Source organism: Dysgonomonas sp. UBA7630 (assembly GCF_002483985.1).
Lineage (GTDB): Bacteria > Bacteroidota > Bacteroidia > Bacteroidales > Dysgonomonadaceae > Dysgonomonas.
Genome location: NZ_DLIY01000020.1, coordinates 57,672 through 115,342, shown reverse-complemented (window position 1 = coordinate 115,342; position 57,671 = coordinate 57,672). Strand labels below are relative to the sequence as shown.

The following is a 57,671-nucleotide window of genomic DNA, read 5'->3' as shown; positions in this document are numbered from 1 at the left end:
AGTCCTTACAAATAAAAAAACATCCTAAATTAGGATGTTTTATAAATTATATTCAGACTCTTATATCTCGAACAGGAACTTCCCTGACATTAATCTTAGGGATAGGAATCTTCAAATCCAAATCACGAACCACCTTCTGTTCTTTCACCACCCCAACATCTGTATCCTCTACACCAAAGTCAGCGATCGCATTTTGCACAAAACTATCTATTTTATGGAAAGGAAGAGGCAGAAGCTCATGCTTATATAGCTTCTCTATCTCTATGACTCTTGTTTCTTTGTTCTTTATCCAAACAAGAACCTTTTTTATCTTTGTAAATAAGCTTTTAACAGTGAGATCTGTAATTAATATTTCGTAGCAACCAATGCTTTTTGATATATGACTCCCACTATCGTTGACAGTATATCCGGCTTCAGTTATCTCCTTGATATACTTTTTTATATATGGTGAATATCTTTTCATGAGTTATTATAAAATGTGGGTTAATAGTTAAATTTTAAGGAATCGTACTTTCTATACAATCATCAGGGTAGATTTATTTGCTATCCCTACTGCATAATCTTCAAAAACAGGCGAAATTTCATTCTGTTTTCCGTTTTCGAAACACCCCCTGACTTTCTCATACGCTAAGAATGACATTTCAAATTCGGGTTGACCTGTAACTAATATAGGTTGATCTAAACGATTATACCAATAGTATTGTCCTCCAAACGTTTTTCTTGCCACTTCAAATACGTAGGCTCCAATTTTTATTATCATCTTCCTTTTAGTCTCTGAGTCAGCCTTTTTATAAAACACAATGCTATCCTTTATTATAAGGTCAACTTCACGCAAACTTTCGATAGTAAAATCAAGCTTAGCATCATCCTTAAACTGTTTGACTAATAGGTTTGCATTTGCAGACATGTCATCAGTAAATTGCTGTCGATCATTATCCGTTATTTGTGCTATTTCTTTNNCCTCTACAAAATAAAATATAAACAAACGCATACCCTAAAAACAACTATAGAAGTCATAATGTTTAAAAGATACAACTTTTGAAAAATATTTTATAAAATAACAGTTTCGTAAAAAACAGAGAAATATTCACTTATTCTTACACTAACGTCCGGCAACACATAATTATATATTAAAGCTTTACAGCTCTTTTTTCAATCTCTCGGCTTTTTTCGAAACAAACATCATACGTTAATTTCATATTAAAGAATAATGTGCAAGTATATAATGAATATAAAAAAGCCTATATAAAGCAACTAATATTGCAAAAGAGACAAAATACAAAACATATTCTTAGTTTTTTATATGAGAAAATCAAGTTCTATATAAGGTCATTAATAGCTAATATCAGTTTGTCTTCTGCAAATTTAATGTATTATAGTAATGAAACAAACTTTATTGAGGAAATTTGTTAAAAAAAAGACATAGTCACCTATCCTAGAAGGAGCAATAATTAGTGAAAAAGATATATATTTACATACTATAATTCGAACATGAAAATATAAAATATGAAAAAGGTTTTTGTAAGTGGGTGCTACGATATGCTCCATAGCGGCCATGTTGCATTTTTTGAAGAAGCTGCCGGTTACGGAGATTTATATGTGGGGATAGGTTCCGACAAAACAGTAAATGAACTAAAAGCCCGAAAAACCATAAACAACGAGCAGGAGCGCCTATATATGATAAAGTCTCTTCGGTTTGTAAAAGATGCCTGGATCAATAAAGGAAGTGGCATACTTGACTTTATTGATGACCTGAAGGAACTGAAACCCGACATCTTCTTTGTTAACAGTGACGGACACAGCGCCTTAAAAGAACAGCTATGCAAAGACCTTCATATAGAATACATCGTAAGCAAAAGAATCCCCCACGCCGGATTACCAACTCGCTCCACAACGGCTTTGCGTGAAGAATGCAGAATTCCTTATAGGATAGATCTGGCAGGAGGGTGGCTTGATCAACCAAATGTAAGCAGTCTATATCCGGGAGCTGTACTTACAATATCTATTGAGCCCGATTATGACTTCAACGACAGGAGTGGCATGTCAACCAGCTCACGTAAAAAAGCCATAGAACTCTGGCAGGTAGATATTCCGACGGGAGATAAAGAAAAACTTGCTAAAACCTTGTTCTGCTTCGAGAATCCTCCGGGAACAAAATATGTAAGTGGCTCACAGGATTCATTGGGAATCGTTCTACCCGGACTAAACAAACTATATTACGACGGGGATTTTTGGCCATCGCATATAGAAAAAGTATTGGATGATGAGATATTATTGTGGCTAGAAAAACATTTGTGGCTTGTACCATTATATCCACGCCACCAAGACTATGATGTCCTATCAAACACAAATATTACACTTGAGAATGCAAAAAGATTAAGCAATGCTGCTGATAATGCATGGAAGTCACTAAAAGAAAAAGATATAAAAAAACTAGGTGAAGCGATTAGAGAAAGTTTCGAAGCTCAAATAGTGATGTATCCGCACATGGTATCGGACGATATTCTCGAAGTTTTAAACAAATATAAATCATCCGCTTTAGGTTGGAAGTTAAGTGGAGCCGGTGGCGGTGGTTATCTAATTTTCGTAAGTGAAACACCTATAGAAAATGCAATTCAGATAAGAATAAGAAAAGCCGAATAAGAGACATAGAATAATTAAAGGGACAGATATCAATAAAGTATCTGTCCCTTTCTATTTTAACAAAACCCATCGAGCTACAAGCCCAAACAGGTCAGATAATATTTAATTCGTATTTACTGAAGCTTAACAGCCTTACCCGTAGCATTACTCTTTATAGCTGCCTCCAATATTTCAACGACAATCAGGTTATTTTCCAAAGAAGACAAGTCTGTTGATTTTACTTCTATGTCTCCTCGCACAGCAGCTTTTAGGTAATAGAAAGAATCATTGTATGGCTCTTGCAAAGCATCTGCAACCATTTTAGTATCTTTGTTTCCTGAAAAGAAACGCATATCCTTTGCATTATCCTGATATAGGGCTCCTTTATTTCCATAAATATGCATATCCTTTCTGCCAAACGGCCAGTTCCATGAAGCCATAATAATGGTAGTTACCCCCGGATATTCGAGAACTATGGTAGCATCATCGTCCACTTTTGGATACACATCGGGCTTCTGATGCTGCAATACGGCTGACACACTCACAGGCTTTTTTCCACCCATAAGCCATGTGCTCAGATTCGCGCCATAGCATCCAAAATCTATTACAGCTCCTCCTCCATTTTTCACAGGATCGGTCAACCATTCTAAAAACTCAGGGCCACACCCAATCTCTACAGGCCCGGAATGTCCATCATATACATTTATTCGGGACATCTTACCTACAGCTCCATCTTTTTGAATCATATCGTATGCCTTATGATTGGCAGGATACCATGTCGTTTCATAGTTGGTAAGAACCATAATATGATATATCTGTGCTAGTTCAGCCATTCGCTTAGCCTGCTGTACAGTAGTGGCTAGAGGCTTTTCTACCATCACATGGATACCTCTAGGGGCACACGCTTCTACCACCCGAAGGTGATCATATATAGGTTCATAGACTATTACGGCTTCCGGTTTTGTCTTGTCAAGCATTTCGTCCAAATTCTGAAAGAAAAGCTTTTCGTCAACTTTAGCCCGCAGCATTTTATTATTCCATAGCTGCGTGTTTTTTTCGGCAACTCCCACAACCTGAAAATCACCTCTATCCAGACGTGACAACACTTCCCATAGATGTCCATGAGACAGACCCACTACTCCAAGTCGCAAAGGCTTGTCTTTTTGAGCAAAAAATGGCAAAGCAAGAGAAAAGAAAATAGTAAGCAGAAAAATCTTTGTTAATTTCATTATTCAAGGGCATTATTATAAAAGATAAAAAAGAAATATCGATCAATTGTATTCAACTCTGCTTTTACCTTCAATTGACGAGTTATATTTTCTTGACTAATATATCAGCCAAAGCCTCATCAATATGTTCGAAGGCAAAACGGTAATGTTTATCCAATAAATGTTGAGGAATAGCACGTTGCCCATCGATAAGCAATGTTGCACTTTCACCCATCATCATTTTTATCACAAATGATGGTATTTTAAATAAACATGGACGAAATAAAGTGCGTGACAACACTTTTGCAAAACGCCTATTGGTAATCGGATTAGGAGAAGTAAAATTAAAAGCTCCTCTTGCTTCGGGAGTGTCTATCAAAAACAATATACCGTTGACCATATCTTGGATATGAATCCATGATATATACTGGCTTCCGGATGCTATTACAGCACCAAGCCCCAGCTTAAAAGGAAGAACCAGCTTGGGCAACATTCCCCCGTCTTTAGATAAAACGATACCTGTTCGCAGGATACATACGCGCGTATGTCTGTTGTCTGCAGCCATTGCCAAAGCCTCCCATTTCTTGCATAGCAAATGAGTAAACCCTTCTCCGGGTTCCGAATTTTCATTTATTGCATCGTCATCCTGAAGTCCGTAATAACCAACAGCAGATCCTGAAATAAATATAGACGGAGGAGTGTTGCTCAATTTGATCAGTTCGGTTAAACGACGGGTTATATCCCAGCGACTATCACACATGCGCTCCTTTTGCTTTGCTGTCCATCGTTTACCGGCAATAGATTCGCCCGCCAAATTTACGATGACATCGTAACCATCTAACGAATCTAGTTTATCTAATGATTGACAATATTCGACATCTGATCCCAGCTTTTGTTTTGCTTTGACTACATCTCTGCTCAAAACCGTGATCTTATGATTTTGCACTAATAAGGCCTTGACTAATAACGTACCGATTAACCCTGTACCTCCTGTAATAAAAACCCGCATATATATTTATTTAATACTAGAATGTTTATTGGACACAAACTACCTGGATCAACACACTATACAGAATGCATAGTTATGCAAATCTACATATTTATTCTTATTATTTTTTAATATCACTCTTTATAAAATAATAATTTTGTAACTAAACTAAATTATTTGCTAGGATGGAATATATGAGTAAAATATTATCATGTTTTTCATCCAAAGCCATATTTATTTGGTGATCTCGGTTAATATCAATAATTTTATAGACTNNTATAAACCATTCTTATGAGTAAAGTTATCATTAATTCGTATCAAGACTTTGAACAATATGTAGGTAAAGAACTTGGTGTTTCTGATTACCTTAAAATTACACAAGAACGTATCAACCTGTTCGCAGAAGCTACACTAGACTACCAATGGATTCACGTAGATGTAGAAAGAGCTAAAGTAGAAAGCCCTTTTAAAAGCACTATCGCACATGGTTATCTGATGGTTTCAATATTACCTTATCTATGGGATCAGATCATAGAAGTAAATAATATAAAAATGCTTATCAACTATGGCATTGAAAAACTAAAATTCAATCAACCCGTAGTAGCAGGTAACGAAGTTCGCCTAAGAGTAAAATTAGACTCACTCGTTAACTTAAGGGGTATTGCCAAAGCTGAGATAAAAGTTGTATTGGAGATAAAAGATTCTCCTAAAAGTGCATTGGAAGAAACTGTTATATTCCTATATCACTTCAACAGTTAAGAACAAGCACCGTTTGAAATAAAATAAGGAAGGTATTTGAGATCTCAAATACNNTACATTAATAATCGCCAAAAGCATTGTAATCACCATAAACTGATGTGTTGATGGGCTTCACCTCATGCTCTGCCTCACTTAGGATATCTCCGGAATTAGCATCAATCTGAAGCATTTTATACTTAGAACCTTTTTGCAGCTTAATTCCCCACTGATGCGAATTATCATTGTACCACACAATAAAAGACCAGTTCTGGCTTCCTGCCAGAGTATTTATGTAGCCTTTATCTTCCAGGGTTTTAAGCAAACTGTTATAACCAAAAGCGCCTCTGTATAGATCATAATTGATGACACTACAGTTTCCCCGCTCATCACATTCAAGCCATTTACCGATAGGAAACTGATGAGGCAAATATATTCCTTTTCGTTTTAAATTTCCACTGGGATAAAACTCTTTGAATATACGATATACAGCAGGCAAGGGCGGCACTTCATACACCTCTATAGGTAGCCCTTTACGGAGGTTCGATATACGTTTTTGCGTACCGTCCGCTTCGGTATAAACATAATCAAGGCTACCTGATTGCGCCACCTGATTGCGAAAAGCATTCATATCGAACTTTTCGTAGCTAAGAATCACTTTCTGACGAGGGTATATCTCTACTTGTACACTATTTTGGCTATACAGTGCGCTATGGGCACAAAAAAAGGTGAGTAAGAAAAATGATATTCCTATTTTTTTCATTTTAAGTATGTGTTTTGGTTCAGTTTGTGTTGTATATTTCTTCAAATATATAAAATTTACAATTAAAAAAAGAAGCTCTTGTTGAAAATTAGAATATCTTTATACTGATAAAAAGCTAGTTAAAGATATATCTGATATAAAACTACTTAGAATATCGTTTTCAATAGAATATCATGTCTATATCTCAAAAGAATAAAATTATGCTAAAAGAAGATACGCTAAAATTCCTTCTGGAATTAAAAAAGAATAATAATCGTGAATGGTTTACTGAAAATAAATCGTGGTACGAACGTGCCCGCAAGGATGTTGAATTATTGGTAGGAGAAATGGCATTAAAAATAGCAACATTCAATCCAGAAATTGGACATATCGATCCAAAGAAATGTCTTTTCCGTATCTATAGGGATGTTCGCTTCTCACAAGACAAATCACCATACAAAACTCATTTTGGTGCTATTTTTCGCGCTCGCACAGCAGATCAGGCATCAGGCTATTACATGCATATCGATCCCGAAGAACTATTCCTCTCTTTAGGATATTATATGCTTGATGGTACGCAACTAAAGAAAATAAGACGTGGTATCTATGAAGATTTTGACACATTCAGTGATATATTGAACGATAAAAGCTTTAAACAAGAAATAGGAGATCTATATCGTGACGAGGATACACTTCAACGTGTACCAAATGGATTTGACAAAAACCATCCTGCAGCAGAATATCTAAAGCTCAAACGCTTCTATGTATGCAAACCTATATCTAAAGAACAATTATTGAGTGAAGATTTTGCAGAATACGCCGCTAAAATATATAAGATAATGCATCCATTAGGCGAATTTCTGAGCGATATTGTAAACGAATAAAGGCGGCAAAAGCATTATTCTAGTACAACATTTGAGAAGTATGCTGTTTCTAAAATATTTTCTTCATGTGAACAGATAAATATCCCGATGTAACATTTAGCAGGCAGTTGTATTTCTATCTCATTATCGGCTATTTGAGGAGTTAAACTTGTTCCGGTCTTCATCCTAAAAAAATTCCCTTTACGCTCAAATTGTATTTGACTAGGAGCTCTATTGGCTGAAACAAGCTCTTCTGTAACGCCACCTTTAACCATCCTGTATTGCAAGGAAGTAAGCCCGTCTCCATGAACGGCAATATCGGCATAGCGAGAATCGGCATCTAATGTCTCTCGAACTTGTATACCAATCTTGCGATGAGTATTTACACCGTCTCCTTCGAACATAATGTTTGCCCGCAAAACAAAGTCCCCATCTTTCTCTAGCCAGGCAAAATGAAAAGCATCTACTCCACCCCACATATTCGCTCCTGCTCCCTTTAGTGTATAAATACCTTTCAGAGAATCATAAGACATCGAACCTTTGAGCTTACAGTCACCGATATCCGCAGATTGAATAAACAACTGTATCCTTTCGCTCTCCTGCCCTCCTCTACAGCCGAACAAAATTGCAGTGTATATTAAAAGAGACATTGAAAGTATAGCCAATGTAGATATTTTCATCGTATTATAAACTCGTATTTTAGGTTACAATGGTATATTACAGAATAAATATATTACTCTTTTGTAAACAAGAAGGATTGGTTTTTCTTTATTTTCTGGTATTGTATACTACTTAATCATAAATATAATACAATCCTCAAATATAACCAAACAAAACCCTTTTATATAATCTTATCCTTTTCCAGACTGGATATATATTATTAAACACAAGAATATAGCATCTGTTCAGATTATCTCATCACTATTACAGTAAAAGTGATGTAGTTTTTTATAAATTCGGATAGAAAATGACTTACTCTTTTATCAATCACAGAACTAATTCGTTGTATAACCTCTCGAAAGTATCATCCAAATCGTCTGAAAATCCCGAACGAGAAACAGATGTTTGTATAGAAGTGCTACGAACGGCTGTAAGCCAACGGTACCGATCCGATATTTCGTAAGATGCAATTTTCCCCCCTGCTCTTGTTCCGGAGCATATTTTATCAAACACTTCTAAATTGATAGATAATGATTCTAAGTCTAACTCAGACGAAAACAAACGTAACTTATTCTCATCTAACACATAACGAGCCTTTATATATTTAGCCCTTTTGCAGTACATAATAAGCCCAACATTGATAAACTCTTCGCGTTCTACCCTTGGCACAACACGAATAACAGCATATTCATAGAAGTGTTTCCCTGGCATGTTGTGCTTCTTTTATAAATATTTCTGAATGTACCAATCTCTCCTTCAGGAAGTTTACATATATCTGACGTATATCTGCGGGAGTTTCACCTTCCTCACCCCAATGCAACCAATCATCGGGCAACAAAGCAACAATCTCTTCTATTTTCTCCGGTACAAGAATCTCTCTAAAAGCCTTATCAACCTCCTCCAAATCTGAAGCATAAGGCAGCAATACATGATCTTTAACCTGAGTAAAAGGACTTAGTGCATACTTCTCCCAATTTACCCACGAGTGGTGAAAATAAAGCGACGCTCCATGATCGATAAGCCATAGTTCTTTGTGCCACATCAGCATATTCGTATTTTTGGTTGTGCGGTCTACATTTGTCAACAGGGCATCCATCCATACTATCTGAGAGGCTGTTTTACGATCAATCTGCACAGCTACGGGATCGAAAGTTAACGCTCCTGACAAAAAATGCAGCCCCATATTTAAACCACGGCTAGCCTGCAAGAGGTCTTGTATCTCTTCATCACCCTCAGTACGACCAAAAGCCTCATCCAGATTGATAAATACTATTTCCGGAACACGAAAGCCGAGTGCTTGGGCAATAAGACTACCAACTAATTCACTAACTAGCATTTTTGTACCATGCCCGGCCCCTCTAAATTTGACAACATATTTGAATCCATCGTCACCTTCTGCCAGTGCAGGCAAAGAGCCTCCTTCGCGTAAAGGAGATATATAGCGTGTAACATTTACTGTCCGTAATTCCATTTTCAATAACGCCCCTTCCTTTTTTATTATTTACTTAGTTCGTGTTGATAAAGATAAAAAATAGTCAGCAATTATTCCTTATTGTTGTATATTATTAATGTCTGTAGATCGCATGTCTACTAATAAAAAAAGCCCACAACATCACGTCGTAGGACTTTCTCATGCCTTAACACAAACTTTACAAAACTACATGTTATATAACCATAAGTAGTAGAATAAAGTTCAATTTATTTTGTTAATTAACTATATTTCCTTATGTATTTTTAGAACATAAACATTTTAAAACGCCTTAACAAACAAACACTTAAATAGAAACAAAACAGAAGTTTATAATCTATTTTTATATTACAACTTAAAGTTGTCTGAATTTTAGGAAGTCGTTCATCTTTCGATCAGACATTATAGGGACTGAACAGTGTTTTGTAAATAGGCGACTGAAATATTTTCTTCGATAACATACCTAATCTTTATAAAAGCATGCAGTAACTCCAGATGATTTATCTCCAACCGCGGTTTATCCTTCTGATTATATTGTTCTTTGATCTTATAATTTGATAATTGAATATATTGATCGTAGTATTTGTATACCATGCTTATATACTTATTATTCAAGTCTCTTTCATAGAGAAGATTATCTTTCGACTGGTATACAAAATCTCCAAACAAATTAATAAAGCCTATAAATTGGGTTATTGACTCATCGTAGAAATCATTCCCCCGTATATTATTTTCTATTTGTCCTACATTATAAGATTCGACATACTCAGGTATGATATTTCCAAAGCAAGCTAACCAATTCATCAAATTGTTTGGTTGTTGAATTTTATCTATATTCTTCAGTAGTGTCTCTTTTATCTTCACTAAATCAGTAACAGCAAAAATACATCCTGATTTATCAAGCATGAAGGCATGACGTCCCTCTACATCCGTATCACTATACCAAACCATATACAATGGAAAAGTATAATTCTGCGAACAATACTTGATAATCCAAATACTAAATGATGAACAGATATCATCAAATGAATCTATTTTTACTTCACGAATCATCTCAGAGTAGATAATCTAAAATCCCTAGAAAATGTAAAAGCTCTTATCTTAATCGACTAGACTTTATTATAAGCCATTTATAATAAATCTGATCACCTAAAAAAATAACAGTTTTTTATAGTATTTCACTTCTTATAATACAAATATAAGAGATCATTTCACCTTTTACAACTTTTTGAGAGAATCCTGAATATAAGGGTATCATTTTTAACGATAATCACCTTCAAAGGATTAATCGAGAATGACAATAAAAATGCCTAACCATATCTGATATGATTAAACATAATTCTTATAATATAAAAAGGAAAGGAGGAAAGTCTTTTAAAAGTGTTCTTTACACCAAAGATCTTAAACCCTTATATTAGAGATATTTAATTAGCTCTGAACTAATGATATAAAATCATTAAATTTAAGAACTACATCCGGATATTCTGTATCTTTAATATAGTGCGAAATTTTCACTTCTTTTTTATTGAAATCAAAATCCAAATCCGATAAGTTCAGTGTAATCTCTGTATCAGTTTGCCTATCAATATTTTTCACAAGTCTCTCTCTTACTTTTTGCGATTTTGCTATTCCCTCTTTAAATATTAGAAGTGTTTTAGTCATCGTCTATTATTTTTTATTTAAAATCTTCCGATGGCAAAAATAATTTTTTTAAATAAAACTAAAAAACATGATACTAATTAGTTATTAACAATATAACGCTTTTAACCAAATTGAATGCCTTCCTATACTATTTTATTTTACAATCAAAAATTACATTAGCCTATATAAATTACACACAGACTACACCTAACTACCAATCATAGCACAATATAGAATGATTAAAAACAAGTATAATTTTTCTCTTTTTTTATATCAAATCACTTGATAATATAAAAATAAAAGTTACTTTTGTTATTAATTACACGAGGTATTGAAGATTAAAACATAAGGGAAACTTTTACATAAATTTATTAAAACTGCATAACTCTCTATTTTCCTACCAAGAAAAGATTTGTTATTCACAGTAAATAAGAAAAACTATAATTCCCTCTTAAAAAAGATATACAATTTTATGTCTATAGTATAGATAAAATTGGAATAAGTCAAAAAGCTAAATGTTTTTTGGAGTAGGAATATACACGAAAGTAATTTATGTATATGCAGACGCCTGACATTAACACAGACAATTTAGCAAACTGCAGGCGCAGCCTCCTTGAGTATTCAAGGAGGCTTATTTAAAGCTCATTTCATTTAGTTACTACATCATAGTTGATATATACTTTTTTACTGTAATTTTGTCTTACAAAAAGGTCATACTAAAATCTACAGGCTATATATTATAAGATGAGAAATATAAAACCTCAAAGTATAGGGATTGTCATATCAACTTACAATAATCCCGAATGGTTAGAAAAAACCTTATGGGGATATACTCTACAGACTCACAATACATTCGAATTAATCCTTGCAGATGATGGCTCGGGTGAAGACACCAGAGAATTAATAGATAAATTCAGGAATAAATATTTCCCGAACATAAAGCACATCTGGCACACAGATGAAGGTTTCAGAAAGTGCAAAATACTAAACGATGCCATAGTAGCTTCAGAATCAGAATACCTTATATTTACAGACCACGACTGTATCCCTCGAAAGGATTTTATTGAGACTCATTTAAGATATGCCGAAAAAGGATATTTCTTATCTGGCGGATATCCCAAATTACCGATGGAGACCAGCAAAGCTATTAATTATGAAGATATCATCTCCGAAAATGCATTCGATATTAAATGGCTAAGACAACACGGCTTGAAGAGTTCTTTCAAGAATACTAAACTCTTAAAGTCAAAAACCTTTGCTTCATTTATGAATTTCATCACACCCGCAAAAGCCTCATGGAATGGCTGCAACTCATCAGGATGGAAAGAAGACATGCTGGCTATCAATGGTTTTAACGAGTCTATGCAATATGGTGGATTGGACAGGGAGTTTGGGGAACGACTGGTTAACATGGGAATACGTTCTAAACAAATCAGATATTCAGCCATTTGCGTACACCTGGATCATTCTCGCCCATACAAAAACAAGGAACTAATAGAGAGAAATAAAGAAATACGCCGTAACGTAAAGGCAAATAAAATAATAAAAACACCGAACGGAATAGAAAAGCTTTGATCCTTAAAGCAAAGTATATCTTATTTATAGGCAACCACCTGTTTTAGAACATCGGCAATACTATTATCTGAACCAAAGATAAAGAGATAGCGATAGCTACCATTGTATTTAGGAGGAGCCTGAGTCAAATCCTTATTCAATCCGAAGCGATAAAAATATTCGGCAAACAAAACATTGTCGGAGATTTTAGAAAAGTATAAGTTTGGTGTTTCCTCAGCAGAACCAAAGAGCTTAACCAATTCGCGAGAATATTCTTTTGTAAATCTATTTGTATTATCAATGCTATCAATACGAGTTATGCAGTCTAACGAAGACTCGCCATTCTTCTGGAAATATTTCCAAAATGGGCTTCTTTCCATAAACATAAGTGTATCCGAAACTATATAGTCACGCTCTGAAGTCTTAGAGTCTGACAGCAAATAATCATAAGCAATCTTATATCTTTCACCATTATCACCTAAAACATTCTGAGCCATTAAATTTACACTCGAACAAAATATAAATAAAAGTATAGCAAATCTCATTTTTCAATAAAAATTATCACAAATAAAACACATTAATCGATTCTTTAGATATCAAATAAGTATAAAAAGCATCAAATTAACACATAACAGAAAGACAAATTTATAAAAATTATTTATAAATCCTAGCCATTTCTATTCTACAATCATATTTTCTTTACGCTCACTCCAGCTATCCACCCCATCAATATACTGCAAAATGCAATATGATGTACATTATACATCACTTCTATAAAGGATCGCTATTTTCTATAGAGACTAAAACCAAACAATAAAAAATGACGACTATTACACTATTTTACTCTTGTTACTTTCAGGTCACCCTCTATTATGAGATAAATAGAATGAAATATGATACAAAAAAAGAGCTGCCTTATTCCGGGCAGCTCTTTCATATAATTATAGTTTGATTTTAAACTAAATTATTCAGCTAGCAAAATATGTAAAATCTGTACAGCCGCTTTGGTTACTGATGTACCAGGACCAAAAATAGCAGCCACACCCGATTTATACAAGAAGTCATAGTCTTGAGCAGGGATTACACCTCCTGCAATAACGATGATATCTTCTCTACCAAGTTTCTTAAGCTCGTCTATAACCTGAGGCACAAGAGTTTTGTGACCGGCAGCAAGAGACGAAACACCAAGTACATTTACGTCGTTTTCTACAGCCTGACGGGCAGCTTCTTCCGGAGTTTGGAACAATGGTCCCATATCTACGTCGAATCCGCAGTCTGCATAACCTGTAGCTACAACTTTTGCACCACGGTCGTGTCCATCCTGACCCATCTTGGCAATCATGATACGTGGTTGACGACCTTCTTTCTTTGCAAACTCTTCCACAAGTGCCTTCGCTTCATGGAATGTTGGGTCTTTTTTACTTTCTGATGAATACACGCCTGATATAGTTCTGATTACTGCTTTATAACGTCCAACAATCTCTTCGCAAGCATCGGAGATTTCTCCTAAAGTAGCACGCAAGCGCGCAGCTTCAACTGCAAGCTCCAACAGGTTACCTTTCTTCGTTGTCACACATTCTGTGATAGCAGCTAACGCTTTCTTCACAGCTTCGTTGTCACGTTTAGACTTCAAGTCGTTCAAACGTTCGATCTGTTGACGACGCACTTCGGTATTGTCAACATCAAGAATATCGATAGGATCTTCTTTTTCGAGGCGATACTTGTTGATACCAATAATTGCTTGCTGACCAGAGTCGATTCTAGCCTGAGTACGAGCAGCAGCTTCTTCGATACGCATCTTAGGAAGACCTGTTTCGATAGCCTTAGCCATACCACCCAGTTTTTGAACTTCCTGAATCAAATCCCAAGCCTTATGCACAAGTTCGTTTGTTAGTGTTTCCACATAATAAGAACCAGCCCAAGGGTCGATCTCTTTACATATTTGAGTTTCTTCCTGAATGTATATCTGAGTATTACGTGCAATACGAGCAGAGAAGTCGGTAGGCAATGCGATAGCCTCATCCAATGCATTTGTGTGCAAAGACTGAGTGTGTCCCAAAGCAGAAGCCATAGCTTCGATACAAGTACGTCCAACGTTGTTGAAAGGGTCTTGCTCTGTCAACGACCATCCTGATGTCTGAGAGTGAGTACGCAATGCGAGAGACTTCGGATTTTTAGCACCAAAGCTCTTCACAATCTTAGCCCACAAAAGACGTCCGGCACGCATTTTGGCAATCTCCATAAAGTGGTTCATACCAATAGCCCAGAAGAATGACAAGCGAGGGGCAAACGCATCTACGTCGATACCTGCATCGATACCTGCTTTAAGGTATTCCATACCATCGGCAAGCGTATATGCTAACTCGATATCGGCAGTAGCTCCCGCTTCCTGCATGTGATAGCCCGAGATAGATATAGAGTTGAACTTAGGCATCTTCTGAGATGTATATTCGAAGATGTCAGCGATAATTTTCATTGAGAATTCCGGTGGATAGATATATGTATTACGCACCATAAATTCTTTAAGGATATCATTTTGTATAGTACCCGCCATTTCTTCCAGCTTAGCACCTTGCTCCAATCCTGCATTGATATAGAATGCAAGAACAGGAAGTACCGCACCGTTCATTGTCATAGATACCGACATCTGATTCAATGGAATACCTTCAAACAAAACTTTCATATCTTCTACCGAGCAAATAGACACCCCGGCTTTACCAACGTCACCTACTACACGAGGATGGTCGGCATCGTATCCACGGTGTGTGGCAAGGTCAAACGCAACAGAAAGACCTTTTTGACCCGAAGCCAAGTTACGGCGATAGAATGCATTCGACTCAGCAGCAGTAGAGAACCCTGCATACTGACGGATTGTCCAAGGACGCATAGCGTACATACCCGAGTATGGTCCACGCAAGAATGGAGGAATACCTGAAGCATAGTTAAGATGCTCCATCCCTTCCAAATCTTCTTTTGTATAAACAGACTTAACAGGAATGAGTTCGGGTGTCATCCAGTCAGCTTCTATACCATTATCAGCAGCCCATTTTGTAGCGTCTGTAGCAACAAAACCCGAACTGTTGATATCAATGTTTTTGAAATTAGGTTTCATATTTATTTTTTATTTGATTATTTACGATATAGGAAATAAAATGAAAACAGCCACATCCCAAATAGCATGGGATATAAGTACTGTCAGCAAGTTTCTGTTTTTCATATATATGAATCCCCAAAAAGCCCCACATATAAAGGCAGCCATAAAAAGCATAAAATTGAACGCCCATATATGCACAAAGGCATAGATAAGTGTTGTTATAATATATGCTTTCATACTTCCGAGTTTGCTTTCGCTCAATGAACGTTGAACATATCCACGCCAAAAGATTTCTTCGGCAGGACCTATCCAAAACAATAGAGCCAATGCAAGAAACAATTTGCTTTGCCCGTCTTTCATGGCATACACATCGCTTACTTGCGGATGAGCAAAATCGAAAAGCATTCCGGAGATTGCATTACCTAAATAGAAAACGCCCCATAATACGATTGCAGAGCCAACACCCAAAGCAACATCTTTTATATTGAATGAGAACTCGGCTTTCCAGTCTTTTCTAAAAAGAAAGCTCAAAGCTGTAAGTGTTCCTGCGGCGGCAAGCATAACATACCAGAAATTGATATGCGGACTTGTCCATTGCGAAAACATTACAAACCAAAAGACTATTGCTACTAAGATTGCACCTGCAAGTTTTTTCATATCAGGATAGCTAAAATTAGGGCTAACGACAATGATGCACTAAACATCAATTGTAGTTGAGCAGTTCCTTTGTCCAATTCATTAATAGGAGTAACATCATCTTCTGTTATCTGCGACATGGCCTTACAGTTCTTATATGCTACCGGTACTGTTATCAGAGTGATAAGAGCCGTTATCGGCAAAATATTAAGAACCACCATTACGATAATAGACAAATAAGCCAATATCGTCAACAGATAATAATGTATTACAGAAGCCTTCATCCCGATCAGCATTGCGTATGTTTTGATTTCCGCATAACGGTCGCTTCTGATGTCACGTGTATTATTTGCATGCAACACGTTGACAGTAATAAACGCCATAGGGAAAGAAACAAAAAGCAACAACCAGTCGAAGTGCCCAAGCATTACATATCCTGTACCCAGCATAATAGAGGCTCCATAAACCAGAAAGATAAGAAGGTCTCCCAATGCTTTGAACTTGAAACGATAATAAAATACAGCGCCTATAGTACCAAATAAACCAACCCACACCAAGTCTATACCTGCTTGCGAAACCAAAAATAAACCAAGAGTTATCCCCAAAGCAATAAATGCCCATCCGTAAATAAACACCTGTTTAGGAGTAAACAGCTTGCTGGTAAGAATATCTGTTCCTACCTTGCCTTCTCTGTCTACACCATATTTATAGTCGTAATAATCACTGATCAGGTTACCACCTGCCTGAAAAACAACTGCGCCAATGATTGCAATTACACCCAATATCCAGTTAGCAGAGCTTTCGGGGTACACGTGTATTGTATACATCATTGCAATAAGAGCAGGAAGAGATGATACCGGAAACGACCATGGTCGCGTAGCAATCATCCAGTTTTTTAGTGTTGGTTTTTTTGTTTCCATTTTTATCCGAATTATAAAATATTATTCGATGCCCAGTTTTGCATTGAACATTTTCAGAGTCTCAAGGACATTGCTCTTCACATTAATGAAGTGCTCTATACCTTGTGCTTTCAAATCTTCCATGCATGCAGGAGCTCCGGCAACAACAAAATGTTCTTTGCCTTCGATCAACTTATGAGCTTCAGGAGCGTATGTTGCGTACTCATCGTCACTAGAACAAAGTACAATAACATCTGCTTTTTTCTCACGAGCAGCTTTGATTCCTGCTTCAACTGTTTCGAAACCTAAATTGTCGATAATCTTGTATCCGGCACAAGCAAAGAAGTTACTTGAGAACTGTGCACGTGCAAGACGCATACCCAGATTACCAATTGTTAGCATAAATACTGTAGGAGCACCATGTTTCTCTGTAGCCAGGCGAAGTATTTCGAATGCTGTACCTAAGCGGCTGGTAGGTAACGGCATATATTCTCCTTTTTCGGAAGAACATCCGCAATTACAACCTTCTTTTACAATTTTGCTTTCAGCTTTCTCTGTAAAGTTAGGATATTGGTTAGTACCCAATAATACTTCACGGCGAGTAGCCAATGCTTTGAAACGGGTATCAGCTGAAGTTTTAACGGCAGTTTGTACTGTTGCCGCTTTCAATGCTTCATAAAATCCTTTTTCGTCTACTTCGAGGAACAATTTCCAAGCTTGTTCAGCTATAGATTTAGTAAGGTTCTCGATATAATATGAACCCGCCGAAGGGTCAGTTATCTTATCGAAATGACATTCTTCTTTCAACAATAGTTGTTGGTTACGTGCAATACGTTCAGAGAAGTCATCCGGAGTTTTATATGTTTCGTCGAAAGGACGTACTGTCAACGAATTAATTCCGGCAATAGTAGCCGACATTGATTCTGTTTGTGTACGAAGCAAGTTCACGTGGGCATCGTAAACAGTCTTGTTGAAAGTAGATGTTTGTGCATGAACATATATTTTTGCAGCACAATGACAAATTCCTTCAGGAGATTTGTTTGGACATTCGTTAGCACAGATAGGTTTGTAAGCTTCTACTATTTCTGCCCATAACCAGCGTGCAGCACGGAACTTAGCGATTTCCATAAAATAGTTACCGCCAATACCAAAGTTAAATTTGATCTTCTTAGCAACCAATGTAGGGTCTAGTCCTGCTTCAACAAGAGCAGACATCAACTGATTACCATTAGCCAGCGCATATCCAAGTTCCTGATAGATATAAGCACCACCGTCACTCAATGCATAGGCATTAACAGCCAACACTCTGAAACGAGGTAGCGGAGCCGCAGCTTTAACGATCTCTGCTGCTTTCTCTACCCATCCGTCTGCATTACGTCCCTTTTTCAATAGAGGTTTGAAAGGATCGTAGTTTACAGAACCAAAGCACTTCATCACATCTGCACCCGATTCTTTGATGTATTCAACTAAGATCTTAGTTAATTCCAAAGATTTGCGATGACATGTACTAAAGTTAAGCTCTACAGCTTCAGGGTGAATGTCTTTCAACAATGTCTTGATGTTGTCGGCGTTTACATCATCTCCTTCGATATGAAATCCTAGAGATGTGATACCTTTGTAAAGTACGTCAAGAGCTTTTGCGTTTGCTGCCTTGAAATCGCGGACGTCAATATCCTGACGAGTATACCAGTCGTTATCTTTCTTGGTACCACGCACGTAAGGAAATTCACCCGGAAGTGACACAGCCGTATTAAGGCCTTCAAGGTCCTCACTTCTGTAAAAAGGGTTTACATTGAACCCTTCGTTTGTTTTCCAAACAAGTTTTTTCTCAAAATCAGCCCCTTTCAGGTCTGCTACGATTTTTGCCATCCACTCTTCAGTAGATATCGGCGGAAAATTTGAGAAAAGCTTTTCTTTCTGATTAGCCATGATTAATAAAATTGTTTAATATATAGGTTATATTTTATTGATTCTTAAAAGATTATAAATGGCCTATCTATATTTACATAAATGTTATTTATAGGTGCTTAAATTCAAACAGTTATCCTTATTAAAAATGCACCACAAAAGTAATCCTTTTTGTTTGGTTGGTAAAGTTTTCGAGCCTAAAAAAACTTAGGATTGACTGTTTATATGTTAATAATGAAAAGGACTTTAGCATTTTTATACCATTCACTTCTTCCATCGGGCAAGTCGTTTAAGGGAGAATTGAAATACCAATGCTACATTTTAAGGCTTCTAAAAAGCATCAGAAATTTGGCTGCTATATCACCCCTAAACAGTTTGATATAACAAAGAAGAAGGATAGAACCCGAGTTCTATCCTTCAGTATATTAAGACATAAGAAAGTCTTTATTTTACATCTGCATTCATCAGAATATTGGGTTTAGCTACAAATTCTCTGAAATCATCTGCAGACGAATGACCTTTGAATGGTGCATAAAAATGTTCCGGCTTATCGCTCTCCCATGCATTGCGCCAGAATAATACCCATGCTATTTTATATTGGTTTATAACAGGATATACAGCTTGTGTAAAATACATAGAATCCGGTATAGATTCCATTCCCGTTTCTCCGATAGTCGGTATTTTACCAGACTTAGCTGCATAGCCGGTTACAATCTTAAGGTTGAGATCCATCGCTTCTTTGTATTTTGCTACAGCTTCACTGTCTTTACCCGGCACATAGCAGTCATAACCCACTATATCAACATATTCATCATCGGGATAACGCTCTAGATACTCGGCTTCATTTTTTGTTTCTGATGGAGAATAGGCATAAAGAAGATTGTGTACGTTTTTCTTATCACGCAGATACTCTACGGTCATAATCCACAATTGTTTATACTCCTCGGGCGTACACTGCTTACTGCCCCACCAGAACCATGCTCCTGTATGTTCATGGTACATACGGAACACAACGGGAATCAGGTTGCCTTTATCATCTTTGAGGTCGAGAAAGAAATCNNAACACGATCGAGCCATGTGAGATACTTTGCATGATTAGAGCCATTAGGCAGTATCGTTCTTACAACCGAATCCTGCGCACAGTCCCAAGCGGTATTTCCTGTTACGATATTGTCTCCATGCCAACTGGCTGTTGTTATACCGCCTCTATCGTAGGTTTCTTTGATATAGTGCTTCATATCGGAAAAGTAGACAGAATCAAGATTAAATTGAGCCCCGATTTCGACATGTCCTAACTCCCATCCTACCACTGCAGGATAATCGCCCGTCACATCTTTCACATCCGACCTCCCGGCTTCTTTATACCAGCCATGACCATACGCTAAAGCATCTTGATGACCAACCATTATACCCTTATCCAACGACTTGAACAATCGGTTGTATAACTCAACGGTTTCTTTGGTGGCATTTTTGTCAATGGGTGATTTCATATCTGCTATCGATTCTTTTTGCTTACACGATACGAGTACCATAGCTACAGACATTAGTAATACAAATGTTTTCTTCATTATATATTCATTTTTCAGTTTGTTAAAAAGTAACAACCAACGGTNNCAACGGTCACAGGAGCAAAGTGTATGTAAAAGTAACAGGTTCAAGTTATTTTATTCGTGTCACTTTTTTGTCCGACATATAGCATTTCTGGTTCTAATCATTAAATGGATAATTAACTGTTTCAATTATATATATCAGCCAGATCACTCTCCATCAATATGATTTCAGACTGAGTGAACTCCTTAAAATCGTCAGCGGCAGGATGCCCTACAGTAGGTGCATAATAATGATGCGCCATATCACTGGCATTGCGCCATACAAGCACATAGCAAACCTTTACTTTTTGTAGAATAGACAGTAATGTTACCGTAAACCAATCCGATTGAGGTATCCCCTCCAATCCTGTCTCGGTGAAGGCTGCGAGTTTACCTTTGCTTTCGGCTATATCCGATACTATTTTGAGCTTCTTTGCTGCAAGCTGAGGGTTGTTCCCTCCATCGGGGCGAAAGTCCCAATAGTTGTCCATACCGAGCATATCCACATATTCATCACCCGGATAGTATTCTAAGAATTGCGCTTGTGTTGTAAACTTGCAATCGGGCGAGAATGCATATATGAAGTTATGCACTCCTAGATCGTTTCGCAAATAGTCGATCGTAAACCGCCATAAAGCAATGAATTCATCTTTGGTACAATGTCCCTTTCCCCACCAAAACCAATCGCCATCATATTCATGAAACGGACGAAATATAACAGGGATAAGCACTCCCTCTTTATCTTTAAATGCTGAAGCAACATCAGCAATAGATTGTAAGTATTTTTTATATTTATCGTGTAATCTCCCTCCGGGAAGAATGTCCGGAACAACTTTTATGGGATCTTTCTCCCAATAAAAACTTCCATCGTTAGCGGGATTACTAGCATGCCAAGCAAAGGTGGAAACACCTCCCCTGTTGTAAGTATCAATAACGGAAGTAATGAGCTCATGTTTAGCCTTCTCAAACCGCTCTGAATCGGAGGTAGTCACATTGGCAAAATCGAGGCCTATAACCGCCGGATGGCTGCCCGTAACATCTTTTACATCACTCCTATTTTTATCTCCAACCCAAGTACGTCCATAGCTGGTAGCTTCCTGATGCCCGAAAAGAACCTTACCACTCTTCTGTATATCTTTCAAGTGCTGATATAAGTTTTTTGTTCGCTCTGTAGCTTGCCTGTCAACCAATGTATCCGAAGCTTTCACAGGAACAATAATAAAAACGAATAGGAAAAAGAAGATACACCTCATCATCACGGTAAAGGTTAATAATCAACAGTCTCCCGGACTGGCCGGAAAACTGTTGAAATAATAATACTTAATTTAATTCCATACTCTATACTCTGGGTAAGTATGGAATCTCTCACCTAAAAAAACCAACCTATATTGAAAAACAATCATTTTATAGTAAACAATACCTTGCCTTTTATATCATTAGAGGAAGAACCTACCTGAAATTCAAAATCTCCGGGCTCTACCACACGTTTATTTTCGAGATTAATAAAAGAAAGATCGTTTTGCTTCAACTTAAATGTTACAGTCTTTGTTTCACCTGCTTTTAATGCTACCTTCTCAAAACGGCGCAATCTTTTCACGTCGGGAACCAGTGATGCAACCAAGTCGCTTGTATAAAGTTGTACAACCTCTTTACCATCACGGTTACCTGTATTTTTCACATCTACAGATACAGTTACTTCTTCGTTCGAATTAAGAGGTAATTGAGACTTATCTAACTTTATATTTGAATATGCGAAAGTTGTGTAACTCAAGCCATACCCGAACGGATATTCGAAGTTATAGTCTCCTTCGTAATTGTATGCAGCATCGGTATTTACTTGCTCATCAGAATATTTATGGAAATACGGCACTAATGAATTCGGATATGCCGGATATGTATAAGGCAGTTTACCTGAAGGGTTTACATCTCCCGCCAAAATATCGGCCAATGCATCGGCTCCGTAAATTCCCGGTAAATATGTCTGTACTATACCATCTACTTTGGATGAGAACTTAGAGATCAAACGAGGTCGTCCTTCGCTCAATACCAAGATCACTTTCTTGCCAAGTTTCAGCATTTCCTGAGCCAGCTCTGTTTGCAAGTCATTCAGGTATAAATCGTTCAAATCTCCCGGTTTCTCGCAATATGAATTTTCACCCAAACACAATATAATATAGTCTACATTCTTAGCGGCAGCAATAGCCTCATCGAAACGGTCTTTATGCTCTGTATCCCATTTGGTTTCTTTTGTGTAGCTCACACCCGGAACATAAGAAACATTTGCTTTGCCGAATTTTTGTTGTACCGCATCAAGAATATTATGATACAAGTCTCCAAACTCGTCTATTTTTTCACCTTGCCAAGAGAATGTCCATCCTCCGTTCAATGCACGTTTGCTAACAGCATTAGGACCTGTCACCAGAATCTTCGCACCTTTACTCAATGGCAATACATTGTTGTTGTTTTTCAGCAACGTGATACCATCTGCTGCGGCATTGTAAGAAGCTTCTTGGAATGCCTTAGAGTTAAACTCCGGATAATCTTTCGCATAGGTATTCGGTGTTTCAAACAATCCAAGCTTTATTTTCACAGTCAATACTCTTGTTGCAGCGTCATCGATGCGTGACATCGGTACTTGACCTTCATTGACAAGCTCTGTCAACAAATCGCAGAATTCTTTATAGTTATAAGGAATCATCGACATGTCGATTCCTGCGTTAATACCTGCTTTGATTGCTTCTTTGATAGAAGGAACCATTTTGTCACGGTTATACAACTTATTTATATCTTCCCAGTCTGTAACAATCATACCCTGAAAGCCTAAATCCTGACGCAGCAATTTAGTCATCAGCTCATAGCTGGCATGTACAGGTACATTGTTTATAATACCCGAGTTGATCATTATGGTATGTGCACCGGCATCGATAGCCGCCTTAAAAGCAGGAACATGATATTCGAGTAATACATTCTCGGGAATATAAGCAGGAGTACGGTCTTTTCCACTAATTGGAGCCGAATAGCCTATAAAGTGTTTGATACATGAAGCCACCTTTGTTGGGTTTGCGATATTATTATCATCACCTTCATATCCTTTCACCAATTCGTATCCGAAAACCGAACCGATATAAGGGTCTTCTCCAAATCCTTCATACTGACGAGGGAAACGTGGATCGATTCCTAAGTCGAGTACAGGAGAAAAGTTCCAAGGCACATTGCTGGCACGTGTTTCGTAAGCGGTAATTTCACCCATCTTACGGGCATGCGCCGGATTCCATGTAGCAGCAATAGCTATTTCCTGAGGGAACATGGTAGAACCTGCCGTATAAGTAGCTCCGTGTATCTGGTCGAGACCATATATAACAGGAATTTTCATACGGGTTTCCTTCGTTGCTACTTCCTGAATCTGTTCTACAGCTTTAGTCCACCACTGAGGCGTACGCGCACGTGTACCTGGAGCGTTAAGAATAGATCCTACATGGTATTTAACAACAGCTTCGCGCACTTTGTCTGCATCTATCTCCAATGTGCTGGTAGGAGGAGTGTCCTGACCTTTACAAACCAGATCAACTGTTATCTGAGACATCTGCCCTATTTTCTCTGCCAATGTCATTTTCGACACCATCTCGGCTGCTCTTCTCTCTGCATCACCCTTTTGCGCATACATGCCGCAGGCGATACCCAATACAACTACTAATACTGCTAATTTTCTCATATAAAATATTTAAGTTCTACAAATAAACTATTCGTATACATTGTCATCCTGAACTTGACAGTAAACAATTTCTACTCTAGCGGTAAGGTATTTTCTGTTCTCAATAAGACAATATATGTCAAATATACCTCAAAAAACACGATCTCCGAAACAAAGAGTTTATAATTCAAACTAAAAATTAACCTAATACTACCTCTATTTTATTCACCGAACCGGCAGGCTGTAGCGGAATAATGTTTCCAGACAAAGCCTTTCCGTTAACTGTTATACTTTTTACTCCTCGATTCACTCCTGTATTTTTAATATCGATGAGATAAGTTGCATCTCTGAATTTGCGTGTCACCTCAAAGCCTTTCCAATCGGAAGGAATACAAGGATTTATTTCCAATCCATTATAATCCGGCTTGATACCCAGAATAAATTGGGTGATCGCATAATAATTCCATGCTGCCGTACCGGTTAACCAAGAGTTCTTAGCTTCACCCGGCTTGAATGCATCTTTCCCGGCAATCATCTGAGAATATACATAAGGCTCTACTTTATGCAATTCTGATATTTCTTCGGTATAAGAAGGGCATATCTTGCGGTAATATTCCCATGCATAGTCGCCTCGTCCCAAGATGGTTTCGGCAATCATGATCCAGGGATTATTGTGGCAGAAAATACCTGCATTTTCTTTATAGCCGGCAGGATAAGAAGAAATCTCTCCGTATTCGACTACATATTCTGTAAACGCCGGATTATTCAACACAATACCATTAGGTGTATCCAGATATTTTTTGACAGAATCCAGCGATTTTTCTACCATGCCTTCTTCCAGCCCCACTTTTGCCATCGCACACCAACCTTGCGACTCAATAAATATCTTTCCTTCCTTATTTTCATTACTACCGATTTTCTTTCCGTAATAATCATAGGCACGAAGATACCAATTACCATCCCATCCATGCATCTTAACGGCTTCGATCATAGAGTCGATATAACCCTGTGCTCGGTCAGCTTCCTGATTATTTCCTATCTGACGGCAAAGCGTTACATAGTCCTGACCACAAACAATAAACAGTCCGGCGATCATCAAAGATTCGGCTTTAGATCCTTCCGTTTTGTTTTCAGTCGTCTGGAATGACTCATTCGGATCCCACGAAAAACAATTTAGATTCAAACAATCGTTCCAGTCGGCACGCCCGATAAGAGGCAGTAAGTGAGGTCCCAAGTTTTCGATCACGTGATTGAATGAAACAGTCAAGTGGTGAAACAGTGATTTCTCTGTTCCCGCCTGATTGTCGAAAGGAACAGCCTCGTCTAATATAGAGAAGTCTCCCGTCTCTTTCAGATAGGCGACTGTTCCAAAAATAAGCCACATCGGATCGTCGTTAAAACCACCGCCGATATCATTGTTCCCTCGCTTGGTAAGTGGCTGATACTGGTGATAACAACCGCCATCACTAAACTGTGTAGATGCAATATCGATAATACGCTGACGGCCACGTGTGGGAATTTGGTGAACGAAACCAACCAAATCCTGATTGGAGTCGCGGAATCCCATACCTCGCCCGATTCCCGATTCAAAGAAAGATGCAGAGCGAGAAAAATTAAACGTAACCATACATTGGTATTGGTTCCAAATATTGACCATGCGGTCTAATTTTTCTTCATTGCTCTTTAGCACATAGCTGCTTAACAAATTATTCCAATAGGTTTTTAATTCATCAAATGCAGCCTGTACTTTTGCAACCGTATCGAACTTAGCAATAGTCTCTTTTGCTTTGCTCTTATTGATAACACCTTTCGATTCCCATTTATCCTCGCGGTTTTCGTATTCTACATAACCCAATACGAATATCAGTTCTTTCGTTTCGCCGGGTTGCAATTCTATTTCGAGGTAATGCGATGCTATAGGCGACCAACCGTGAGCCACAGAGTTGGAAGGCTTTCCCGCCATCACAGCTTGTGGATCACGAAACTCATTATACAAACCGATGAATGATTCCCTGTCGGTATCAAACCCTTGTATCGGAGCATTTACGCTATAGTAAGCATAATGGTTTCTACGCTCTTTGTATTCTGTTTTATGATAAATGACAGAGTCTTCTATTTCTACTTCTCCTGTAGAGAAATTACGCTGAAAGTTTTCCATGTCGGTAGCAGCATTCCATAAGCACCACTCGGCAAAAGAAAACAGTTTGAATCGTTTGGTTTCTGTCGACTTGTTTGTCAACTTCACTTTCTGAACTTCCGCCCATGTCTTCAGGGGCACAAAGAAAAGTACTTCTGCTTCTATTCCGTTTTTCTCCCCGGTAATGGTCGTATAACTCATTCCGTGGCGGCATTCATATTTATCGAGTTCGGTTTTGCAAGGCTTCCACCCCGGCGACCAAACAGTTCCGCCATCGTTGATATAAAAATAGCGTCCGCCATTATCCATAGGGACATTGTTGTAGCGATAACGAGTAATACGGCGAAACTTAGCATCTTTATAAAAAGAGTAACCTCCGGCGGTATTTGATATCAAAGAGAAGAAATCTTCATTACCCAGATAGTTGATCCATGGCCATGGCGTCTGAGGATTTGTAATCACATATTCCCGACGCTGATCGTCAAAATATCCAAACTTCATATTTTAATTTTAAGCATTATTTTAAATCGAAATGTTCTATCATCTCCATACACATACGCCCATTATGATACGGGCATTTCCAGAACCCTGCCTTATCATCTTTTTGATTGATTGTTCCGTCTTCCTTTCGGCTCCAATACCATTCGCCACTCTCTTGGTCTACGATCTGATTGCGAATATAATTCCATATCCGTGCAGCCTTCTCTTTATATGTTATGTCCTTAGAGTTTTTGTACGCATACATATATCCTACTACAGATTCTGCCTGTACCCACCAATGACGGTCGCCATCTATGTGATTCCCATCCTTTTCGTATATCATACTGCCTTCTGCCTGCAAACCTTCGGATGCTGCATCCGCTATTTCCAATGATATATTTTTGATTTCGGCAAGTAAGCCTCTATCGCCCAATACATCAGCAGCTTCGAACAACAACCATGAGGCTTCGATATCGTGTCCGTAGGATATGGCTGTAGACTTCACATTCCACTCTTCGTCGAAAAAGAGATTCAGATGGTTTGTTTTCTTATCCAATATACGCTCGGTGAAAATACCAATCAATCTTTTCTGGGCTGCTTTAAGCTGCTCATTGTCCCACACCCGGCACAGATTGGTATATGGTTCCAAAACGTGCAGATGTGTATTCATTGTTTTCTTTTCATTGGCATCCTTATCACTCAGACGCATATCTTCAATAGGCTTCCAATCCTGAGTATAGGCTTCGAGATAGCCGCCCAATTCACTATCATGACATTTCTCTATCAGATAGAAGAATTCTTTTGCCAATTCAAGAGCCTGCTTGTTTCCTGTTGCACGATAAAACTCCGAGAAACCGTATAGCATAAACCCTTGCACATAGGTTTGTTTTTTTGTACTTACAGGATTTCCTTTATAATCGAGCTCCCAATATACTCCGCCGTATTCCCTATCAAGAAAATATGCAGTAATATAATCGAAAGCCCGTTGAGCCATATCGAGGTATTCCTTCTTCTTCAATATGCGGTATGCAGAAGAAAAAGTCCACAGTATACGGGCATTTAGTATAGCACCCTTATTTGCTTCAGGGTGCAATGTGTTATTACAATCTATCTGTCCGTAGAAACCTCCATGCTCTGTATCCTGTATCTTATCGATCCAGAAAGCCAATATGTTATTCTCCAGTTCGTTTTTGAAACCGTTCATAGATCAATCTTTTTGGGCACGTTTAGCATCCAGTTCGGCAGTTATTTCTTTTACTTTCTTTTCAGAAAGGGGATAAGCCATCATTCCAAGGAAAGCAATAATACAACAAATAGCAGGAAGGATACTTATCATAAGTCGCTCTCCAAAAATAGTATCCATACTTTGCTGAGCAATATGCGGATTGTATTTGAATATGGATAAAATCCATCCGGTAAGAGCTGCACCTAATGCCCAGCCTAATTTTTGGGACATAGAAGACGATGAGAAAATCAGCCCTGAAGCACGACGGTTCGTTTTCAGTTCCTGATAATCTACAATATCAGCAAACATGCTCCAAAGAAGAGGTAGAACATAACCTGCACAAAGAGATATTAATGTTTGTAGCAATAATATCCAGCCTAACTCATTAGGTATAAAATAGAACACTACACTTAACGCTGCGGCTCCCGCCATAGCCAACATATATGTTCTTTTTTTTCCGTATTTGGAGGATAAAACAGGAGCTAGAATAACACCTACAAGATTGGCAGCCTGACCAACAAGAAAGTAAATAGTCGTCATATCCCAACCTGTAACCGGCATTTTATATGCAAACTGTACGTAGTCTCTAAAATAGTAAATGGCTACACCATCGCGAACAGCATTAAACAACAAAGCAGCAAGCCCTGTGCCTACCAATATCCACCAAGGCGCATTATGAAACAGATTTTTTAAATCCTGCTTTACAGAAGTATTTTCATCTTCATTAACAGGTTCTACACGTTCGCGCGTCCATCTGAAACAAAAGATGAACAGAATAGTACATAACACCCCAATAGAAGCTACGGCTAACGTCCAACCAATAGGAGATGTACTTACAGATGTTTCGGTTACCGCTTTCGTAACATCTACAGCCGCTTTGCCCTCGAGACTAGCAAACATATCAACCAATGGCTGCAACAACATAAAGGTTATAAAACTACCAATAAAAGCAAACGACATACGGTACGAAGAAAGAATATTCCGTTCTTGCGGATTAGATGACATCACACCCAATAATGAAGCATAAGGCACATTTATCAGTGAGTATACAATCATCATCAGGGAATAAGTGATATAAGCATAAACGAGTTTCCCTGTTGATCCGAAATCGGGAACAAAGAATGTTATAACTCCCATTACGGAGAATGGCACAGCAAACCAAAGTAAATATGGGCGATATCTTCCCCAACGGGTCTTAGTACGGTCGGCAGCTATACCAACGAATAAGTCAAATACCGAATCCCACAGGCGGGCAACCAGAAACATAGTTCCTGCCGCTGCTGCTGTTATACCAAAAACATCTGTGTAAAAGAACAAAGAGTACATGCCGAATATCTTCCAAAACATGGAAGAGGCCATATCTCCAAATCCGTAGCCGATTTTCTCTTTTAAAGTAACTGTTGTTGTTTTCATGGTGGATAATAGGTTGTTTCAAAAGTAAGATCACTCTATCAAAGTGTTATCCTCTTTGTCACGCCGAACAAACCGGAAGTTCTCCATTACATCCGGCATGACAAAAAGATAGTGAAAAATACCCTCGAAACATTTAGTATTATTATTTTAATTCTAGATTTTTCTTAATCAAAGCCGACAATGTCTGTACCGATGTAGCCGAACGATAGCCGTCTGGCGCTGTATTGAAACAGTAATCAACCAAGCGATCTACAGAAGATACTGCCACATGCATACGTGTGTCGCAAGAAGCATAATACAGATATACCGTACCATCGTCGTCCGCTATCCAACCATTCGTAAATAATACATTAGACACGTCTCCTACCCTTTCTTCATCTATCGGAGCCATTAAGTGTCCTGCAGGTTCTGCTATCAACTTATCGGGCTGCTCCAAGTCAGTCATGTAAAGATACAATACATATCTTAATCCCGCAGCACAGGCACGCACTCCATGTGCAAGGTGAAGCCAACCTTTTGATGTTTTTATAGGATGTGGCCCTTCTCCATTTTTCAATTCCTTGATGGTATGATAATAACGGAAATTGATTATTTTTTCTTCTTTTACCTCTGCATTGGCAATATCATCTATCAGTGCCCAACCGATTCCGCCACCACTACCGGCATCGATAAATCCGTCTTGAGGGCGTGTATAAAGTGCATATTTTCCGTTTACAAATTCGGGATGTAAAACAACATTACGCTGCTGACTCTTTGTTTTCAGATCAGGCAGACGCTCCCAATTGATCAGATCTTTTGTACGCGCAATACCTGCTGCAGCTACAGCTGAAGACAAATCTCCGGCTGGCGCTTTCGGGTCTTTCCTTTCGGAACAGAACACACCATAAACCCACCCATCTTGGTGAGCGGTAAGGCGCATATCGTAAACATTTGTATCAGGGTTCTCTGTTTCAGGCATAGCAATAGGATAATCCCAAAAGCGGAAATTATCTATACCATTCGGACTTTCGGCTATTGCAAAGAACGATTTACGATCATTGCCTTCTACACGTACAGCCATTATATATTTCCCATTCCACTTGATTGCTCCGGCATTGAATGTTCCGTTTATTCCAAAACGTTCCATAAAATAAGGGTTGGTTTGGGGATTGAGATCATAACGCCAGAAGACAGGAGCATGACCGGCTGTTAATACAGGATTTTTATATCGTTCGAAAATACCATTTCCCGGTAATATTGGTTCATTTTTTAATGTAACTAAATTCTCGTATTCTGCTGTAACAGCGTTAAGACGTGTATTGAAAATGTTGCTCATCACTTGATTTTTAAGAGGTTCAACCTGATTCTGTTTTATTAGAATTACTTTATAATTTGTGTTTTAGCTTCTATTTAGTATTTAACTTATCTGCATATTCTTTTATTAATTTGATTGTTGAATCTGTATCAAACACAGAGTTCAAACCTTGCTCTTCTTGCGCCGGATCTCCTACATAGTCGTCCCACGGTTTCCAAAATTCATGCGCCGGACGTCCCAATCCACCCCATGCCCAGAAATTACAACCTGCGATATTTCCTTTATCCTTAGAAGCTGTTACTATGTATTCAAAGATATTGGCATAGTATTTATCACGGGCTGTAACAGGATCATCCAAGGTATATTTATGATTGTCGCGAGGAAAGCCAAACTCTTCGATTGTCATCGGCTTATTCAGTTTTTTTGCCACAGCCAAATGCTCAGAGATATATTCATCTGTTCTCACGATTGCCGTATCTACCGATTCTTTAATCTTGGTTATATCGATCCAACTCCAGTTTTTAGGCCAAATATGTATTGTCAGATAATCGACATTCGGATCTGCATGTATCTCTTCATAAAGATTCATATCTCCTTCCGAACCCATAAGTCCTTCGTTTCCGATAGATATTAGATGATTAGAGTCTAGGGAACGTATCAATGCTGTTGTTTCTTTGAGCCATTTCTTAAAAGCAGGTTTACCTTCGTCACTAAACACACGCGGCTCGTTTCCCACCTGCCACGACATAAGTGCTGTATCTTCGGTATATTTTTTTCCTGTATATTTATTTGTACGAGAAACGACATGCTTTACATGATTGAGAAACATTGTATGGCAACTGTCGCAATCGGCATATTGTGCCACATGCTTAACAAATACAGGCCAGTCATAAACTCCTTTTTCGGGAACATTTCTTTTTCCTGACCATTCGAGGTACTGACCATAACCGCCACTCCACTCCCAGCTATTATTTAGGTAGAGAACAGCATGCATATTGCGTTTTCCCAACTCTGCCATGAAGAAGTCTAGTCCATCGAAGATAGTATCGTTGTATACACCGGGTGCTGTTTGCAACGTTGGCCTCACTTTTACAGCTTGTCCGGCAACACCATCTGCACCGACTAGTACACGCAAGTTATTGATACCATTTTCTTTCATGAAGTCGAGTTCTTTCAACAAGCGTTCACGGTTTCCTCCTTCTCCGGTAGAGCCTAATATTGCGCCATACCAGTAGTTTGTACCAATAAAATAATACGGATTGTCGCCTATTACAAAGTGACCATCTTTTTGTTTTACAAAAGCAGATTCCGACATGGTTGTACTTTTCTTACTGTTACAAGAAAAAAGACTTAGAACTGTGATCGTAAAAAGAATTAGTTTCTTCATTATTATTTTACGTTTAATTTTTCTTTGATAAATGCTTTCGAAGCATCATTATACTCTTTGCCAACACTGTGAGCAAACTCAGGGAATGCCATCCAGCGTTTTTCAGATTTTACCTGATTGTAAGCCGCAAAATTTATGTGAGGCGGGCAAACATTATCCTGAACTCCAATCCCCATAATAAGAGGACATTCAATCCACTGAGCCAGATTCTTGATATCAAAATAAGTAAGAAGTGAATAAACGTCTTCCCATTTAGCCTCGGGATGTGTTGTCATATAATTATCAAAATCGCTTTTAGGCCAAGGCGCTATTTTGAAATAATCAGGGTAATCGGATAAGAAAGGAATACTGGGTGCTGCTACTTTTACGCGTTTGTCGAGAGCCGCAGCCACAAATGAAAGTGCACCACCTTGACTACCTCCTCTTACAGCAATCTTTTCGGCGTCTATCTCTGGTCGGCTGCAAACAAAATCAAGTGCCCTTACTACATCTAAGAATGCCCCTCGATAATAATAATTATCTTTATTATCGAGCCCGTATGTAATCCATGTTCCAAAACGATTTGTGGGCTGATTTAATGCTTGTCCTCTGATCGATAAAACAAAGTATGCAAATCCATCCCACCACTGATTTGGAGGATAAGGTTGTGAACCATACCCCATATATTCTACAATCACGGGATGCTTACCTTCTCTTTTAGGCTTAGCATAATATCCTCTTATCAGCTCATTACCAAAAGAACGCATTTCAACCAAATAGACATCGTAATCTATTTTCGAATACTGGGGAACAAGTGTCAATTTATAATCCGGCGCAACTTTTGCAAGCTCTTTCAAGTTGTTATCCCAAAATGCTTTAAAATCATCTTTTGCATCGAGAGGCGAGTTAATCTTTTCGGGTTCGAAGCCGACATTAAACTTTTTCTCACAGGCTATTGTATCGTTGCGTCTGAACTGGACGGTATATCTGTAAAACCCGGGATTTGGATTATCGAAGCTAAAGAACTTGGATATTGAAGCTTTTCCGTCTATTTCTATATCCATAGAGTCAGCCTTTAGCGGTTGATAATCGTCTGTTGTGAGCGTTACCATCAATCGTCCTTGTACTGCCCATTTGTTCTTATTATCGATATTTACCTTTATTTGAACAGGACTAGGAGCCATAAATATATAATCGGAGTCCGCCACCTGAACATTTAAGGCTAATTTATCTTTTGTTTCAGCGGTAGAGATCGATAGAGCAGCCCCTTGGAGGAAGCCACCGACATTCCAACCATCATGAAACTTAATCGCAATCAGATTTTCTCCTGTAAGATCAATATCTTCTTCGGGAACAAAATAGTTTCGTTCATTGTCAAAGTAGCCTCTATAGTCTTGCGGAAATTCGCCCGTTTTACCTACAAGCTTACCATTAAAGTAAACCTCATCGGTAGCAGCCAAACGTCCGAGATGAAGCATAATTCCACCTTTATTCTTTATGGCATTGACTAAGACATCCGACATTTGTATTCTTTTACGATACCAACCAAAGCCGTTATCTAAATTGATGTTTTGATCTTTTAAGGATTTAGACGACAACACTTCTTGCCATGCAGTATCATTGTAGTCTACATTCATCCAAAGACTATCGACTCCTTCTCCGGCATGAAATTTCCAATCGGCAGAAAATGATTCGGAAACGATCGGGTCGAGATTTTCTTTTACCGCTTGCTTGCAGGATAAAACAAGAAAGAAAGTGATTACGGATAAGAAATATATGGTATATTTTTTCATGGTCCTTTAGCTATGATTCTATTTAATGATAGATAGTACAAATTTATAATTGTCGGCATCTTATTACAAATACTTTTTTAATCAATTATAATACTTTTTTGGGCATTTTACAGCGCCTACAAACTAAACATTATTCGCTTATTAGACATATAAATAAGAATATTCAATAGACAGTATGGAGAATACCGACATCCATACAAAGAATAATACTTTTTTAATCTTTCGTTACAACTCACTGTTCTTTTTACTGTAGTGCGGCCTTTACTATTTTACCCCATTCTTTCAAATCGGTATCCTTCCAGCCGGTAGCAGGAGATGTAGAATCTTTAATCATCGAACATGTTTCGTTTTTATCTGCGATAGACCATGCAACCCAACTTATCTGATGTTGTTTCATCCAGTTCAACCAATTGTTCCATTCTGTTTTGTTTATAGCACCATCACCCGATGCTTCCATTCCTGCACACTCCGACACAAAAATCGGAAGTCCTTTTCCAATGGCATAATCAGCCCTATCACGTAAATATTGCTTATGTGTTGCAGCATAGAAATGTAGTGTATACATGATATTATCATATCCTTCGATCGGATTATCTGCAGCCAGATGTATATCCTGATCCCAATGAGGTGTACCTACCAATATTACGTTCTTAGTATCTATCGCTCGAATCGTTTTAATTATTTCTTCCGAGTATGCTTTTACTGTTTCCCAAGAATCTTCTACCGGCTCATTGAATATTTCGTATATTATATTCGGGTAGCCTTTGTATTTATTGGCAGTCCTTGTAAAAAATTCCTTGGCTTCCTGTGTCTTTATCCCATGACTATGCCAGTCTACAATAACATACATTCCATTTTCGATAGCCGCATCAACAACGTTATCGAGGCATTCGTTCGCTTTTTGAGGGTTGGTTATGTATGCTCCTTCGGGTTCAACCCCGATTGCTGCACGCACCAGATTACAATTCCAATCCGATTTGAGCCATGCTACAGTAGACTCATTATAGAAGCGCGGCCACCAATTATGCCACCCAAAGCTTACCCCCTTGAGAGCTATTGTCTTGCCGTCCTTATCTACCAATGAAGTACCTTTTACTGAAAGTTGACCATGCTGCTCTACAAAAGTCTGAGCAATTATCTGATCTGCATTGTCTCCGCTACATCCGACAAACAGGAAAAACAGTAGAATGTAAGCCTTGTAAAAATTCTTAATCATAACTCTCTATATTTTGTGAAAAAACTCTCCTTGCCCTAAAACAAGGAGAGAGTTAATATTCATTCTTATATTATTTTATGCTCGGAACCTGGTCACGAGTAATCACATAAGTTTGCTTCATTGCATCTTTCCACCATTCGTCAGTAGCATGTTTGCTACCGCTATCAGCTTTTCCATACCATGGCATAAACCAGGCCCAGCGTGCCCCCGCACTCCATTGTTCGGATAGAAGGCCAACTGTTCCACATTCGGAAAGGGCAATCACCTTATGCCCATAGCGAGCAAACTCCGATTGGTATATAGATACACAATCGCTTGTATTCTTACTATATAAATCACGACCAATGATATCTACATACTCATCGCCCGGATACCAGCTACTATCGTCAGACTCGCTTGTCCACACCCAGATCAGGTTGTTTACACCCTGCGATTTGAAATAGTCGAACATGGCAATCCAAAGTTTTTTGCAAGAATCAGCATCTTTACCCCACCAGAACCAACCGCCGGCAGCTTCGTGGAATGGACGCCAGATCACAGCAATCCCTTCCGATTGCAATTGTTTTAATGAAGTAGCTACCTTTGCAAGATCGGCCTTAAAGACTTCATTTTCGCGTGTTCCTTCAACTGTAGCCTTGGCTGCATCGAAGTATGTATCAGCTTTGTAAAAAGCATAATCTCCATTTGAATCGGCAGGTATCAGATAAACAGCTGTTACAGTGTAATCATGTCCGCTTATGATAAGACCCGAAGACTTTAATTTAGTTAGGATAGCATCTGTTATTTTCATCTCATAATAATCGCCGCTGATAGAAAAATATTCGTAACCATCGGCAATCTGTCCCCAGTCGCTACCTTTTAGTGAGCCTTGAGCTCCTGATGCCACGTCTTTGATTGCAACACGGATAATGTCGTTAACCTTCGCTGATGCAAACCCCTCAAGAGCTGACGCATCAGTAAGCTGTACATTGCCCGACCAATCGGAAGGCATAGCTACATTACCATTCCATAACCTAGCCGATACGGGAACATTCCAATGCCACATAATAGAAACCAATCCACCTGCATCCCACCAGTTTTTTACAGGCGAAATATCGCTATAGTCAATCCAGTTGCTAGGAGAATATGGCAGATGCACATAATCGAAAGTATTTAATGCCGGGTATTTTCCTGTAAGTGTATGAACAGCTTCTGCCTCTTCTACATTCCAGTTTACATTAGCCATTGTACCGGAGATAACTTTTTGTTTATAGCTTTCTACCAAAAACTGATACACCTTCTTTGCCTGAGCTGTAGCATTCGGATTACAAAGCGTAGCTGTTATAACAGGATCGGCCTTCGTTGTAAAGCTGATGGTTGTTTCGGGTGCTTCTTTATAAGTAGGTCCAAGTACAACACCTGCAGGTACAACTAGTTTGTAAGTCTTTCCTTTTTCCAATCCGGTAGCTTTAATCGTTACCTGGCTTAACTTGAATGAAACATCCGTTATAGTAGCCCCCTCTAAAGTAATCTTTTCGTGTCCGGCTTTAGGACAGAATATATTCTGATCATAATTCAGAACAATAGTTATGTCACCTTCAGGCAAATCTGTTGTTCCATCAGCAGGTGTACTACTTGCTAATTGGGGAATGCCCGGATCGCCGATAACCGGATCATCTATATCGGTACAGGCAGTCATTAGGATAACCCCCAATAGGATATAAAAAATATTTAGTGCTATTTTTTTCATAATATATCTTTTTGTAAAGAGCTTGCCTAATGTAAATTCAGATTAGGCAAGCCTTTATTTAAATATTACCGACCAGTTATAATAGAAACCTTAGAAATAACAAGATGCTCTCCTTGAATAATAATTGCTGTAGTTGACCAACCATCGTTAGCTCCTAATATATTGTCAAGGAATGGTTGAGTTAATTCCATCTCATAATATGTTAAACTTGTATCAGTAAATACAGGTGTATCCCACGTTGCCCAGTTTGCATTATTAATCTGCAATTGTCCATATCCGGTAACTGTAAAATAGAATTTAAGTATTGCTCCGGCTTTTATTCCATCAAAAGATTCCTTATACAGACGAAATGCACCTCCAGCACCTTCACCCGCCCAAGATCCAAGGTCACGTGTTTCATTCATTATCACAGTTTCTACTATCCCCGAAGAGATAATACGTATTGTATAAGTCACTTCTCCGTTAGATGAGATCAGCTTAAATGCTGTATTTCCATTAGCATTACTTGGAACAAGTATACTAAGAGTAGAACCTTGCAAAATATACTGTGTATTATTTCCGTTTACCTGCACATTGGTCAGTTTATCCGCATTCTGAACATCTACTTTCAAAATAGTACCCGACTTGATTTCCTCATCTGAACCCGGAAGAACAGGTATATAACAGAAGTCTGGTTTAGTCACTGTCAAAACGGAGCCCTTTACAGTCTCTCCATTTTTCATTGTTAATGTCAGTTCTCCTGTCTCTGCATCTACCGGGGCTTTTATCACCAAGTCAGTAGAAGATGTTGGAGTAACTTCAACAACTTTGTTTCCTCCAAATGTTACAGATGTAACAAGATCTAGATTCTTACCTTTTATTGTAAATTCATTACCAGCAGCGACAGAAGATGGATTGTATGACAATATCTCAGGTTTTAACGTAGTAATTTTTACTGATACAGTTTTTCCACTAGCGGTATTTAGAATAAGATCTCCTGTTTTGGCATTAGTTGGAGTAGTTACTTTTATTTCCGTTGCACTCTTCGATATAGGTGTTACAGCCTCTGATACTCCTGGGAATAATGCTGTAGTAACCAAATCCATATTAACCCCTTTGATCGAAATGACACTACCATCCTTTATGCCTGTAGCAGGAGTAGCCACCAAATCCGTTGGCACAGCGACACCTATATTAGCTATAGCTACATGCACGCCCGAGTAAGCAACCATTACAATAGCGCCATCGGTGATACCTTCAGGCAGAGTAAATGCCAATACGTCATCTTTTATTGCATGAGCCACAGGCGCTCCATCAGGAAGCTGTACTGACTCTACCAGATCAAGATTCTGACCTATTGTAGAAACTACATCTCCGGGTTTTTTATTTGTAAGATCCAATACCTTTTCTACAGAAGGGAGAACTACTTGCAATTCTGTTTCTGATTTCAATTCCACCGGAATAGCAGCTGTGTCAGCCAAAATAATAATACCGGTCTGTGCTTCGCGAGGAACAACGACTTCAATCTTTTTACGCTCCCATGTCAAAAAATCTTTATAAGATACTTCCACATTATCAGAAAAGACTACTTTCTGAATCAAATTCAGATAATCACCTTCTATTGTTAGAGTCTGACCTGCCTTGACAGGAGATGGTGCAAACTTCGTAATAGATATAGGCTCTGTATATTTAAGCAACGTTTTGGTAGTTATTTCTAAACCTGAAGCAACAAGTTTAACATAGCCTTCTTTAGCATCCTGAGGAATGGTAATCTTTATTTTTTCTTTACTTACCACTTCTATATCAGTAACCTCAATACCTTCGGGAAGAATTACACTTGTTACTTTATCAAGGTTTTTCCCTATAAAGGTAAGCTCGCTACCACGTAGAGCCGGACTTGGGCCAAAAGCTTCAAGAACCACAGCGCCCGAACCATTGTCATCATCGTTAGAACATGCCGAGAATGTAACTGCAAAAATTACCAGCATTACTAAAACGACTTTACCATATATATTATTCAATATCATATTCTTATAATTTTAGCAATTATCATTGAGCTTTAACAACACGTACATTATCAATATGGAATGTAGGGTTACAAGGTGTACCCGTTACTCCTCCTCCATTAACAAATAATGTAATACCGGAGTAATGTCCTGCAGCATTTACCTTATTCAGGTTAGTACCATCTTTGCTATATTTAAAATCTGTCATTGGTATGGTTACCGTAACCCAACCATTACTTACATAAGTGCCTGTATCTGCCCATGGAATCCACAATGCCCGAGGATAATTACTATTTGACAAATAAGCATTATTAGGGTTACCACCGGTAGGACCACCTTCCTGCCAATTCATCCAAACATCTGAAGCTCCTGTAAAAATAATTTGAAGAGCAGCAGCAGACCATACGTCAGGTATATTTACCTCAAATTTTAAAACATATTTATCAAGGGCACCTGCATCAAAGAAATCAGGATCGGTAGTACGATATGTCCAGCGTTCATAACCAAATTTGCTATCATCCCATTTGTCATCATCCATTTCTCCTGTAAATATCAGATACTGTCCACAACCTGTTAATCCACCGTCAGTACTATATCCTGATCCGGCATGCCATCCATGATGATATCCACCATCAGCAAACTTTGTATCAAAATCTAGAATGATATTTCTATAATCTCTAAAATAGAATGGACTTTCAGTTGTACCATATACAGATGTAACTTTTACAGGTCCGGGCTTAGCACCTACAGGAACTTTTACTGCTATATTATCTAAATCATGGCTCACAACCTCACCTTGCAATCCTCCTTCAAAAGTTACAGTCAAAGGGTTGGCGTCTTCATGAATAAAATAAAGACCATGAATATAAGCAACATTGCCATCATCAACATATTCACATGTCATGGATTTAGGTGCAGGTGCAGGAACTTTTGTTTCGAAAGTATAATAGCAAGAGTCATTATTTGTATATAACTTAATCAAATCTTGCTTCTCTCCAGGAATACCTGAAGGTATATTAACAATAATAGTATTGTCCGTCACAAAATTCGGGTTTAACTTGGCTTTCTGATCATTAAAATAAACCTTATTAACTTTCGACAAGTTTTCTCCAATAATGGCAATCTGAGTACCCAAATATCCGCTTGTCAATAAAGAATCAGAAATAGTTGCGTCGCATGGTCGTATGTATCTAACGACCGGAGTACCTCCTCCCGAGCCGCCTTTATCGTCATCATCCGAGCACGAATTGAATGAGACAAGAGCAAGTAATACAATAGCTATATTTAAAATATATTTTTTCATAATCTAGTCTTACTTAAAAGTTAAAATGCATAATCAACCGGTTCCTGAGTTATACTTGGTGTCTTTGTTACTGTTTCCGCAGGAACAGGCAACACAAGATTTTTTTCTGTAATAGTTATAGTTCCTACATTTTTATCAAGATAGAATATAGAACCTTTACCCGAAGAATCATCGCTCGGATCGAGAGGAGTAAACCCTCCGTGATGTGCATTGCTGGCATTACGTTCTTGCCATGTATAACTACCATTAGAAATATATTGACGTTCACGCTTCATTCCATTCAAATAAGAAAGAGCCTTATTCATATCCCTATAGCTCATCCGTTTAATGTCAAGGAAGTTGACACCTTCAAGAGCAAATTCGACACGACGTTCTTTGATCAACTGATCGTAAGTAATAGAAGTGGCTTTTGTAGAAAATCCGGCACGTTCACGTACCTTATCATATACGGTCAATGCCAAAGCGTCGGTAGTAGATGTACCCGAGCCGATACATGCCTCAACATAACACAGATATACATCTGCCAAACGGAGTAAATAAATATTATTACCTGCATCCTGATTGGATGTTCCTGCAACTCCGTCACAATCGGAATTAGCTCCGATTACATATTTCCTTACATGTGCCAACATACCATTTGATGTTTCGGTAGACTCATCTTGCGAAAAATTATGATAAGTATATCCACCGCCACCCAAATTTGAGTAACTGTCACCGTTGCGCATGTATGTATAATAACGACGGGCATCATTCGAATCAAAAGCTTCTTGCAAACTAAGAGTCGGCCCCTTACCTGCTCCCCAAGATGAACCTAAAGTTATCAATGCATTACGAGACAAAGAGACATTGCGTCCGTTACCGTATCCATAACCATCGTTTGTACATTGTATAGCAAACAAAGACTCTGAAGAGTTGTTTCCTTTTGGATAAAACATTGTAGAAAGGTCTGAATATAATTTCAGCCCACTATCATTAATTACCTCAGCTGCGTAAGATTTAGCTTTGGCAAAATTATCGGATGATGATGCATCAGAAAGGTGAGAAGCCATCGTTAGATGAAGCTTTGCCAACATACCTATAGCTGTATATTTTGAGCATCTACCGGTCTGAAATGGAGTTGAAGGAAGATTGTCTTTAGCAAATTCGAGATCCTGACGGATAAATTCGTAAACACTTGCTTGCTTATGGCGAATCACCTGACCTCCGGAGATATTATTATTTGTTATAATCGGAACATCTTGCCAATACTCTGTTAACCAATAATAAGCAATAGCACGAATACAACGAGCCTCGCCAAGAGCACGATTTATTACCGTTTCCGAAACTCCATTAGATCTTGCTGCCGCAGGCATACCATTGATAACATTGTTACAGTACGAAACCACACGGTAAAGTCCATTCCAACCCTGAGTAAGGAAGGAATTTCCATTCTGAAAAGTCATATAATAAAATTGACCTTCCTGATCGTAAGTATAATAAAGGTCTCCGGCAAGCTCATCTCCTGCCATCCACATAAAATTCATTCCAAAGTCTTGCCAGACAAACGCAGCATACAGAGAGGCAGAGTTGGCATTAACGGCAGACTCTGATGTGTAATATGTCTCCAGCACCTGCTCTGACTCAGGAACTATAGTCAAGAAATCATTACAAGATGTAGCACCCAGGATAATGGATGAAAGACAAATTGATTTGATTATATTTTTAATATTCTTCATGTTTTTATCTTTAAAATTAGAAAGTAACATTTGCACCTAAAGTAAATACACGAGGTGATGGATAACGTCCCATATCCACGTTAGAAAGACCTGCCTGCTGGTTGTAAGAACCAATTTCAGGATCTAAACCTGAATAACCTGTAAACGTATACACATTCTGAACGTTGAAATAAAGTTTACAATTAGATATGCCTGTCTTCTTCAACCAAATCTTTGGCAGGTTATATGCTAATGATATATTCTGAATGCGTAAATAGCTTCCATCTTCTATCCAACGATCACTCATACGGTTGTTACCATTGATATCATTGCCACTCCAACGAGGCAGTGTTGCATTTGGATTGATTATATAGCTATTATCTACATTTGACACATCATAGTTATTTCCGTTAACGTATCCCAATTGTGCACGATTGAGTACTGTGGTCGACTGATTGTCCCACTGAGACATCACACCTTCTGTCTTTACACGTACATAGTTCAAGATATCACCTCCTACCGATCCAGTGAGGCCAATGCCTAGTTCCCAATCTTTGTAGTTAAACGTATTAGAAAAACCAAAAGTAAAGTCGGGATTAGGATCTCCAATAACCGTTTGGTCATATTCGTTGATGATGCCATCAGGAACACCATTCGGTCCGCTGAGATCTTTAAACTTAACATCACCAACCCAAGCTCCGGTAGTGCGATGAATCTCTACACCTTCGGGCTTCGCTGAATTTCTCAAGTCTTCCGCATCTTTATAAAGTCCGTCGGTTTTGTATCCATAAAATACACCGATAGGTTGTCCTACCGAAATCATCGATACTGTTTGGAAAGCTGCATACCAGTCTAACCTTCCATAAAAAGGTGTACCTAAGTCATCCAGTTCTTTTACTTTATTGCGGTTCAAAGAGAATGATAAGGCTGAAGTCCAGTTAAAATCTTTACCTGCTATATTGTGTGTATTCAATGATATGTCTATCCCCTTATTATCCACTTTTCCGATATTCATATAAGGAGTTTGAATATCTGTCCAACCAGATCCACCCAGAACAGGCGATACAGATGGCTGAAGTAACAAGTCTTTTGTTGTTTTATGATATAAGTCTACAACTAAACTTATACGATTATTAAACAACCCTAAATCAACACCTGCATTATACTGTACCGAAGCTTCCCATTTTAGGTCAGGGTTAGCATTATTTGTCATACGATATGCTGTACCAAACACTGTTTGAAAAGCTTGCATAGTAGATCCATAACGATAGGTAGGTAAGTTATCATTACCATTCATACCATAGCTTAAACGCAATTTCAAATTCGACAGCCAGTCTTGCGTATTTTCCATAAATTTCTCGCTGGAAACACGCCATGCGGTTGAAAATGAAGGGAAGTATCCCCAACGATGGTTTGCTCCAAACTTAGAAGAACCATCAGCACGTAATGTAGCCGTCAATAAATAACGATTGTCAAAATTATAGTTTGCACGACCAAATACAGAAACCTTCGACTGAGCATCTTTAGAACCGCTACTTGCCACAAACTTACCATCAGAGCCAATCACATGAATATCATTTGAAGACAATTGATCTTTTTGTAATTGCAGGCTTTCCCATGATGACTTAGAAGCTTCTGTTCCGGCCATGAAGTTAATGCTGTGTTTATCAAAAGTCTGATTGTATGTAGCATAGTTCATCCAGTTCCAATATAAGCTATGCGCTTCGTTTTGCATAATCATTATATTGGTATTCTTCAACTGGCCATATTCATAACTTGGCTTGAATCCCTTATTTGTACTATTGGAGCCATCAATACCCACTTCTGAACGAAAATTAAGATATTGATTGAGAGTAAACTGCCCATAGATATTAGCTATAATCCTCTCGCGGCGCAAGGTATTGATCTGATCTTTGGTCAATGCCACAGGATTGTATATCGAAGACCCATTTACGGTCTCAGGTCCTGCATAATTTCCATCAAAGTCATAAACAGGAACTGCCGGCGACATTAATGCAGCTTGCATTACCACACCATTGATACCATCGTTATTGATAATAGATTCATCTGTCCGTGAATAGGAAAGAGATGCTCCGACCTTTATATATTTATTAAATTCATTATCAACATTCACCCTACCGGTAAATCGCTCGAAATCTGAATTTAGTAATATACCGTCTTGATTTGTATAACTTATAGATGCCAGATATTGAGTTTTATCTGTTCCTCCATTTAGGGAAAGGCTATGGTTTTGCATCCATGCATTATCCATTACGGCATCTTGCCAGTTTGTACCTTTGCCCAACAAAGAAGGATCAAGGTAAGCCTGATCAACATTCGGCAAGAAACCTTCATTGTAAAGCTGTTGTTGGTAAGTTCCATACTGACGGAGGTTCATCATATCTAATTTATCGATAGGAGATTGAAGAGAAATACTTCCATCGTACGTAATATTTGTACGCCCTTTGTTTCCTCTTTTAGTTGTAACGATCACAACCCCGTTAGCTCCGGCAGACCCGTAAATTGCAGCTGCGGACGCATCCTTCAATACATCTATAGATAGGATATCGCTTGGAGCAATAGCTGATAATGGGTTCACTACGTTTTGACCGTTAGAACCTCCCGACCAAGAAAAACCGACTGTAGATGAACCGGCACCACTCATTGGCACTCCGTCAATCACATACAGAGGTTCATTTGTCAAATTAATAGAAGAAGCACCACGAATACGTATCGAGGTAGCTGCTCCCGGTGCTCCCGAGTTGGAAGCAACCTGTACTCCGGCCACACGCCCTTGGAGCGCCTGGTCGAGGTTTGTGATAACGGACTCTTTAAGCCTGTCTGCCGATAAGCTACTAACAGAACCCGTCAGGTCACTTTTCTTCATTGTACCATAACCAACAACAACGACTTCTTCCAAAGCCACATTGTCTTCCTGAAGGGCAACATTAATAGGTTTATCTGATTCTACTTTTACTGATTGGGGCGTCATACCTATAAAAGAATATGTAAGGACATCGCCCTTATTCGCTTTTATAGTATAATTTCCGTCAAAGTCAGTCATCACACCGACTTTGGTCTGTGTTTGAACTGTCACACCCGGCATCGGTGAGCCGTCTTTAGCATCTGTTACCTTCCCTGAAATTTGATAGCTCTGCGCATACATAGCACATGGAACCATACATATCAGGAGCAATAAAAAAAGGATTTTTCTCATAATTTAAGGCTTCGATAATGATTAGTAATATTTTTACACGGTTAGATTTGCTTTATTCTCATATTGCTTCTTAGCGTAATACAAATATATTTATGATAATAAAATATAACAAATACTATATTATCACATAGTAATACTTTATTATCAAAAACAAAAAGTAGACTCTTTGACTAGCAAGCTCAGAATCTACTTTAACATCTAATTATAAGGTATATATTATATATACAAGAGTTATTCACAATAGATAATAATAATATTTTTCAGCCGACATATATAGAAAAAGCATTAGGTAGAAATCAAAAAAATATCACAAATTGACAAAAAAGTATTATCACACAAAAAACTTAGACTCTTTATAATTTTCTCTAAATTCGCGTGGAGTACATCCTTTTTTCTTTTTGAATATACGATTAAAGTTCGAAAGATTGTTAAACCCGCACACAATACTAATCTCAGCAACACTATGGGTAGTATCAACCAGCATACGCGTAGCATGTCCTAAGCGTATGTCATTTAACGAGTCTATAAAATTACGTCCTGTACGCTGTTTTATAAAACGGCTGAAAGCAACTTCGGTCATCCCGACCAAATTTGCGACATCGGAAAGCCGGACTTCTTTACTATAATTTTCCAACATATGATTGTAAGCACGTTCTATTCGCCTGCTATCATAATTTTGCGTATGTTCATTAAACGATCGGCTGGATAATTCGCGCATAGGCGATAAAGACAAATCGGATAGGATACCAAACAGATTTAAAACAGAATGAGCTCCCTCATGTTCGGAAGCAAGAGAATATAGCCTGTCTTTTATTTGCTTTATGGTCTCCTTCGAAAAGGTAACCCCATAGATGGCTTTCTCAAACATCTCTTTTACCGACCTGAATTGATTTTTCTGCAAAAGCTGTTCATTCAGAAGGTCTCCATGAAACTGAATTGTTATTTCCTTTATCTCTTTCGACTGACATTTATGATCGAGCCAACCATGTTCGAGACTAGAGCCGGTGATTAAGGTTAGTTCTAAATCGTCAATCTCCTCTATACTATCGCCGACTACCCGTCTTGCTCCCGCCCCATTTTCTATAAAATTCAGCTCAAACTCGGCATGGACATGAATAGGAAATGTAAAATGCTGTTTTATACGCGAAAAAATCATGAAACAGTCCCTTTGCGATAGAGGAGTGACCTCTCTCAATATTGAGTCTTTCATTGTATTTTAATGTTATAATATTCATATTTTTCTCAAAAGAAAACATTGTTTCCGAAAAAACAAATATATTTATGCAAAAAATATAACACAACATAATGCAACATACAGAATATTAAATAAAATATAAAAAATTGCAATTTGTATTTTTTTTATTATATTTATCCTACACAATATTGAAAACATTTAAACAAACTAATTAATTGAACCAATCGTAAACTACATTTAATTACTTACAATTATGAAAAAATTAATAGTCAGTCTGTTTATATTAACAGCAATGACAACCGTCACAACGATCAAAGCTCAAGAAAAAATCGTTATCAGCGAAAGAACCGCAGCTAAAATAGAAAGTATAAGAGCCAAAGCCGCAAAAGATGCTGCCGATGCAGATAAAAAAATGGAGCAGGAAATAGAAAAGGCAAAAAAGCAAATAGATTCTGATACTAAAAAAGCTGCAGACGATGCTAAAAAAAGAATGGAAAAAGATTCGAAAAAAGGAGCTGAGGATGCTCAGAGAAAGGCAGACAAAGCTATAGCAAAAGCCAAGGAGAAAGCTGAAAAGACCAAACTAAAAGCTAAGATAAAAGCTGAAAAGGAGATACAGAAAATAAAAACTGAGAAAGCTATCAACATCTAGTTTTGACATTTAATAACACTTGAGTAATAAAAGAAGAGCTCTCTGTAGATAAATCGAAGGGAGTTCTTTTTATTTTAAGGAACTGGATCATACCCATGTCCACCCCAAGGATTGCAGCGAGCAATACGCTTTGTCGCCAGCCAAAAACCTTTGAATGGTCCGTATTTTTTGATTGCCTGAATTGCATATTCCGAACATGTAGGTGTATAACGACACGAGGGAGGTAGCATAGGCGAGATACTGTATTTATAGAAATATACAGGTAACAACAATATCCAGGATAATAGTTTCTTCATTCGCTTTGCTCTATTTTCCCAATCTTATCGGATAATAGGAGTTGAGCCTTTTGCATCGCCTTCTCTATCTCAGCATATGTAGGTAATTCTGTCTTCAAATACAAGAAAGCAACATCCAAACGCTTATTATGGGTTTGTAACATATCCGAAAAAGATGATTTATTTAATCTGTAAGCTTCCCTTATCAGGCGTTTTACCCTATTGCGCTTTACCGCTCGTTTAAACTTTTTCTTAGCCACACTTATCATCACCGAAGCATACTGATTCTCCTTATTATCCTCATCAGTGAATAAATAAACAACTCGTAGAGGATAAGCCACAAAAGAATCTCCATTTGCAAAAATGTTCTCAATAGCCTTTGTACTACAAAGCTTCTCTTGTTTCGAAAATGTCTTTTTACAATCGGTAGAATATGCTTCTGTCATCACTTTTTCTAAAGAAGCAAAGATACATTAAATAATTTTCAAAAAAACATTCTTGCTCTTTAGCTATCAAAAGAAAATATTTTCACACAAATCATAATACACATATAAACAGAATATTAAAACACAAATCCATTCGTATTTTTTAATATTCAGATAAGAATATATAGAAAAATTCATTTTTACATGTAACCTTTTCCAAGGCAACTACGTCATAAAAGTAACGAGCTCGATACAACAAATCAATATGTAAGGAATAAGGAATATGAAACAAAGATTAATAATACTAGCCGCACTATTTATAATCGTCTCTTCAACACTGTTAGGTCAGATTAATATATCGGGAACCGTAGTTGACACAGATACTCATAACATTATAGAATTTGCAAACATAGCACTGCTAAAGCAAGACTCAAGTTTTGTAGCAGGCGCATCATCAGATACAAAAGGTCTATTTGCTTTTAATAACATCCCCACAGGTGACTATATATTATCTGCCACATTTGTAGGATATGGAAAAAGATATATCCCGGTTAAGAATGCTATTGAAAACACAGATCTGGGAAATGTGCCATTGAAACCCTCTGATATAGCACTCAAAGATGTAACAGTAACAGCAAATGCAGTTATACAAAAGCCCGACAGGAAAGTGATTATCCCATCTGACACCCAGATAAAAGCATCGAATAGTGGTGTTACATTATTACGTAATCTTCAGCTATCTCGCATTATCGTAAACCCTTTGAACAATACAATTACCTTGCCGGGTGGTGATGCCGTACAACTTCGCATCAATGGCGTAGAAGTAACTATCGCTGAGATTACAGCCATCCAGCCCGAAGATATAATCCGTATCGAATATCATGACGATCCGGGAATGCGCTACGGAAATGTAGGTGCTGTTATCGATTATATCACACGCCGCAGAGATTCGGGAGGAAATGTATCGGCGAATCTGGCTAATGTACCTTTTGGAGTATTGGGCTGGGGCGAAAATTTTCTTTCGGCGAAAGTGAATCATAAGAAGTCTGAGTTTGGGGTTAATGCATATTGGTCGCGCAGAAATATAGAATGGACACGCGAAAATGAGGAGACATTTGTATTTCCGGACAAAACATTGACTCGTACAGAAGAAGGACAACCAACAACATTTAAAGACGACAGACTAAACGTTGCGCTAAATTATAGCTTGAATGAAGCCGACAAATACATGTTTAACGCAACATTAAGAAATAATTATCAGAAAACACCGAATCAGTTTTCGGACAGAAACAGTATGATCTACTCTTCGGATAATAATAACCCTTTGTCGATCTCCGATCATTCGACATGGAGAAGTTATTCTCCATCGCTAGACTTGTATTACCAACGAAACCTAAAGAACGACCAGCTTTTGATATTCAATTTAGTAGGCACATACATTGACTCTAAATCTACACGTTCGTATCAGGAGCGCAGAAACAATATACTGAATACAGACATATATTCATCAGTACTTGGAGATAAATATTCCTTAATAGGGGAAGGTATATATGAGAAAACACTGAAAGCAGGGAAAATATCAGCCGGACTAAAACATACGCAAAGTTATACAAGCAATAGTTATGAAGGAAATGTTACTGCCAATGTAGGACTCAACTTTGCTGAAACATACGGTTATGCAGAGTTCCAATTTAAGAAGAATAAGTTCAACTATTCGTTAGGACTGGGCGTAATGCGCAACTATAATAGTCAAGGTGAAAACCATAACGAAAAATATATCTTCCGTCCAAATATTCGTGTATCTTATAATATCAATGACAACGCATATATCAGGTATAATGGATACATATCAGGATATTCGCCTTCATTGTCGGACTTGAACAATGTGGAACAAGATATTGACTCATTACAAATCCGCAGGGGGAATCCGAACCTTCAGACAGTATGGTACTATACCCATACACTAACGGGCGGATATAACAAAGGAATATTCGGAGTAGAATTCTTTATGCGATATAGTTACGATCATAAACCAATCATGGAACAAGTAACTTTCGAGGATGGTAAATTCGTTCGTACAAACATCAATCAGAAAGGTTTCCATAGACTAAACACCGAGGCAACATTCAAATTAAAACCCTTTGGTGAATATCTGACACTATCCGTTACTCCGGGACTCAACCGATATATAAGCTATGGAGAAGAATTTACTCATACGTATAGCTCATGGCGTGTACGGGGTTCTGCCGTATTCAATTATAAAAAATGGTCTTTAACAGGAGAAATGTATACACGCTGGAATAACTTCTGGGGCGAAACAATGGATAGAGGAGAACGCATTCATACGGTATCGGTAGGCTATTCAGATGAAAGCCGCCTACTAGGACTGGAAAAAGTTAAATGGAGCCTTACCGGAGGAATGTTTAATCCATTCTCAAAAAGTTATTCGCAAGGCAGCCGCAATTATTCGGCTCTGACACCAAACAAATCGCTCGTGTATACCGATAATCTGAAACAGATATTTGTAATAAATTTCACAATAAACTTCAACTTCGGACGTCAGTACAAAGCAGGTAACAAACGATTGAATAATGATGATACGGATGCAGGTATCATGTCAGGATCAAAAAAATAAATCTGATATAACAAAATAATATTAAGATTAACTTAATATTGATTGTGTTTACAAATTGCCTCTACAGACGTGATGTTTGGAGAGGCAATATTTTTTTTCTCTTTACTTGATAAGTAATTGGTAAAAAAGAATGGTTTACTTATTGCATTACAAAAAACTCTGTGGTACTCTTTTTACTCTGTGGTAAAAAAAATGAATAAGAGCGAATACGACAACAACTCCTTTTTATAACTTAATATATAAAAAACATAATTTAATAGATGTTGTTATCTATCATTTCCAACAGTTGCAACATGCCATTATTAGAAGCTCGCATAATATTGGATTCTCTATATTTCCCAAACTGATACCTTTTTGTAATGCTTTTATTTTTGTATACAGTACATACCCATACCGTACCCACAGGATTCTCTTCTGTACTGCCATCGGGCCCGGCTATTCCGGTAGTAGCTATTACACAATCTACATTCAAGAGATTTTGTGCACCCTTTGCCATCTGTGCAGCGACAATTTCACTTACAGCTGTATATTTATCTATATTTTCTTGAGAAACATGCAATACATTTACTTTTTCCTCATTTGTATAAGAAACAACCGAACCTTTGAAATAATTGGAAGAACCCGGAACGGATGTAATCATATGTGCAATATTTCCACCTGTACAACTTTCGGCTGTGCCTAAGGTCAGCCCTTTTTCGAAAAGCCGTGCTCCTAGTATTTTTTCGGGAGAAATATCTTCTTCTGCTATAATAGCATCGCCCAGTAATGCTTGTAGCTTTTTAACCTCTGTCTCCATCTCCGGCAAACGATGTTCTCCCCTGACGAACAAGCGAAGCTTCATCAGACCCAAAGATGGAAGGTATGCCAGTCCAAAACCTTGCGGCAGATTGTCTTCGAAGTCGGCAATGTACATTGCCAAAGCAGATTCGGTATAACCTTTTACGATAAATACTCTTTTGAGGTATGCCTCTATATCATACTTGTTCTTCAAGCGAGGAAGTATCTCGTTTTCCATTACATACCTCATTTCGTGAGGTACACCCGGCATAGAAACGAGCACTTTATCTTTATGGTCGAACCATGTAATGGGTGCTGTACCTACCTTATTTTGTATCACGGTACAATTTCTAGGCACATAAGCCTGATTGCGAGTCAATTCGTTTAGAGATGTAAAATTAGATATTACATTCCTTATATTATCCAGTACAGCATCGTCAAAAACTAATGTGGTATCAAAATACTCGCAAAGGGTTTTCTTCGTTATATCATCTTTCGTAGGCCCAAGACCTCCCGTCATCAACACGACATCAACACGTTGAAAAACATCGCTTATCGTATTTTTTATTTGCTGAGCATTGTCGCCTATCGACTGCATCTCTTCTACCTCAAATCCGGCTAGTGTAAGATTCTGAGCCATCCATGCAGAATTTGTATCCACAATCTGACCTATCAGAATTTCATCACCAATTGTAACTATTGCTGCTTTCATTTCTATCTGAAATTTTACAAACTTTTATTTTCAATTTGACAGATGCAAATGTACTATAAAAGCTTATTTCGGCAACAAATACTTCTGAAATGAAATACCACAGATTAGATAATTTACAGAATGTTCACAAATGAACTATATATCAGAAAAACGTCTAAAATCCTGTAACTAATAATCCTCGAGCACCCTTCATTCCGCACTTCTGATATTTATTGTAGGCCATAGCTGCAGCCTCACGGATAGATACAGATGTACCTCCGTTTATGTATACAGCTATAGCATCATGCAACGTATATGCTTCAGGGCTCATTAGGTGAGTTGACCATAGTAAAGGTTCGGCTTTGGCTGATTGCAAGTAAGGTGAAAAATATCGTTTACTATAGCAGGCTAGAATAATTGCATCCCGCTTTTTCCCATCTGTATTTTGATATGTATTAGCCAGCGAAAAATCCATTAATCCGTTATGGCCGATGTACGCCACCAGCTTAGCATCGCCATACAACCCCAATATTGGCTTATCATCAAGCTTTATTGTATTTTTCTTACTACCGGCACAAGCCTTAAGAAAATCGATGGTACAATCACTTATATATCTTCCGTCATAAGCATCTGCAACAAGATAGTAGTTTTTTGTCTTATGCTTGAAAACAATTCGTTCCAGACAGATATCATCTGCGCTTTTATAATGTCTTACTTCCTGCCAATCAGGGCTTTTCTTAAAGTATGTGCGAACGCCATATCCGCAACCCCAATATAAATTATTATCAGGATCTTGTCCGTTACCTATTCGCTTCGGTACTTTTACGATTCCCTGATATTTATTATCACAGAGGGCAACCATTACATGTATAGTTTGTACTTCCTGAGCAAACAAGAAAAAAGTGAACAGGAAGAAGCTGAATAGAAAAAATATTCTTTTTCTCATGGCATCATCATTAAGTTTTTAATATCGTTCCGATATTAATAGAGAAAAAAGACAGTGAAATTCCATAAATCAGTTATCAAATAAATAACGCTGGATAAACATCATAAACACTTCTTTATCCGAATGATATTTTCTCAATAATCTAGACCAGTCTCTTTCATCAAGTTCTATTTTCGTCCCTTTATTATCTTCATAAACCATTCTATCAAAAATATCTTTCTTCAATGATGCCTTTTCTCCCTGATTGTTTTGATATTGCTGATAACCGAAAATATCTATTTTGTATTCTTCTTTGTAATTTGATAGGTTCCCGCACATATCTTTTAATCGAAAGAAAGCGTCCATATCATCGTAATAAGAGTAACGAAGCATATCTTCTCGATATTCTTTCGAATATTTTATTTCGTTATTCCTACTATCGCTGTATACCCATGCGTCAAAAATATCCTTCTTGAGAGATGCTCTTTGTCCTTTGTTGTTTTCGTATTGCTGATAACCCAAAATATCGACTTTGTATTCCTCTTTATAGTTTGACTGATCGGCATACATTTCTATCAACCATTGAAAGATTCTTTTATCATTTTGGTGAAAATCTTGAAGTATAGAATTCCAATATTCTTTAGAGTATTTTACTTCGTTATTTCTATTATCACTATATATCCAGTTGTCGAAAATATCTTTTTTTAGCGAAGCTTTTCCTCCTCTACGATCTTCGTATTGTAAATAACCAAAAATATCTCTACTTATATTACTCTGGTATTTATCCATCGAGAAATCTTTCCTTACTTCCCTATCTCTAACCGATTGAGAATAAAGGCTCATACTTATAAGAGCAGAAACAAGAATTATATATATGCGTTTCATAGTGTATTATATTAAGTACAACATTGTGTATAATTATAAGACCTAAGCCGATAATAAAGGTTTAAATGATATTCTTATTTTTTTATTGCTTTTATACGCTGCAATAATGTAGGATGAGAATAATTAAAAAACACATATAAAGAATCAGGATTCAGGTTGCTTAATGATTTAACTGACAGTTTCTTCAGCCCGCTAATAAGCGAATCGCCCAACCCAAAGCCAGCGGCGTAACTATCTGCTTGATATTCATTTTTACGACTATGAATACTCGAAAGCACATTAATAACAAAAGAAACGGGAGTAAAGAAAATAGAAAAAGCTATAAGACCTAGATGAAACGATGCCGACTGTCCACCCAGAGCTACCGCAATATCTTTATTGTCGAGAAGCAATGACAGTAAAAACAACATGATTCCTGTATAACAAATAGAAATAAACATACCTTGCAGTGTATGCTTCTTCTTGTAATGTCCTATCTCATGAGCCAGTACAGCCACAATCTCGTCTTTATCAAGATCATTGATCAACGTATCAAACAAGACAATACGTTTCTTTGCTCCAAATCCTGTAAAGTAAGCATTGGCCTTGGTCGAACGCTTCGAAGCATCCATTACATAGATATTATTAATTGCAAATCCAGCCTTTTGAGCAAAAGCTTCAATTGCATCACGCAACTCTCCTCCTTCCAAAGGTGTTTGCTTATTAAATAATGGCACAATTATATTAGAATAAAATAAGGTCATAAACAACGAAAACACAGTAATAGCAGCCCAAGCATAAAGCCACGCCAATTCACCGATTGCAGTATACATCCATGCAATAAGAGCCAGAATAGCTCCTCCCAAAACAACTGCTAACAAAAGTCCCTTTAGTTGATCGAGCCAGAAAATAGTTTTGGTAGACTTATTGAATCCAAACCGTTCTTCTATCACAAAAGTACTGTAATAGGCAAACGGGAGGGTTATGATTTCATTGAGTAAATAGACAATACCAAAGAAAGCAAGGGATAAAAATATCTCATTGGTGATATACTGACGGAGCAATTCATCTAACCAGCCAAAAAGTCCTAAGCATAAGACAAATAGTAATATCACAAAAGAAAATAAGCTCGTATAAAGACTAAACCGGCTATTTACTTTCTGATATGCCTGTTGCTTTGCATATTCTTCATCATCATAAATCCCTTCCAACTGAGAAGGAATTTCGGGACTCATACGCTTCCTGTTACGGTATGCTAGGTATTGTGTCCATAAAAAATCCAGAACGACAATCAGTAATATGATACTCAGATATAATGACATAGATATTTTTTCTTAAAGAAAACAAATATACGAAAGTAAAAATTAAACTTAGGGACAATTATTATCAAAATGAAATAGTCTTAAATACAAATACATGAACTCACAAAAAAAAGCTGTAAGATTAAGATCCTACAGCTTTTGAGATATTCCTATACATTGTTATTCTTCGAAGTCTTCTTTCATATTGTGGAAAACATTCTGAACATCATCATCGTCCTCAAATTTATCCAGTAACTTTTGGATCTGCTCCTGTTGCTCTTTTGTTAGTTCTTTCAGATCGTTCGGAATGCGTTCAAACTCGGCACTATGAATTTCATAGCCGTTTTCTTCAAGATATTTTTGTATTTCGGAGTAAGATTTGAATTCACCATAAAGGATAATATCATCTTCATCGTGTTCTAATTCATCCACACCATAATCGATCAATTCGAGCTCTAGGTCTTCTAACGAAACACCTTCTTTGGGTGCAATCTTAAATACACATTTATGGTCGAACAAAAACTCAAGGCTACCTGATGTACCAAGAGATCCGTTATGCTTATTGAAGTAGCTACGCACATTAGCGACCGTACGGGTAGGGTTGTCTGTCGCAGTTTCTACTACTATCGCAATACCAAAAGGTCCGTATCCTTCATATACCACCTCTTTATAATCAGCCTCATCTTTCGATGTAGCTTTTTTGATGGCACGTTCTACGTTCTCTTTAGGCATATTTTCTTTTTTTGCCTGCTGTACCAATACACGAAGACGAGGATTGGTATCCGGTTCGGGACCGCCTTCTTTCACAGCTATAGTAATTTGTCTTCCCAACTTAGTAAATACGCGGGCCATATTCCCCCAGCGTTTCAGCTTTGTCGCTTTGCGGTATTCAAACGCTCTTCCCATAAATATTTATATAATCGTTATTATCTTGTTTTTTGCTATGCAAAAGTATAAAAATTATCGAACAAACCTCCTAAATTTTACTGAATGAAGAATATTCATCCCAAAACTATATGGATATCATTTCTGAAGCGTATAACCGAGGTATAAAAAATTATCCCCTACCTACTCCTCTCCTTTTAGTATCGGTAATTTGATATGATATCTGGTAGCAAAAAATCGAATCACCACTACAAATACGGCTGTGGAAACTTCTATCACTAACAACTGGATATCGAAATAATAAAGAATGCTAAACAATATTCCACCCAGAATACAAGCAACCGCATATAGTTCCTGAGTAAATACTATGGGAACTTCATTGATAAGAATATCTCGTATTATCCCCCCTACTATACCGGTTATCGTAGCCATAGATACACATACCCATATAGGATAACCAAGCACCAAAGCTTTTTCGTATCCTACAACAACAAATAGCCCGAGGCCAATGCAGTCGAACCAAAAAATCGTATTATTGAGATGAACCAGATATTTACGAAAACCAAGAACTATGATAAAAGCAAAAAGCGTACACCATATATAACGGCTCGCCTGCATCCAAAATACGGGAACATCGAGAAGAAGATCACGAAGTGTTCCTCCTCCGGTAGCGGTCACAAAGCCAATGACAATAGCGCCAAACCAATCGAAACGCTTCGCCGAAGCCAAACGGATACCACTGATGGCAAATGCTATTGTACCCAATACTTCAATTATATCGACAACCTCTATGTTTGTCAAATCAGCAAAAAAGAACATGGTAGAAAGAATTATGTTGTGAATTGTGTCAGGTGGCAGTTTTACTAATAAAATCTACGTTGCCACTATATGAAAAAATATTTAATCTTCATCGTTTGCAATCATACCGCTACCTATGCACAGTTTAGAGTCGCTGTCGTACACCACACCAAACTGCCCGGAGGCAATACCTTGCACTTTATCATCAGAATATATACGGTATAAGTCTCCTATTTTTTCAATTCTACCTCTTGTAAATTCAGGAGTATGACGGATCTTAAAGGTTATATCCTTAGAGCCTTCAAAGTCGCCCCAAATATCTTCGGTGATAAAAGAAAAACCAGCCAGATTTACCACTTTCCCATATTGGGTCTCCGGGTCGTATCCGTTAGAAACATACACAATATTTCGTTTGGTATCTTTCTTGATTACAAACCAAGGTCCGCCACTCAATCCTAAGCCTTTGCGTTGCCCTATGGTATGATACCAATAACCATCATGCTTACCCAAGATTTTACCTGTTTCCAACTCTACAATCTTCCCTTTGCGCTCACCCAGATACCGGCGAATAAAATCATTATAATTGATCTTACCCAAAAAACAAATACCTTGGCTATCCTTACGTTGAGCCGATGGCAGTCCTGCCTGTGCAGCAATAGCCCTGACTTCGCTTTTAAGCAAGTTACCTATCGGAAACATGAGCTTAGAAACCTGTAGGTAATCTATTTGTCCAAGAAAATAAGTCTGATCTTTAACATGGTCCTTAGCTGTCGACAGCCACGTCTTGCCATTTATTTCTGTAGTTGTAGCATAGTGTCCTGTCGCTATTTTGTCAAACTCGTGTCCCCATTTTTGTTCGAAACATCCAAACTTGATCAGCTTGTTACACATCATGTCGGGATTGGGTGTAAGACCACGCTTCACCGCATCTATTGTGTAGCTCACTACATTTTCCCAATACTCTTCATGTAATGATACCACTTCCATCTTACAACCATATTTTTTAGCAATATATGTTGTAATTTCTATATCTTCTTCTGCGGGACAATCAATATAACCTTGTTCGTCCTCCATGCCTATTCGTATATAAAATATCGT

General features: G+C 37.9%; 46 protein-coding genes (1 of these 46 only partly in view). 6 read left to right on the top strand and 40 right to left on the bottom strand.

From position 1 onward, the window contains the following. Nucleotides 1–52: 52 nt before the first annotated feature. Nucleotides 53–463 (bottom strand): hypothetical protein, encoded by a 411-nt coding sequence (locus B3P17_RS08920; RefSeq protein WP_252636856.1) that lies wholly within the window; start codon nucleotides 461–463, stop codon nucleotides 53–55. Between the two features lie 1,043 nt (nucleotides 464–1,506). Between B3P17_RS08920 and B3P17_RS08910 the strand changes: the two genes are divergently transcribed. Continuing rightward, complete coding sequence (locus tag B3P17_RS08910; RefSeq protein WP_252636858.1) at nucleotides 1,507–2,643, top strand: adenylyltransferase/cytidyltransferase family protein; 1,137 nt, start codon at nucleotides 1,507–1,509, stop codon at nucleotides 2,641–2,643. 113 nt (nucleotides 2,644–2,756) lie between these two features. Here the strand turns inward: B3P17_RS08910 and B3P17_RS08905 are convergent, their stop codons facing one another. Both B3P17_RS08905 and B3P17_RS08900 read right to left on the bottom strand, forming a co-directional pair. After that, entirely contained in the window at nucleotides 2,757–3,851 is a 1,095-nt protein-coding gene (locus tag B3P17_RS08905) for a Gfo/Idh/MocA family protein (protein WP_252636860.1), read from the bottom strand. 82 nt (nucleotides 3,852–3,933) lie between these two features. Then, the gene (locus B3P17_RS08900; RefSeq protein WP_252636862.1) at nucleotides 3,934–4,839 is read right to left on the bottom strand and encodes a TIGR01777 family oxidoreductase; all 906 of its coding nucleotides are present in this window, start codon (nucleotides 4,837–4,839) and stop codon (nucleotides 3,934–3,936) included. Nucleotides 4,840–5,109: 270 nt separating this feature from the next. On the opposite strand from B3P17_RS08900, the gene B3P17_RS08895 reads away from it, so the two are divergent. After that, nucleotides 5,110–5,577 carry a MaoC family dehydratase gene (locus B3P17_RS08895; RefSeq protein ID WP_006843122.1) on the top strand — a complete coding sequence of 156 codons (468 nt, stop codon included), beginning with the start codon at nucleotides 5,110–5,112 and terminating at the stop codon, nucleotides 5,575–5,577. Nucleotides 5,578–5,635: 58 nt separating this feature from the next. Here the strand turns inward: B3P17_RS08895 and B3P17_RS08890 are convergent, their stop codons facing one another. Further along, nucleotides 5,636–6,316, bottom strand: coding sequence for a hypothetical protein (locus B3P17_RS08890; RefSeq protein WP_252636864.1), 681 nt, complete (start codon nucleotides 6,314–6,316; stop codon nucleotides 5,636–5,638). 200 nt (nucleotides 6,317–6,516) lie between these two features. On the opposite strand from B3P17_RS08890, the gene B3P17_RS08885 reads away from it, so the two are divergent. Next, nucleotides 6,517–7,179, top strand: a complete 663-nt coding sequence (locus B3P17_RS08885) for a DUF2461 domain-containing protein (protein WP_252636866.1) — start codon at nucleotides 6,517–6,519, stop codon at nucleotides 7,177–7,179. Nucleotides 7,180–7,193: 14 nt separating this feature from the next. On the opposite strand, the gene B3P17_RS08880 is transcribed toward B3P17_RS08885, so the two are convergent. The 5 genes from B3P17_RS08880 to B3P17_RS08860 form a co-directional block, all read right to left on the bottom strand. After that, a complete protein-coding gene (locus B3P17_RS08880; protein WP_252636868.1) occupies nucleotides 7,194–7,838 on the bottom strand; it encodes a hypothetical protein in 645 nt (214 codons plus the stop codon). Between the two features lie 307 nt (nucleotides 7,839–8,145). After that, a complete protein-coding gene (locus B3P17_RS08875; RefSeq protein ID WP_252636870.1) occupies nucleotides 8,146–8,529 on the bottom strand; it encodes a DUF3037 domain-containing protein in 384 nt (127 codons plus the stop codon). Continuing rightward, nucleotides 8,507–9,289, bottom strand: a complete 783-nt coding sequence (locus tag B3P17_RS08870) for a HipA family kinase (protein WP_252636871.1) — start codon at nucleotides 9,287–9,289, stop codon at nucleotides 8,507–8,509. The genes B3P17_RS08875 and B3P17_RS08870 overlap by 23 nt, the downstream gene beginning before the upstream one ends. A gap of 399 nt (nucleotides 9,290–9,688) precedes the next feature. Next, nucleotides 9,689–10,339, bottom strand: coding sequence for a hypothetical protein (locus B3P17_RS08865; protein ID WP_252636874.1), 651 nt, complete (start codon nucleotides 10,337–10,339; stop codon nucleotides 9,689–9,691). Between the two features lie 375 nt (nucleotides 10,340–10,714). Then, a complete protein-coding gene (locus tag B3P17_RS08860; protein ID WP_252636875.1) occupies nucleotides 10,715–10,948 on the bottom strand; it encodes a hypothetical protein in 234 nt (77 codons plus the stop codon). A 723-nt stretch (nucleotides 10,949–11,671) separates the two neighbouring features. On the opposite strand from B3P17_RS08860, the gene B3P17_RS08855 reads away from it, so the two are divergent. Beyond that, complete coding sequence (locus B3P17_RS08855; protein WP_252636877.1) at nucleotides 11,672–12,502, top strand: glycosyltransferase family 2 protein; 831 nt, start codon at nucleotides 11,672–11,674, stop codon at nucleotides 12,500–12,502. Between the two features lie 20 nt (nucleotides 12,503–12,522). Here the strand turns inward: B3P17_RS08855 and B3P17_RS08850 are convergent, their stop codons facing one another. The 22 genes from B3P17_RS08850 to B3P17_RS08745 form a co-directional block, all read right to left on the bottom strand. Beyond that, nucleotides 12,523–12,978, bottom strand: coding sequence for a hypothetical protein (locus tag B3P17_RS08850; protein WP_291105145.1), 456 nt, complete (start codon nucleotides 12,976–12,978; stop codon nucleotides 12,523–12,525). A 467-nt stretch (nucleotides 12,979–13,445) separates the two neighbouring features. Beyond that, nucleotides 13,446–15,593, bottom strand: coding sequence for a methylmalonyl-CoA mutase (gene scpA, locus B3P17_RS08845; protein WP_252636881.1), 2,148 nt, complete (start codon nucleotides 15,591–15,593; stop codon nucleotides 13,446–13,448). 21 nt (nucleotides 15,594–15,614) lie between these two features. After that, nucleotides 15,615–16,232, bottom strand: coding sequence for a CPBP family intramembrane glutamic endopeptidase (locus B3P17_RS08840; protein ID WP_006843133.1), 618 nt, complete (start codon nucleotides 16,230–16,232; stop codon nucleotides 15,615–15,617). Beyond that, nucleotides 16,229–17,131 (bottom strand): prenyltransferase, encoded by a 903-nt coding sequence (locus B3P17_RS08835; RefSeq protein ID WP_252636883.1) that lies wholly within the window; start codon nucleotides 17,129–17,131, stop codon nucleotides 16,229–16,231. The genes B3P17_RS08840 and B3P17_RS08835 overlap by 4 nt, the downstream gene beginning before the upstream one ends. A gap of 21 nt (nucleotides 17,132–17,152) precedes the next feature. Further along, a complete protein-coding gene (mutA, locus tag B3P17_RS08830) occupies nucleotides 17,153–19,039 on the bottom strand; it encodes a methylmalonyl-CoA mutase small subunit (RefSeq protein ID WP_252636884.1) in 1,887 nt (628 codons plus the stop codon). 423 nt (nucleotides 19,040–19,462) lie between these two features. Then, nucleotides 19,463–20,020 carry a glycoside hydrolase family 26 protein gene (locus B3P17_RS08825; protein WP_422653391.1) on the bottom strand — a complete coding sequence of 186 codons (558 nt, stop codon included), beginning with the start codon at nucleotides 20,018–20,020 and terminating at the stop codon, nucleotides 19,463–19,465. A gap of 17 nt (nucleotides 20,021–20,037) precedes the next feature. Beyond that, a complete protein-coding gene (locus tag B3P17_RS08820; protein WP_422653390.1) occupies nucleotides 20,038–20,508 on the bottom strand; it encodes a glycosyl hydrolase in 471 nt (156 codons plus the stop codon). A gap of 245 nt (nucleotides 20,509–20,753) precedes the next feature. After that, nucleotides 20,754–21,863, bottom strand: a complete 1,110-nt coding sequence (locus B3P17_RS08815) for a glycoside hydrolase family 26 protein (protein WP_252636888.1) — start codon at nucleotides 21,861–21,863, stop codon at nucleotides 20,754–20,756. 143 nt (nucleotides 21,864–22,006) lie between these two features. Beyond that, the gene (locus tag B3P17_RS08810; RefSeq protein ID WP_252636889.1) at nucleotides 22,007–24,319 is read right to left on the bottom strand and encodes a glycoside hydrolase family 3 N-terminal domain-containing protein; all 2,313 of its coding nucleotides are present in this window, start codon (nucleotides 24,317–24,319) and stop codon (nucleotides 22,007–22,009) included. Between the two features lie 178 nt (nucleotides 24,320–24,497). Then, a complete protein-coding gene (locus B3P17_RS08805) occupies nucleotides 24,498–26,936 on the bottom strand; it encodes a GH36-type glycosyl hydrolase domain-containing protein (RefSeq protein WP_252636891.1) in 2,439 nt (812 codons plus the stop codon). A 16-nt stretch (nucleotides 26,937–26,952) separates the two neighbouring features. Beyond that, entirely contained in the window at nucleotides 26,953–28,119 is a 1,167-nt protein-coding gene (locus B3P17_RS08800) for an AGE family epimerase/isomerase (RefSeq protein ID WP_252636893.1), read from the bottom strand. 3 nt (nucleotides 28,120–28,122) lie between these two features. Then, complete coding sequence (locus B3P17_RS08795; protein ID WP_252636894.1) at nucleotides 28,123–29,553, bottom strand: MFS transporter; 1,431 nt, start codon at nucleotides 29,551–29,553, stop codon at nucleotides 28,123–28,125. A 142-nt stretch (nucleotides 29,554–29,695) separates the two neighbouring features. Beyond that, entirely contained in the window at nucleotides 29,696–30,868 is a 1,173-nt protein-coding gene (locus B3P17_RS08790; RefSeq protein ID WP_252636895.1) for a glycosidase, read from the bottom strand. A 70-nt stretch (nucleotides 30,869–30,938) separates the two neighbouring features. Beyond that, a complete protein-coding gene (locus B3P17_RS08785) occupies nucleotides 30,939–32,234 on the bottom strand; it encodes a glycoside hydrolase 5 family protein (RefSeq protein WP_291105128.1) in 1,296 nt (431 codons plus the stop codon). A gap of 2 nt (nucleotides 32,235–32,236) precedes the next feature. Then, nucleotides 32,237–34,006, bottom strand: coding sequence for an acetylxylan esterase (locus B3P17_RS08780; RefSeq protein WP_252636897.1), 1,770 nt, complete (start codon nucleotides 34,004–34,006; stop codon nucleotides 32,237–32,239). 244 nt (nucleotides 34,007–34,250) lie between these two features. Beyond that, complete coding sequence (locus B3P17_RS08775; RefSeq protein ID WP_252636898.1) at nucleotides 34,251–35,222, bottom strand: glycoside hydrolase family 5 protein; 972 nt, start codon at nucleotides 35,220–35,222, stop codon at nucleotides 34,251–34,253. 70 nt (nucleotides 35,223–35,292) lie between these two features. Continuing rightward, entirely contained in the window at nucleotides 35,293–36,951 is a 1,659-nt protein-coding gene (locus B3P17_RS08770) for a glycosyl hydrolase (RefSeq protein WP_252636899.1), read from the bottom strand. A gap of 65 nt (nucleotides 36,952–37,016) precedes the next feature. Then, nucleotides 37,017–38,957, bottom strand: coding sequence for an IPT/TIG domain-containing protein (locus B3P17_RS08765; RefSeq protein ID WP_252636900.1), 1,941 nt, complete (start codon nucleotides 38,955–38,957; stop codon nucleotides 37,017–37,019). A 22-nt stretch (nucleotides 38,958–38,979) separates the two neighbouring features. Next, nucleotides 38,980–40,239, bottom strand: a complete 1,260-nt coding sequence (locus B3P17_RS08760) for a glycan-binding surface protein (RefSeq protein ID WP_252636901.1) — start codon at nucleotides 40,237–40,239, stop codon at nucleotides 38,980–38,982. A gap of 20 nt (nucleotides 40,240–40,259) precedes the next feature. After that, nucleotides 40,260–41,954, bottom strand: a complete 1,695-nt coding sequence (locus tag B3P17_RS08755) for a RagB/SusD family nutrient uptake outer membrane protein (RefSeq protein WP_291105121.1) — start codon at nucleotides 41,952–41,954, stop codon at nucleotides 40,260–40,262. 16 nt (nucleotides 41,955–41,970) lie between these two features. Beyond that, a complete protein-coding gene (locus B3P17_RS08750) occupies nucleotides 41,971–45,150 on the bottom strand; it encodes a SusC/RagA family TonB-linked outer membrane protein (protein ID WP_252636904.1) in 3,180 nt (1,059 codons plus the stop codon). Nucleotides 45,151–45,481: 331 nt separating this feature from the next. After that, the gene (locus tag B3P17_RS08745) at nucleotides 45,482–46,360 is read right to left on the bottom strand and encodes an AraC family transcriptional regulator (RefSeq protein ID WP_135104944.1); all 879 of its coding nucleotides are present in this window, start codon (nucleotides 46,358–46,360) and stop codon (nucleotides 45,482–45,484) included. Nucleotides 46,361–46,598: 238 nt separating this feature from the next. Here B3P17_RS08745 and B3P17_RS08740 point away from each other — a divergent pair, with 238 nt between their 5' ends. Then, entirely contained in the window at nucleotides 46,599–46,997 is a 399-nt protein-coding gene (locus tag B3P17_RS08740) for a hypothetical protein (RefSeq protein ID WP_252636905.1), read from the top strand. A gap of 74 nt (nucleotides 46,998–47,071) precedes the next feature. Here B3P17_RS08740 and yidD read toward each other — a convergent pair whose 3' ends face one another. Both yidD and rnpA read right to left on the bottom strand, forming a co-directional pair. Further along, complete coding sequence (yidD, locus tag B3P17_RS08735) at nucleotides 47,072–47,293, bottom strand: membrane protein insertion efficiency factor YidD (RefSeq protein WP_006843153.1); 222 nt, start codon at nucleotides 47,291–47,293, stop codon at nucleotides 47,072–47,074. Further along, nucleotides 47,290–47,718, bottom strand: a complete 429-nt coding sequence (gene rnpA, locus B3P17_RS08730) for a ribonuclease P protein component (protein WP_252636907.1) — start codon at nucleotides 47,716–47,718, stop codon at nucleotides 47,290–47,292. Before rnpA ends, yidD begins: the two co-directional genes overlap by 4 nt. Nucleotides 47,719–47,980: 262 nt before the next feature. Between rnpA and B3P17_RS08725 the strand changes: the two genes are divergently transcribed. Further along, nucleotides 47,981–50,332: a TonB-dependent receptor gene (locus B3P17_RS08725; RefSeq protein WP_252636909.1), complete on the top strand. Its 2,352-nt coding sequence runs from the start codon at nucleotides 47,981–47,983 to the stop codon at nucleotides 50,330–50,332. A 253-nt stretch (nucleotides 50,333–50,585) separates the two neighbouring features. Here the strand turns inward: B3P17_RS08725 and B3P17_RS08720 are convergent, their stop codons facing one another. The 7 genes from B3P17_RS08720 to mnmA all read right to left on the bottom strand — a co-directional run. After that, nucleotides 50,586–51,821 (bottom strand): CinA family nicotinamide mononucleotide deamidase-related protein, encoded by a 1,236-nt coding sequence (locus tag B3P17_RS08720; RefSeq protein ID WP_252636910.1) that lies wholly within the window; start codon nucleotides 51,819–51,821, stop codon nucleotides 50,586–50,588. 154 nt (nucleotides 51,822–51,975) lie between these two features. After that, nucleotides 51,976–52,746, bottom strand: coding sequence for a hypothetical protein (locus tag B3P17_RS08715; RefSeq protein ID WP_252636912.1), 771 nt, complete (start codon nucleotides 52,744–52,746; stop codon nucleotides 51,976–51,978). A gap of 69 nt (nucleotides 52,747–52,815) precedes the next feature. Further along, nucleotides 52,816–53,610, bottom strand: a complete 795-nt coding sequence (locus tag B3P17_RS08710) for a hypothetical protein (protein WP_252636914.1) — start codon at nucleotides 53,608–53,610, stop codon at nucleotides 52,816–52,818. Between the two features lie 74 nt (nucleotides 53,611–53,684). Then, on the bottom strand, nucleotides 53,685–54,911 hold the full coding sequence (locus tag B3P17_RS08705; protein ID WP_252636916.1) for a M48 family metallopeptidase: 1,227 nt from the start codon (nucleotides 54,909–54,911) through the stop codon (nucleotides 53,685–53,687). 159 nt (nucleotides 54,912–55,070) lie between these two features. After that, the gene (locus B3P17_RS08700) at nucleotides 55,071–55,796 is read right to left on the bottom strand and encodes a YebC/PmpR family DNA-binding transcriptional regulator (protein WP_135104935.1); all 726 of its coding nucleotides are present in this window, start codon (nucleotides 55,794–55,796) and stop codon (nucleotides 55,071–55,073) included. Nucleotides 55,797–55,958: 162 nt separating this feature from the next. After that, nucleotides 55,959–56,594, bottom strand: coding sequence for a trimeric intracellular cation channel family protein (locus B3P17_RS08695; protein WP_252636918.1), 636 nt, complete (start codon nucleotides 56,592–56,594; stop codon nucleotides 55,959–55,961). 81 nt (nucleotides 56,595–56,675) lie between these two features. Further along, nucleotides 56,676–57,671, bottom strand: partial view of a tRNA 2-thiouridine(34) synthase MnmA gene (gene mnmA / locus B3P17_RS08690; protein WP_252636920.1) — the 3' portion only. Its footprint extends 81 nt past the window's final position; only the last 996 of its 1,077 coding nucleotides appear in the window; its start codon lies beyond the right edge, outside the window — the gene reads right to left on this strand; it ends in the stop codon at nucleotides 56,676–56,678.

What these genes read in the sequence shown, in the direction of transcription:
- B3P17_RS08745 (WP_135104944.1), bottom strand. Translation starts at nt 46,360, where the DNA reads ATGAAAGACTCAATATTGAGAGAGGTCACTCCTCTATCGCAAAGGGAC.
- B3P17_RS08810 (WP_252636889.1), bottom strand. Translation starts at nt 24,319, where the DNA reads ATGAGAAAATTAGCAGTATTAGTAGTTGTATTGGGTATCGCCTGCGGC.
- B3P17_RS08765 (WP_252636900.1), bottom strand. Translation starts at nt 38,957, where the DNA reads ATGATATTGAATAATATATATGGTAAAGTCGTTTTAGTAATGCTGGTA.
- B3P17_RS08815 (WP_252636888.1), bottom strand. Translation starts at nt 21,863, where the DNA reads ATGATGAGGTGTATCTTCTTTTTCCTATTCGTTTTTATTATTGTTCCT.
- B3P17_RS08860 (WP_252636875.1), bottom strand. Translation starts at nt 10,948, where the DNA reads ATGACTAAAACACTTCTAATATTTAAAGAGGGAATAGCAAAATCGCAA.
- B3P17_RS08905 (WP_252636860.1), bottom strand. Translation starts at nt 3,851, where the DNA reads ATGAAATTAACAAAGATTTTTCTGCTTACTATTTTCTTTTCTCTTGCT.
- B3P17_RS08795 (WP_252636894.1), bottom strand. Translation starts at nt 29,553, where the DNA reads ATGAAAACAACAACAGTTACTTTAAAAGAGAAAATCGGCTACGGATTT.
- B3P17_RS08785 (WP_291105128.1), bottom strand. Translation starts at nt 32,234, where the DNA reads ATGAAGAAACTAATTCTTTTTACGATCACAGTTCTAAGTCTTTTTTCT.
- rnpA (WP_252636907.1), bottom strand. Translation starts at nt 47,718, where the DNA reads ATGACAGAAGCATATTCTACCGATTGTAAAAAGACATTTTCGAAACAA.
- B3P17_RS08890 (WP_252636864.1), bottom strand. Translation starts at nt 6,316, where the DNA reads ATGAAAAAAATAGGAATATCATTTTTCTTACTCACCTTTTTTTGTGCC.
- B3P17_RS08850 (WP_291105145.1), bottom strand. Translation starts at nt 12,978, where the DNA reads ATGGCTCAGAATGTTTTAGGTGATAATGGTGAAAGATATAAGATTGCT.
- B3P17_RS08920 (WP_252636856.1), bottom strand. Translation starts at nt 463, where the DNA reads ATGAAAAGATATTCACCATATATAAAAAAGTATATCAAGGAGATAACT.
- B3P17_RS08855 (WP_252636877.1), top strand. Translation starts at nt 11,672, where the DNA reads ATGAGAAATATAAAACCTCAAAGTATAGGGATTGTCATATCAACTTAC.
- scpA (WP_252636881.1), bottom strand. Translation starts at nt 15,593, where the DNA reads ATGAAACCTAATTTCAAAAACATTGATATCAACAGTTCGGGTTTTGTT.
- B3P17_RS08705 (WP_252636916.1), bottom strand. Translation starts at nt 54,911, where the DNA reads ATGTCATTATATCTGAGTATCATATTACTGATTGTCGTTCTGGATTTT.
- B3P17_RS08800 (WP_252636893.1), bottom strand. Translation starts at nt 28,119, where the DNA reads ATGAACGGTTTCAAAAACGAACTGGAGAATAACATATTGGCTTTCTGG.
- B3P17_RS08835 (WP_252636883.1), bottom strand. Translation starts at nt 17,131, where the DNA reads ATGGAAACAAAAAAACCAACACTAAAAAACTGGATGATTGCTACGCGA.
- B3P17_RS08910 (WP_252636858.1), top strand. Translation starts at nt 1,507, where the DNA reads ATGAAAAAGGTTTTTGTAAGTGGGTGCTACGATATGCTCCATAGCGGC.
- mutA (WP_252636884.1), bottom strand. Translation starts at nt 19,039, where the DNA reads ATGGCTAATCAGAAAGAAAAGCTTTTCTCAAATTTTCCGCCGATATCT.
- B3P17_RS08755 (WP_291105121.1), bottom strand. Translation starts at nt 41,954, where the DNA reads ATGAAGAATATTAAAAATATAATCAAATCAATTTGTCTTTCATCCATT.
- B3P17_RS08790 (WP_252636895.1), bottom strand. Translation starts at nt 30,868, where the DNA reads ATGAGCAACATTTTCAATACACGTCTTAACGCTGTTACAGCAGAATAC.
- B3P17_RS08725 (WP_252636909.1), top strand. Translation starts at nt 47,981, where the DNA reads ATGAAACAAAGATTAATAATACTAGCCGCACTATTTATAATCGTCTCT.
- B3P17_RS08875 (WP_252636870.1), bottom strand. Translation starts at nt 8,529, where the DNA reads ATGCCAGGGAAACACTTCTATGAATATGCTGTTATTCGTGTTGTGCCA.
- B3P17_RS08895 (WP_006843122.1), top strand. Translation starts at nt 5,110, where the DNA reads ATGAGTAAAGTTATCATTAATTCGTATCAAGACTTTGAACAATATGTA.
- B3P17_RS08805 (WP_252636891.1), bottom strand. Translation starts at nt 26,936, where the DNA reads ATGAAGTTTGGATATTTTGACGATCAGCGTCGGGAATATGTGATTACA.
- B3P17_RS08770 (WP_252636899.1), bottom strand. Translation starts at nt 36,951, where the DNA reads ATGAAAAAAATAGCACTAAATATTTTTTATATCCTATTGGGGGTTATC.
- B3P17_RS08740 (WP_252636905.1), top strand. Translation starts at nt 46,599, where the DNA reads ATGAAAAAATTAATAGTCAGTCTGTTTATATTAACAGCAATGACAACC.
- B3P17_RS08715 (WP_252636912.1), bottom strand. Translation starts at nt 52,746, where the DNA reads ATGAGAAAAAGAATATTTTTTCTATTCAGCTTCTTCCTGTTCACTTTT.
- B3P17_RS08900 (WP_252636862.1), bottom strand. Translation starts at nt 4,839, where the DNA reads ATGCGGGTTTTTATTACAGGAGGTACAGGGTTAATCGGTACGTTATTA.
- B3P17_RS08825 (WP_422653391.1), bottom strand. Translation starts at nt 20,020, where the DNA reads ATGTACCATGAACATACAGGAGCATGGTTCTGGTGGGGCAGTAAGCAG.
- B3P17_RS08760 (WP_252636901.1), bottom strand. Translation starts at nt 40,239, where the DNA reads ATGAAAAAATATATTTTAAATATAGCTATTGTATTACTTGCTCTTGTC.
- B3P17_RS08710 (WP_252636914.1), bottom strand. Translation starts at nt 53,610, where the DNA reads ATGAAACGCATATATATAATTCTTGTTTCTGCTCTTATAAGTATGAGC.
- B3P17_RS08775 (WP_252636898.1), bottom strand. Translation starts at nt 35,222, where the DNA reads ATGATTAAGAATTTTTACAAGGCTTACATTCTACTGTTTTTCCTGTTT.
- B3P17_RS08885 (WP_252636866.1), top strand. Translation starts at nt 6,517, where the DNA reads ATGCTAAAAGAAGATACGCTAAAATTCCTTCTGGAATTAAAAAAGAAT.
- B3P17_RS08870 (WP_252636871.1), bottom strand. Translation starts at nt 9,289, where the DNA reads ATGGAATTACGGACAGTAAATGTTACACGCTATATATCTCCTTTACGC.
- B3P17_RS08750 (WP_252636904.1), bottom strand. Translation starts at nt 45,150, where the DNA reads ATGAGAAAAATCCTTTTTTTATTGCTCCTGATATGTATGGTTCCATGT.
- yidD (WP_006843153.1), bottom strand. Translation starts at nt 47,293, where the DNA reads ATGAAGAAACTATTATCCTGGATATTGTTGTTACCTGTATATTTCTAT.
- B3P17_RS08720 (WP_252636910.1), bottom strand. Translation starts at nt 51,821, where the DNA reads ATGAAAGCAGCAATAGTTACAATTGGTGATGAAATTCTGATAGGTCAG.
- B3P17_RS08700 (WP_135104935.1), bottom strand. Translation starts at nt 55,796, where the DNA reads ATGGGAAGAGCGTTTGAATACCGCAAAGCGACAAAGCTGAAACGCTGG.
- B3P17_RS08865 (WP_252636874.1), bottom strand. Translation starts at nt 10,339, where the DNA reads ATGATTCGTGAAGTAAAAATAGATTCATTTGATGATATCTGTTCATCA.
- B3P17_RS08840 (WP_006843133.1), bottom strand. Translation starts at nt 16,232, where the DNA reads ATGAAAAAACTTGCAGGTGCAATCTTAGTAGCAATAGTCTTTTGGTTT.
- B3P17_RS08880 (WP_252636868.1), bottom strand. Translation starts at nt 7,838, where the DNA reads ATGAAAATATCTACATTGGCTATACTTTCAATGTCTCTTTTAATATAC.
- B3P17_RS08695 (WP_252636918.1), bottom strand. Translation starts at nt 56,594, where the DNA reads ATGTTCTTTTTTGCTGATTTGACAAACATAGAGGTTGTCGATATAATT.
- B3P17_RS08780 (WP_252636897.1), bottom strand. Translation starts at nt 34,006, where the DNA reads ATGAAAAAATATACCATATATTTCTTATCCGTAATCACTTTCTTTCTT.